The organism is Methyloversatilis sp. NSM2 (assembly GCF_038066675.1).
GTDB classification, from domain to species: domain Bacteria; phylum Pseudomonadota; class Gammaproteobacteria; order Burkholderiales; family Rhodocyclaceae; genus Methyloversatilis; species Methyloversatilis discipulorum_A.
On sequence record NZ_JBBUKV010000001.1, the window covers coordinates 1316073 to 1371573 of the forward strand.

Below are 55501 nucleotides of genomic sequence, written 5' to 3' on the forward strand. Positions count from 1 at the left end.
CGGCGGCGCCGGAACTGGTGACCTTCCCCTTCCATTCCTGGCATCACGCGGCCATCGTGCCGGCCGGGCACCCGCTGGAAGCGGTGAAACCGCTGACGCTCGAAGCGCTGGCCGAACACCCGGTGGTGACCTATCACGAAGGCTTCACCGGCCGCGCGCGCATCGACGCCACCTTCGCCCGCGCCGGTCTGCTGCCGGACATCGTCATGTCCGCACTCGATGCCGACGTGATCAAGACCTATGTCGAACTGGGCCTGGGCGCCGGCATCATCGCCTCGGTCGCCTTCGACCCGGTCCGCGACAGCGGCCTGCGCCTGCTCGACAGCGAACACCTGTTCGAGGCAAACACCACGCTGATCGCGCTGCGCCGCAAGCACTACCTGCGCAGCTACGCCTACCGCTTCATCGAACTGTGCGAACCGTCGCTGAACGAGGTGACGGTGAAGGCCGCGCTGAAACCGAGCGCCGAAGACTGAGGTCGGCACTGCGGTCCGCGGGCTTCGATGCAGCGCGCCGTTGGGGTCAAGACCCCTCCCACAGAACCCCGCCCGGGCTTCGGTCGCGGGTCTCGCACATGCCCCCGTGGGAGCGGCCTTGGCCGCGACGCGGCCGTTGCAGACCGCCGGCTTCGATTCAGGCTGCAATCGCGAGCAAGCTCGCTCCCACCAAACCAGGCTCCGACGGCGCACGGAGCGCGATCCATGTGGGAGCGCCCTCCGGTCGCGATGCGGCGGCTGCGGTCCGCCGGGCTGGAACGGGCGCTTTCTGAGTCAGAAGCCCGCGCCTGCGTGCGCGCCACCTCGCCAGCCGAAGGAAGGCTTCACACAGTCGCCGCAACCAGCGCCAGCATCAGCGGCGTGGTCAGCGCGGCGAGCGCGGTGGACATCAGCAGGCTGCTGGCCACCGGCCCCTGCATGACGTGGAACTGGCGCGACATCAGATAGACGTTGGCGCCGACCGACAGCGAGGCGAGCAGTACCACCGCCTGCGTCTCCACCGGCGGCAGACCGAGCAGCACCGCCAGCCCCCACACCACCAGCGGGTGGGCGAGCAGCTTCAGCACGCTGATGCTGACGCTCTGCTGCCAGCCTTCGCGTACGCCGAACTCCGCCAGCCCCATGCCGAGCGCGATCAGCGACATCGGCAGCGCGGCGTCGCCCAGTAGCTTCAGCGGCTGGTCGATCAGCGACGGCAGCTGGAAACCGGTCAGACTGAACACGGTGCCTGCCAGGATCGACGCGACCAGCGGATTGGTCAGCACGCCGCGTGCGGTCTTGCCGAAACCCGCCAGCGTCAGTGCACCGGTCTTCGCCCACTCGACCGACACAGTGACCAGCGTCCATAGCGTCAGCGCGTTGAACACCACCACCAGCGCGGCCGCCGGCATGGCCTCTTCACCGAGCAGGATGCGGGTGAGCGGCAGGCCGAGCAGCACGTTGTTCGAGAACACGCCGCCCAGCGCGAACACCGACTGCGACACGCCGTCGAGCCGGAACAGTTTCGCCGACACCAGGCGGCCGAGCAGGAACACGACGAGGCAGCCGCCGAAGAAGGCGGCCAGCAGCCGAACGTCCACCGGCGGCAGGCTGGCGAAGCCGCTCATCAACCGGAACAGCATGGCGGGCAGCGCGATGGTGAACACGAACTTCGCCAGCGCGTCGGCCGCCGCTTTCGGCCAGCCGCCCCAATGAACGATGCCGTAGCCGACGAACACCAGAACGAACAGCGGCGCGGCGAGCAGGATCTGCTGGAGAGCCGCGTCCATCAGTCCGCCTCCGGCGCGTCGAGCGTTTTCAGTGCGTCGGCCTCGGCGCGCTCGATGCGTACGAACTGGCCGCTGATCTTGCGGCTGGAAATGGCGACTTCCTGCACGTCGTCGTGGGCCTGGCGGATGTGGGTGGCGAGCTTTTCCATGCGTTTGTCGAACAGCGTGAAGTCCTTGGCCAGCCGACCCAGCGCGTCGCGGATCAGGTGGATCTGCTTGCGCGTCTCGACGTCCTTGAGCACGGCGCGCGCGGTGTTCAGCACCGCCATCAGCGTGGTCGGCGACACGATCCACACCCGCTTGGCCTGCGCGTAGGCGATCACCTCGGCGTGGTGGGCGTGCAGTTCGGCAAACACCGCCTCGGCCGGCAGGAACATGACCGCGCCGTCCGAGGTCTCGTCGGCGATGATGTACTTGGCCGCGATGTCGTCGACGTGCTTGCGCACGTCGGCACGGAAGGCCGCCTGCGCCTGCCTGCGGTCGGCTTCGGCCGCGTCGGCGGCGAACATGCGGTGATAGTTTTCCAGCGGGAACTTGGAATCGACCGCCACCCGGCCGGTCGGCTCCGGCAGCCGCAGCAGGCAGTCGACCCGGGCGCCATTCGACAGCGTGGCCTGGAATTCGAAAGCGTCTGGCGGCAGCGCGTTGCGCACCAGCGCCTCCAGCTGCACCTCACCGAAGGCGCCGCGCGCCTTCTTGTCGCCCAGCAGTTCCTTCAGGCTCACCACGCTGGTCGACAGCCCCTCGATCTTCTTCTGCGCCTCGTCGATGGTGGCCAGCCGCGCCATCACGCTGGCGAAGGTTTCGTTGGTCTTGCGGAAGCCCTCTTCCAGTCGTTCATGCACGCGGCCGCTGAGCAGTTCGAGCCGTTCGTTCACGGTGCGGGTCAGCGATTCGATCGACGCCGTGAGCTGCACCGAGGCGTTCTGCAGGCCGTTCTGCAGCGCCTCCTGCTGCACCCGCGTCTGTTCGGCCAGCGTGGCTGCGGTCTGCGCCACCAGTTCGGTGCGCAGGGTTTCCTGGCGGCTGTTCAGCGCCGCCGACAGTTCGGCCAGCCCGACCTGCTGGGCGCGCTGCAGCGCACCGACCGCGTCGCGCGCCGCACCCAGTTCGAGCGAAATGGCGCGGCGCAGCCGCTCGTCGGCGTCGGCCTGCATGCCCACGGTGCGCTCGGTCTGCCGCTGCAGGCCCTCGTGCAGCGCGGCCAGCGTCTGCCGCTGGCCCTCCTGCGTCGCGGCGTCCAGCCCGCCGCCCAGCACGCGCACGCGTAGTACGAGCCAGACGACTGCGCCGAGCAGCAGCATCTGGAGCAGACCGATCAGGACGAGCAGCGGGGAAAATTCAGACACGCGAGGTGGGTTGGCCGAAGGTTGAGGGACGCCCCGCACCGGGAAGGCCGGGCGGCTGCGAAGTATAGCCGGCGGGCCACAGCGGGCTGTCACAAGGGAAGAAATCCCGCGCGTGCATCTTGGGTTCAAGAGTCGATGGTGCACTGCCGATAAAGAGCTCAATCATCCATTTCCGAGCGCCCTCATGGCCCACGCATCGTTATCCGTCGTCGCGGAAGCCGAGCAAGCACCCGGCGCCGACATCGTCCACAGCGCAAATGGCGTGCTGGCCCGCTACAAGGGCCTGACGCTGACCAGCCACTTCCAGCCCATCTTCAGCGTTTCGCACTGTCGCGCCATCGGTCACGAAGGTCTGCTGCGCGCCGCCGACGCGGAAGCGAACCCGGTCGCGCCGGCCCGCGTCATCGCCGGCGCCACGCGTTACGACGACCTGCGCTACCTCGACCAGCTGTGCCGCTACCTGCACGTGAACAACCACGCCGCGCAGGACACGCATGACGGCTGGCTCTTCCTGAACATCCACCCGGAAGTGTTCCGCAGCGGTCCGGACAGCGACCTCAGCGACTTCCTGCCCGAACTGTCGGAACACCCGGACATCGATCCTCGCCGCATCGTCATCGAAGTGATGGAACAGGCGGTGTCCGAACACGCCGGTTTCGCCCGCACGGTCGAGTACCTGCGCGGCCTCGGCTGCATGATCGCACTCGACGACTTCGGCGCCGGCCATTCGAACTTCGACCGCATCTGGACCATGCAGCCGGAAATCGTCAAGCTCGACCGCTCCTTCGCCGTCAAGTCGGTCGAGGATCCGTCGGCGCGCCGCCTGCTGCCGCAGATCGTCAGTCTGATCCACGAAGCCGGCTCGCTGGTGCTGCTCGAAGGCGTCGAAACCGAGGCGCAGGCGCTGGCCGCGCTCGACGCCGACATCGACTTCGTCCAGGGCTTCTACTTCGCGATGCCGGCGGCGCGCCCGGTCGACACGCGCGAAGTGAGCCCGGTGCTGAACGACCTGTGGGAACGCTTCAACACGACACGCGGCAGCGGTGCCGCGCGCTACCGTGAACTGATCGCGCCTTACATCCACGCCATGGGCGGCTGCGCCGTGCTGCTGGAAGAAGGCATCCCGATCGAGGAGGCCTGCCGTGGCTTCCTGCAGCTGGAGCGCGCCGACTGCTGCTTCCTGCTCGACGCGGACGGCCGTCAGGTCGGCCGCAATGTGCGCACCTCACAGCCTTTCGGCGCCGCCGACAGCCAGTACCGCTCGCTGTCGATCAACCGCCACGCGCGCTGGTCGCGCCGCCCCTACTTCCGTCGCGCCATCGAGCACGTCGGCAAGGTGCAGGTGACGCGCCCCTATCTGTCCATCTCGTCCGGCCTGCTGTGCGTGACGGTGTCCATCGCCTACCGCGGCTGGGACGACCAGTTGCGCGTGCTGTGCGGTGACCTGCACTGGCCGCAGGTGGTCTGAACTCGACGGTGGCGTCCTTGTCTGCGTGACGGATCACTGTCACGATTGCATGATGCACGTCGCCCGTCACCTCCCGTTGCGCCGCCTGATCGCACTGCTGATGCTGTGCGCGCTGCCGCTGCACGCCTACGCGCTTCATTGCAGCACGCACTGCGCGCTGGCCGGAGCGATGATGGAGATCGACATGCCCGGCCACGACTGCGGCAGCTGCGAGGACCAGGGCGCACAAGCGGCACTGTGCGCAGCCGCACAGGCGATCGCCATCACGCAGTCCCCGCCGTCAGCCGCACCCGCCGGCTCGGCGGTCCTGGCGCTGCAGCACGACGCCGTCGAGCGTTCGCACATCCCCGCGCCGCTGGAGAAACCACCCAGACCGTCCTGAACGTCGCACTGTTCCGCCCCCGAATCGTTCAGGAGTCCGTCATGTTCCGTTTCAAGCTGCCGCCCGCGCGCGGCAGGCGCTGTGCCGCGCCACGCGGCTGGCTCGCGGCGCTGCCGCTGGCCGCGCTGTCGACCCAGGCCGTCGCCGGCTTCTTCATTCCGCGCGACATCACCATGTTCATGTTCACCGCCTCGCCCGACAGCCAGATGGCCGAAGTGGCGCACGGCCTGCGCGCAAACCTGTCGGTCGCCGCCGGGCAGTCGCGCTACGTGTCGGACGACGGACTGACCGAACGCCGCTACACCACCCTGCAGGCGAACTGGCTGGTGCATCGCGCCTACGGCAGCGACGGCATCACCAACGCATATATATATGGTGGACCGCTGGCCGCCCGCGGCAGCGAATTCGCCGGCACCCACAGCGGCGTGCACGGCGGCTTCTGGGCCGACCACGAAACGCGGCGCATCTACGCCCGGCTGTCCACCCACGCCTATCACGCGGCCGGACACACTCAGGTGGTCACGACGGCGCAGGGGCTGTGGGCGCCGTACGCCGCCGACTACGAGGACATCGCCACCTGGATCGGCCTGCAGGCAGAGCGCCGCAGCGGCCTGACCGACGCCACCCAGATCACGCCGCTGCTGCGCCTGTTCCAGCGCCGCTGGTGGGTCGATGTCGGCGTCAGCGTCAATCGCGAGCACCGTGGCGACGCTTTCGTGAACCTCATGTTTCTGTTTTGAATTGAAAGGTAATGCAATGAATAAAATGAAGTTTTACATCATGACCATCGCTCTTTCGCTGACCGCGATGCCGGTGCTGGCCGCCAGTACGATCAAGATGCAGGTCGAGGGTCTGGTATGCGCCTTCTGCGGCTCGGCGATCGAGAAAAAGCTGCGCAGCAACGCGGCCACCGCCGACGTGCTGGTCAGCCTCGAACACAAGATCGTCGCGCTGAGCCTGAAGGACGGTCAGGACATCGCCGACGACACGCTGCGCACGCAGATCACCGACGCCGGTTACCAGGTGAAGAAGATCGAACGCGTGCCCGACACGCTGGACAGCCTGCGTGCCGCGCTCAAGGGACGCTGACATGGACGCACCCGAACGCGGCCTGCGCGCGTCGCTCGGCGCCAGCGGCCTGTCGCTGCTGGCGAGCGGTTCGACGCTGGTGTGCTGTGCGCTGCCCGCGCTGCTGGTCGCACTCGGCGCCGGCGCCACGCTGGTCACGCTGACCAGCCGGCTGCCGCAGCTTATCTGGCTGTCCGAGCACAAGGGTGCGGTGTTCGGCGCCGCCGCCGCCCTGCTGGCACTGGCGGGTGCTGCGCAGTGGCGCGCCCGCTCGCTGCCCTGCCCGGCCGACCCGGCCGCAGCGCGCGCCTGCGCCCGTGCCCGGCGGACATCGGTGGCGGTGTATGCCGTGTCGGTCCTGCTTTTCCTGATCGGCGGCTTCTTCGCCTTCGTCGCGCCGCTGCTGCTCTGACCTGGCAGCGGATGCAGCTCAGTGCGGCCTGGGCGAAGAGGCGTCGGCGTCCGTCGAAGGCGCCACGCAGGCGCTGAGTGGCGGCGGCATGTCGGGGTCGCCGCTGTTGCGCCGGCGGAACAGCTCCGTGCGCGACAGCAGGATGGTGGTCACCGGCACCGTCAGCGACAGGAAGATGATGATGAGCCAGGCGTGCAGCGACAGCCCGCCATCCTGCACCGAGAAGTACAGGATGCTGGCCAGCGTCACGCACCAGGCGGAAAAGCTGAAGGCCAGCGCCGGCGGATGCATGCGCTGGAAGAAGCTGCGGAAGCGCACCACGCCGATCGCCGCCACCAGCGTGAACACGCCGCTCAGCGCCAGCAGCAGCGCCACCGGAATTTCGACCCACAGGGGCAGCGGTGGAATCATCGCAGCGCCCCCGACATGACACGCGCGCTCATTCGATCACCTCGCCGCGCAGCAGGAATTTCGCCATGGCGGCCGAACTGACGAAGCCGAAGATGGAGATGAGCAGCGCCGCCTCGAAGTACATCGCGCTGCGATAGCGTATTGCCAGCACCATCAGAATCAGCATCGCAATGGTGCAGATCAGGTCCATCGCCAGCACGCGGTCCTGTGCGGAGGGGCCGCGGACCAGGCGCAGCAGCGCCAGCGCCATCGCCGTGATGTAGCAGCCCATCGCGAACACGATGGCGGAAAACAGCAGCGGACTCATTCGAATATCTCCATCAGCGGGCGTTCGTAACGGCGCTTGATCAGTGCGATCTCGGCCTCGACGTCGTCCATGTCGAACATGTGGACGAGCAGCGCGCTGCGGTCCAGCGCCAGCTCCGACCAGATGGTGCCGGGGATCACGCACATGATGGCCGCCAGCACCGCCAGCCCGTTCGGATCGCGCATGTCCAGTGGCACCACGACGAAACCGCCGCGCGGCATGCGCTTGCCCGCAGCCAGCGTGCCGCGCAGCACGCGCCAGTTCCAGACGATCACGTCGTAACCGACCTGCATGAACAGCCACAGCGCCACCAACGGCCGGCGGAAGCGTACCGGCGTCGGCCGCAGCGACTGCGTCAGCAGCGGCACCAGCACACCGAGGAAGGCACCGAGCAGCCACTGACCGAGGCCCTGCGACGCGTTGTTCAGCAGCAGCCACAGCGCGAGCAGCGCCAGCGACAGCAGCGGAGCGGGAAACAGGCGGCGCATCATGGCGCGGACTCCTGCCCTTGCAGGCGGAGGCGTTCGGCATTGGTCGGTGTCGGTCGCGGCCGCGCCGACAGCACCGCGTCGATATAGCCGGCCGGGCTGTACAGCGCCTCGGCGGTCGCCGCCGCGTAGCGCATGACCGGCTCGGCACGCACTGAAATGAACACGCACACACCGACCAGTACCGCGATCGGCACGAATTCGACCACCCGCAGCAGCGGTGCCTCGCGATCGACCGGCGTCCAGAAGAAGCGGATGCCGACACGCGACAGCGCGACCAGCGCACACAGACCGGACAGCACGATCAGCACCGGCAGCGCCCAGCCCAGCAGCGCATCGATATCGGCGGTGTCGGCACTCAGACCCGGCACCAGGGCCGACAGCAGCACGAACTTGCCGATGAAGCCGGACAACGGCGGCAGCCCGGCGACCAGCAGCGTGCAGCAGATGAAGGCCAGGCCGAGCAGCGCGGTGGCGGCCGGAATGGCGTGACCGATCAGCATTTCCTCGTCCTCGTCCAGATTGACGTCCTTGTCCAGTTCCAGTTCGGCCAGCGGGAACGGCAGGTGATCCTCCTCGTCCTCCGGCGCGCGCGCGCCGGCGACGTCGGCACTGCGCGAGCGCTCCATCAGCTCGGCCAGCAGGAAGAAGGCGGCCACGCCCAGCGTCGAACTGGGCAGGTAGTACAGCGCGCCGGCGGTCAGTTCCGGGCGGGCCAGACCGAGCACCGCCAGCAGCGTGCCCGAGGACACGATGACGGCGAAGCCGGCCAGCCGGCCCGGCCGCTGCGTCGAGAACATGCCGAAGGCTCCGGCGGCCAGCGTCGCCGTGCCGCCCCACAGCAGCCAGTCGCTGCCGAAGCCGGCGGAAGCGCCCGCCTGGTCCGAGAACATCAGCGTGCTGAAGCGCAGCAGCACATAGACACCGACCTTGGTCAGCAGCGCGAACACCGCCGCCGCCGGTGCGCTGGCGGCGGCGTAGGCCGGCACCAGCCAGAAGTTCAGCGGCCACATCGCGGCCTTGGCCAGGAAGGCGACGCCGAGCACGGCGAAGGCGGCATGCAGCAGCGCGCGGTCGCCGGCCGCCACCTGCGGGATGCGGGCCGCGATGTCGGCCATGTTCAGCGTGCCGGTAACGCCGTAGATCAGCGCGGCGCCGATCAGGAAGAGCGAGGACGCCAGCAGGTTGATCGCCACGTAGTGCAGGCCGGTGCGCACGCGCGACGGGCCGGAGCCGTGCAGCAGCAGACCGTAGGACGCCGCCAGCATCACCTCGAAGAACACGAACAGATTGAACAGGTCGCCGGTCAGGAAGGCGCCGTTCAGACCCATGATCTGGATCTGGAACAGCGGATGGAAATGCGCCCCCGCCTTGTGCCAGCGTGCGACCGCGAACAGTAGCGCCATCAGCGCGACGACGGCGGCGGTGACCAGCAGCAGCACCGACAGTCGGTCGGCGACCAGCACGATGCCGAAGGGCACATCCCAGTTCGACGGCAGGTAGACGCCATAGGCGGCGGACTCGCCGCTGCCGACCCAGAACAGCAGCAGCACCGCCACCGCCAGATTGGCCAGCGCGGCCGCCAGACCGATCATGCCGCGGATGCGGTGGCGCCGGCCGTCCAGCAACAGCAGCAGGCAGGCGGTCAGCAGCGGCAGCAGGATGGGCACTATGGTGAGGTGCGGCATCAGTGCCTGCGCAAATGCCCTCATTCGGCGTCCTCCCGGCCATCGACATGGTCATTGCCGAAGAAGCCCCGCTGCGCCAGCAGCACGACCAGGAAGAGCGCGGTCATCGCGAAGCCGATCACGATGGCGGTCAGCACCAGCGCCTGCGGCATCGGGTCCGTGTAGTGCGCAAGGTCGGTCGGCACGCCGGCTGCCAGCACCGGCTCGCTGTCCAGCGCCAGCCGGCCCATGCTGAAGATGAACAGGTTCACGCCGTAGCCGAGCAGCGACAGCCCCATGATGACCTGATAGGTACGCGGTCGCAGCAGCAGCCACACGCCGCAGGCGGTCAGTACGCCGATCGCGCAGGCGAGGACGATTTCCATCAGTGCGCTCCTTCTCTTTGTTGGTCGCCGCCGCGATCGCCGTCACCGTCGTCATCGCTGTCCCGGACACGGCGTCCACGCACCGACTGGTGGCCCAGCGCGGTCAGTATCAGCAGCGTCGCCCCGACCACCAGCAGGAACACGCCGATGTCGTAGAACAGCGCGCTGGCGACGTGGATGTCGCCGATCAGCGGCAGGCTGAGGTGGGCGGTGTGGGTGGTCAGGAAGGGATAGCCCAGCGCGAAGGAACCGAGGCCGGTGGCCGTCGCCGTCAGCAGGCCGAAGGCGATCCAGCGCTGCGGCCGCAGGTCCATGTGCGCTTCGACCCACTGCGTACCGGACACGATGTACTGCACGATGAAGGCGGTCGACAGCACCAGCCCGGCGACGAAACCGCCGCCCGGTTCGTTGTGGCCGCGCATGAACAGGTAGACCGCGATCACCGCCGCCAGCGGCAGCACCAGCCGCACCAGCACCGCCGGCACCATCAGGTAGCCGCGGGCGGTGTCCTCGGCCGTCTGGGCGTCCACCAGATCGGTCGCCAGGTCGGCCGGCAGCGCCCGCTGCTGCGCCGGCAGTTCCGCACTTTCAGGCGCCGGACGGAAGCGGCGCAGCAGCGCATACACGGTCAGCGCCACCACGCCGAGCACGGTGATTTCGCCCAGCGTGTCGAAACCGCGGAAATCGACCAGCATCACGTTCACCACATTGCTGCCGCCGCCTTCGGGCAGCGCCCGTTCGAGAAAGAAGGGCGAAATGCTCTGCGGAAAGCTGCGCGTCATCATGGCCCACGAAAGCAGCGCCAGTCCGGCGCCCGCAGCGAGCGCGATCGCAAGATCGCGCGCACGCCGTACGCGTGCCCGCGCGCGGACGAGCAGCGACTGATTGCGCCCGACGTCTTCCAGCCGCTTCGGCAGCCAGCGCAGCCCGAGCATGATGAGCACGGTGGTGACCGCCTCGACCGACAGCTGGGTCAGCGCGAGATCGGGCGCCGAGAACCAGGCGAAGGTGATGACGGTGACGAGCCCGGACACGCTCATCAGCGCCAGCGCGGTCAGCCGGTGGTACTTCGCCTGCCACACGGCGCCGATCGCCGCGCCCGCGCCAACCAGCCACATCAGCGCGAACATCGGCGAGAACTCCAGCATGGCGCGGTCACCACCGGCCAGCAGCGCCTCGCTGCCGAGCTTGCGCAGCGGCACGGCGGCAGCCACCAGCGTCACCAGCACCAGCAGCATCAGCTGCATCTGCAGGCGGCGCGTACCGAACAGCCGCCGGGTGTGGCGGCCGGCCAGCGTGAGCCGGGCCAGCAGAGAGCGGAACACGCGCTTGCCGTTGATCCGGCCGATCAGCGGCGCCTTCGCGATATGGCCGCGGCGCATCGGGCTGCGCAGCGCGAAGAACAGCGCGATGCCACCGACCAGCGACAGCAGGCTCATCCACAGCGGCAGGTTGAAGCCGTGCCACACCGCCAGGTCGAAAGCCGGCAGCGTGCCGACTACCGGCTGCGCCGCAGTTTCGAGGATGCGCTGGATGGACCACTGCGGCAGCGTGCCGACCACCAGACAGGCAAGCACCAGCACCGAGATCGGCGCCCGCATCCAGCGCGGCGGCTCGTGCGGCTGGCGCGGCAGCGCGCCGCACTTGTCACGGCCCAGGAACACCTCGACCGTGAAGCGCAGCGAATAGGCGACGCTGAACATGCCGGCAACCACGGCCACCACCGGCAGTGCGCGGTCGATGCCGGGCGAGGCGGCCAGGAACACCGCTTCGCTGAAGAACATTTCCTTCGAAATGAAGCCATTGAGCAGCGGCACGCCAGCCATCGCCGCCGCCGCCACCGTCGCCAGCGTCGCGGTGATCGGCATGTAGCGCGCCAGACCGCTCAGGCGGCGGATGTCGCGCGTGCCGGTTTCATGGTCGATCACGCCCACCGCCATGAACAGCGAAGCCTTGAAGGTGGCGTGGTTAATGATGTGGAACACCGCCGCCACCGCGGCCAGCGGACTGTTCAGCCCGAGCAGCGTGGTGATCAGGCCGAGGTGCGAAATGGTCGAATAGGCCAGCAGGCCCTTCAGATCGTTCTGGAAGATGGCGGCGAAACCGCCGACCAGCAGCGTCGCCAGACCGGCGCCGGTGACCAGCCAGAACCATTCGTCGGTGCCGGCCAGCACCGGCCACAGCCGCGCCAGCAGGAACACGCCGGCCTTCACCATGGTGGCCGAATGTAGGTAGGCCGACACCGGTGTCGGTGCGGCCATCGCATTCGGCAGCCAGAACTGGAACGGGAACTGCGCGCTCTTGGTGAAGGCGCCGAGCAGCACCAGCACCAGCATCGGCCGGTACAGCGGATGCGCGCGCACCGTGTCGCCGGCCGCCAGCACCACGTCGAGGTCGTAGCTGCCGGCGATGTGACCGAGCAGTACCACACCGGCCAGCAGGCAGAGGCCGCCCGCGCCGGTCACGGTCAGCGCCATGCGCGCGCCGCGCCGCGCGTCCTTGCGGTGGTGCCAGTAACCGATCAGCAGGAAGGAGAACAGGCTGGTCAGTTCCCAGAACAGCACCATCTGGAACAGGTTGCCGGACAGCACGACGCCGCTCATCGCACCCATGAAGGCGAGCAGGAAGGCGAAGAAGCGCGGCACCGGGTCGGCCGGCGACATGTAGTAGCGCGCGTACAGCACGACCAGTGCACCGATGCCCAGCACCAGCATCGAGAACATCCAGGCGAAGCCGTCCATGCGCAGCACGAAGTTCAGGCCGAGCGACGGCAGCCAGGAAATTTCCTGACGGATCACCTGCCCGGCCGCGATCTCCGGAAACAGCAGCGCCGCCTGCACCGTGCAGAGCAGCGCGATCAGGCCGGCCAGCGTCGATTCGGCGTTACGCGCATTGGTCGGCAGCAGTGCTGCAATCAGGCTGCCGGCGAAAGGCAGTGCGACGAGGGTGATCAGCGGCAGTTGCATCGGATGACCATCTTCTTGTTCTCGTTTGGAACGGACAGACGAACAGGACGAGTGCGCGGCGGCAGCGCCGCGTCACATCGGCCGTGCGGAAAAATCAGAGCGCGCGCAGGCTGGTCAGCGCGGGTGCCTTCAGCGCTCCGCGCAGACCCAGCATGCCGGCGGCAAGCACGGCCAGCACGCTGAATGCGACGCCGGCCAGCGGCAGCCCGGCGGAGGGCAGATACGGGAGCTGAAAGGCCTGGCGGGCCAGCAGCATGGTCAGCACGAGAGCGCCGAATGCGGCGAGCACGCCAGCGAGCGCCCCGAGTATCGCAAATTCCGCGGCCAACGAGGCACGCAATTGCCGGTCGCGTGCGCCGAGGGTGCGCAGCACCGCCAGCTCGAAACGCCGCTCGTCGTGCGTGGACTCGATGGCTGCCAGCAGCACGACCACGCCAGCCAGCAGCGCGAAACCGAACACCACGCTGACTGCCGCCGACAGCTGGTCCATCAGCGCGCGGAACTGGCGCACCACGGCATCGACATCGACCGCGGTCAGATTGGGAAAGCGCGCCACCAGTTCGTTGGTGAAGCCGGCTGCCGTTGCCGGCAGATGGAAGGAGGTGATGTAGCTGGCCGGGAAGTCCTCCAGCACGCCGGGGGTCGCGACGACGAAGAAATTGACGTTCATCGAATCCCACTCCAGCTCGCGCAGGCTGCCGACCACCGCCTCGACCTGGCGGCCGGCGATATCGAAGCGCAAACGGTCACCAGGCGCGATGCCCAATGTGCGCGCCAGTCCGGCCTCGACCGAGAAGGCGGGCTTCGCGGCGTCCCAGTTGCCGGCAACGATGCGGTTGCCAACCTGCACGTGGTCGTCCCAGGACAGGTTGAATTCGCGCTCGACCAGCCGCTTGGCGCGTGCGTCGTCATAGTCGTCCGGCGACACCGCACGGCCGTTCAGCGCCACCAGGCGGGCGCGCGACATCGGCAGCAGCTGCGGCGGCGCGAGTTTGGCATCGGCGAACTGAGCGCGCACCGCGTCGAGCTGGTCGGGCTGGATGTTCAGCACGAAGCGGTTCGGTGCGTCGACCGGCAGCCGGTTGCGCCAGGCATCTAGCAGATCGCCGCGCACGATGACCAGCAGCAGCACCGCGGTGAGGCCGAGACCGAGCGCGGCGATCTGCACCGTCGAGGCGACGCGCCGGCGGGTCAGGCTGGCCAGACCGTAGCGCCAGCCGCCGGCAGTGCCGCCGCGCAGCCGCGCCACCAGCGCCAGCGCGCCCCAGGCGACCGCGGCGTAAATGCCGCAGGCGGCCGCGAAGCCACCGACCACGACGGCGCCCAGCGTGAGGTCGCCGGCCATCAGCACGATCAGCGCCGACAGGCAGGCCAGGCCGAAACCGTAGGCGCCCCAGGACACGACGTCGGCATCGTCCCATTCGCGCCGCAACACGCGCAGCGTCGACACCCTGCGCAGGCGCAGCAGCTGCGGCCACACGAAACCCAGCATCAAGGTCATGCCGACGGCAAAGCCGTACAGCACCGGCGTCGGTCCCGGCTGCGGCAGCGTGGTCGCGAACAGACCGGCCAGCAGCGCCTCGACGCCGAACTGCGTGGCATAGCCGACCACGCAGCCGAGCGCGCAGGCGAGCAGGCCGACCAGCACGAATTCGATCAGGAACAGCCGCGTCAGCCGCGCCTGCGTGGCGCCAAGGCAGCGCATCACGGCGCAGCCGTCGAGATGGCGCTGCATGTAGCGGCGCGCCGCAAGGCCGACCGCCACTGCGGCGAACACGACGGCCAGCATGGCCGCCAGGCGCAGGAATTTCTGCGCCCGGTCGAGCGCGCCGCGCACCTCGGGCTGCGCCTCCTCGACATTCTCGACGCGCTGGCCGCGCGCCAGCTGCGGCTTCAGCCAGGCGGCGTAGGCGCGCACCGCGGCATCCTCGCCGGCCACGTGCAACCGGTAGCTGATGCGGCTGCCTTCCTGTATCAGCCCGCTGGCCGGCAGGTCGGCCGCGTTCAGCATCAACCGCGGCACGATGGCGAAGAAGCTCGCACCGCGATCCGATTCGAAGGTGAGCACTGCAGCCACGCGCAGCTTGAGCTGGCCAACGCTGAGGGTGTCGCCGCTGCGCACGCGCAGCGCGCTGGTTGCGCGCTCGTCCAGCCACACCGTGCCGGGCTCGGGTATCGCCCGCGTGTCGGCGTCCGGCGCATTCAGTTCTGGCGCGATGCGCAGCTTGCCGCGCAGCGGGTAACCGTCGGACACCGCCTTGACGCCGACCAGCTGCGCGCCGTCCGCGGCCGACGCCATGCTGGTGAAGCTCCAGCTACGGATCGCACGCAGACCGCGCGACTGCGCTTCATCGATGTAGGCATCGGGCAGCGGGTTGTCGCCGGCCACGCGCAGGTCGCCACCGAGCAGCTGGTTTGCCTCGCTGACCACCGAGCGCGACACCCGGTCGGTGAAAAAGGACACCGAAGTCAGTGCCGCCACGGCCAGCAGCAGCGCCAGGCCAAGCACGCGCAGTTCGCCGGCGCGGAAGTCGCGCAGCGCCATGCGCGCGGCCAGAATCAGATCGGAGGTCATCGCTTCATTCTCTTTCTTGTCTTGTCCGGCGTCTGTCGACCGCTCCCGGTACGACAGCCAGGTCGGGCACAATGCGCGCCTTGCGTTTCAGCCCGTATGGACACCCGATGTCGAAAAACGATCTCGACAGTTTTGTTTCCGCCGTCGCGGCCGGTGCATTGATTCCCGAGCCCGCCACGATGTTCAACCCCTGGGGCGATCACGACCCGCTGCACGACACCGGTCCGGACGCACCGCGCATCCGCGCCGACCACCTGCAGCGCTATCTGGCCGCCCGGCTCGGGCGCGCCCGCGTGCTGCTGATCGCCGAAGCGCCGAGCTACAGCGGCGCCAAGTTCTCCGGCATGGCGATGACCAGCGAGCGCGACGTGCTGGCCGCCCATGCCGCCGGCCGCGGCAGCGACTATTTCGACGGCGGCTTCCAGCGCACCAGCCGCGTGCTGCCGCAGCTGAAGAACACCGACGGCATGCTGGAGCGGACTGCCAGCATCGTCTGGGCCGCGATGGCCGGCAATGGCTGGGCACCGACCGATTTCGTGCTGTGGAACGCGGTCGCCTACCACCCGCACGACGCCGGCCGGCCGCTGACCAACCGTGCGCCGAGCGTGAGCGAACGGCGCGCGCTGCGCCCGCTGCTGGAACAGTTCCTCGCCCTCTTCCCCGGCGTGCCGCGGCTGGCCATCGGCCGCATCTGCCAGCACAGCCTGGCCGACATGGGCATCGACGCGCTGCCGGCGCGGCATCCGAGCTACGGCGGCGCGCCGGAGTTCCGCGCCGCGGTAGCCGACCTGCGCGCCCGGCTTACTGCCTGATCAGCTTGACGAAACTGTCGGGCGGCGACTCGAAATTGCTGCGCCAGGGGTTGATGTCGAGCCCGCCGCGACGCGTGTAGCAGGCGCACACGGTCAGCAGTTCGGGCTGGCAGCGCGCCATCACGTCCATGTAGATGCGTTCGACGCAGTGCTCGTGGAAATCGGCGTGATTGCGGAAGGACACGATGTAGCGCAACAGCCCGGCGCGGTCGATCTTCGGTCCGCGGTAGCGCAGTTGCAGCGACGCCCAGTCCGGCTGCAGCGTGACCGGGCAGTTGGACTTCAGCAGATCGGAGCGCAGCGTTTCCTCGACCGTGTCGCCGCTGGCGGACAGCAGCGCGGCGTCCGGCTGGTAGCGGTCGCAGACGATGTCCAGGCCGTCGATCGACTCGCCCACCATCTGCGTCTGCACCGGCGGCACGCCGTCCGGCGCATACATCTGCACCGTCACGCCGGACTGGCAGGCAGCCGACAGATCGGTCTCGATCAGCGCGCGCACCGCTTCCAGCGAACTCATGCGTTCGTTGTTGTAGCCGTTCAGGTAGAGCTTGAGCGACTTCGACTCGACGATGTGGCTGCTGTCGGCCGGAATGTCGAAGCGGCCGATCGCGACTTCAGGCTTGCCCTGCGGGTTGAGCCAGGAAATCTCCCAGGCGTGCCAGCGATCGACGCCGCCGAAGGGCAGCGTCTGCGCAGCGATGCCCAGCGCCGCGCGCGACGCCTCGCGCGGCATCGGGAACAGCAGGCCGGCGTCGTAACTGTCCGGATAGTCCGTCGCGTGGCCGAGGCCGGATCCGCTCGCCGGGTGCGTCATCACTGCCCCATCGCCGCGCGTATCAGCGCGGCCGCGTCGGTGTTACCGGCCTTCATCGCCCAGTCGAGTGCGGTCTCGCCGTCGCGGCCGCGGATGCGCGCGTCGGCGCGTGCGGCCAGCAGCACCTTCACCGATTCGATATTGGCCTTGGCCGCCAGCATCAGCGCGGTGGCGCCGTTGGGCGCCGGCGCGTCGACCGGCGCACCGTGCGCGATCAGCGCCTTCAGCACCGCCGTGTGCCCCTGCATCGCCGCGTAGTGCAGCGCCGACCAGCCCTGGGTATTGACCGGATTGGCGCCAGCCGCGAGCAGCTGGTCGACCACGGCAACGTGGCCGTTGAAAGCGGCCACCGCCAGCGCGGTTTCGCCGACCGCGTTGACCGCCTCGACCTTGGCGCGGCGTGCCAGCAGCGCCTTGACGAGGTCGGTGTAGCCGTTGCGCGCAGCGATGATGAGCAGCGTCTCGCCACGCGGATCGACCGAATTCACGTCCAGGCCACGGTCGATGAAACTGGCCACCTTGCCGGTGTCGCCAAGGTTGGCGGCATTGATCAGGTCGTCGTACGCGGCGGCCGACACGCCGCTGGCGCCGGCCAGACCGAGAACGAAACCGAGCAGTGCGATGCGCAGCGCCTTCATGCGGCCACCTCCTCGCGGCCGGCCAGACGCGCGGCGTCGTGGAACAGGCGGAAGAAGTTGTCGGTGGTGACGCGACCGACCTCCTCCACCGTCATGCCACGCACCTTCGCCAGTTCGGCGGCGACGTGCGGCACATAGGCGGGCTCATTCATCTTGCCGCGGTAGGGCACCGGCGCCAGATAGGGCGAATCGGTCTCGATCAGCATCGACGCCAGCGGGATGGCCTTGGCTACGTCGCGCAACTGCTGTGCGTTCTTGAAGGTGACGATGCCAGAGAAGGAAATGCAGAAGCCCATGTCGATCGCCGCTTCGGCCACTTCGAGCGTTTCGGTGAAGCAGTGCATGACGCCGCCCACCTCGTGCGCGCGTTCCTCGCGCATGATGGCCAGCGTGTCCTCGGCCGACGAACGGGTGTGGATGATGAGCGGCTTGCCGCACTCGCGCGCGGCGCGGATGTGCGTGCGAAAGCGCTTGCGCTGCCATTCGAGGTCGCCGGTCAGGCGGAAGTAGTCGAGCCCGGTTTCACCGATGGCGACCACGCGCGGATGGGCGGACATGTCGACCAGCTGCGCCACGTCCGGCTCGGTCACGTCCTCGTAATCGGGGTGCACGCCGAGCGAGGCGAACACGTTGGCGTGTCGCTCGGCCATGCCGGTGACGCGCGGCCACTGTTCGATATTGACCGACACGCACAGTGCGTGGCTGACCTGCTGCCCCTGCATATTGGCAAGCACTTCGGCCTCGCGCGCGGCGAGGTCGGGGAAATCGATGTGGCAGTGTGAGTCGATGAACATGAAAAACCGTTGTGGATCAATACTGAATCAGAGCGTATGGGTCTGTCGCGACGAACCGAGGTAGCCGCCGACCACCTGTTCGATCTTGGCCCGCGCCGACTTGCTGCTTTCGTCCTCGCCGAAGCGCAGGCCTATGCCCTGCTGCTTGCCGCCCTGCGCGTCGGCCGGCGTCACCCAGGCCACCGTGCCCTGGATGGGCAGCTTTGCCGGATCTTCCATCAGCTGCAGCAGCAGGAACACTTCGTCGCCCAGACGGTAGGCGCGGTTGGTCGGCAGGAAGATGCCGCCGCCCTTCAGGAAAGGCATGTAGGCCGCATAGAGCACCGATTTCGACGTCACCGCCAGCGACAGCACGCTGCGCCGGTTACCCGACTGGATATGCGGATCGCTCATGACAGCCTCCCTTTTCGTGCGCTCAGCGTTGCGACCGGAACAGACGGGCGTAACGGATGAGCATGTCTTCGAGGAACAGGCGCGCATTCAGCGGGTGATGCGCCAGCGCCCGCACCTTCAGCAATTCATTGTACCCACGCAGGACAGTGCCCACGTCGCTGCGTTCCGCCAGCTGCCCGAGCTGGGCGCGTCGGCCGACGAATACCCGCGGCTCGCCGGCCTGCGCCAGCAGCACGAGGTCGGCCAGCCAGCGCTGCAGCCAGGTGACCAGCGTCGGCAGATCGGTCAGGCCCGGTTCGCCCTTCTTGCGCCCCTTGAGCCAGCCGTCCCAGCGCGCGGCGACTTCCAGCGGCGCGCTCAGCGCGTGCTTCGATACATCATCGACAAACTGGGCCTGGATTTGAGCATCCTTCGAACTGGCGAGGTCGCGCGCATGCAGTGGCGAGCCTGCGCACAGCGCCAGGGCATCCCCGGCATCGCGCACGCCCTGGGCTGCGAGCCAGGCCAGCGACTGTTCGATGGGCGGCTGCTGGAAGGACAGCACGCGGGTGCGGCTGCGTATCGTCGGCAGCAGCTTTCGAGGATGGTCTGTTATAAGTAAAAACAATGTCTTGGGTGGCGGCTCTTCAAGTGATTTGAGAAGAGCGTTCGCGGCGTCGACGTTCATCGCTTCGGCCGGATACAGCAGCACCACGCGATAGCCGCCCTGGTGCGAGCCAACGCCCAGACGATCGGTCACCGCCCGCACCTGGGCAATGCGGATCAGTTTCGATTTCGCCTTGCCGTCACCGTCGTCGGACGCCGCCTCGTCACCCTCGTCGGCCTCGTCGTCGAGCGCCTCCGGCCGCACGACCAGCCAGTCCGGGTGGTTGTCGGTGGCGATCAGCCGGCAGGACGCGCATTCGCCGCAGGCTGCCTGTTCGCCGCGCGCCCGCTCGCACAGCATGCGCGCCGCCAGCGCTTCGGCGAATTCGCGCTTGCCCAGGCCGGCCGGCCCGGCCAGCAGCAGCGCGTGCGGCATCCGTTCGGCCAGCGCCATCAACTGCGACCACTGCGGTTTGCACCAGTCGTAAATCATTCAGGAACAGTACCTTGAAAGAATTTCTTCAAGTTGAATGGAAACTTCTTCCGGGGTCCGCGCAGCGTCGAGCACCTGCATGCGTCGCGGGTCGGCCTTGGCGCGCGCGAGGTAGGCGGCACGCACCCGGTTGAAGAAATCCGACTGTTCGCGCTCGAAGCGGTCCGGGTCGCCACCGCTGGCCGCCAGTCTTTGCGCCGCCACCTCGCAGGGCAGATCGAAAAGCAGCGTGAGTCCGGGCTGCAGACCGCGCTGTACCCAGGTTTCGAGCGCTTCGAGCCGCGCCGTGTCCAGTCCGCGACCGCCGCCCTGGTAGGCGAAGCTGGCGTCGGTGAAGCGGTCGCACAGCACCCACTCCCCGCGCGCCAGCGCGGGTTCGATCACCTGCGCAAGGTGTTCGCGGCGGGCGGCAAACATCAGCAGGGCTTCGGTATCCGGGTGCATGGCCTGGTGCAGCAGCAGCGCGCGCAGCGACTCGCCCAAAGGGGTACCGCCCGGTTCGCGGGTAAGCAGCACCGCATGACCGCGTGCGCGCAGCCAGTCGGCGGTGCGGGCGATCTGCGTGCTCTTGCCTGCACCGTCCATGCCTTCGAAGGTGATGAAGCGGGTGTTGTGCATCGGGTTCGGATGAATGGGAATGATGGGTGACAGCCGGCTTCAGTTGCGTGCAGCGCGCGCCGGCCGCCGCTGGTAGCGATCGACCGCGCTGTTGTGCTCGGCCAGCGTCTTCGAGAACACGCTGCTGCCGTCGCCGCGCGCGACGAAGTAATAGTAACGGGTGGGCGCCGGATTCAACGCCGCTTCGATCGATGCGCGCCCGGGCGCGGCAATCGGCGTCGGCGGCAGGCCACGCCGCAGATAGGTGTTGTAGGGGCCGTCGGTCTGCAGGTGCGCGCGCGTCAGATTGCCGTCGAAGCGCTCGCCCAGCCCGTAGATCACGGTGGGGTCGGTCTGCAGCGGCATGCCGGCACGCAGCCGGTTCACGAATACCGACGCCACCTTGTCGCGATCGGCCGCGGCGCCGGTTTCCTTCTCGACGATGGACGCCATGATCAGCGCGTCCTGCAGCGAGGCGTAGGGCAGATCGGGCGCGCGCGCCGCCCAGGCCTGTTCCAGTTGCGCGCGCATCGCATGATGGGCGCGCTTCAGTATCGACAGGTCACTGTCGCCGGCGGCAAACAGATAGGTGTCCGGAAAGAACCAGCCCTCGACGAAAGTGGCGTCGCTGCCGAGCTGGGCCAACAGTTCGGCGTCGGACAGCGCGGCGGCGTCCTGCTTCAGGTCGGGACTGGCGGCCAGCGCAGTGCGGATCTGCTTCAGGGTCCAGCCCTCGATGAAGCGTACCTCGCGCATGCTCACATCGCCGCGCGTCATCATGCCCAGCAGTTCGAGCGGCGTGACGCCGCTGTTGAAGGCGTAGCTGCCGGCCTGCAGCCGGGTGCCATCGACCGCGACGCGGCCGATCAGGCCGAGCAGGCGGCCATCGACCGGAACACCCGCCGCCTCGATCTGGCGCGCCGCCTGGCGCAGCGCGGTACCCGGGCGCAGCGTGTATTCGACGGCATCGCCGCTCCACTGCAGCGGGCGCTGCGCGTACCAGACCAGTGCGGCACCGATCAGCGCGGCGACTACAGCCAGAAGAAGGAACAGACGGACAAGCAGACGGGTCATGCGAAAGAGGCGGGAACGCGCAGGCAGCACGCGCGGCCCCGTATGTTAACCTTTTCGGCAATCTCTCCTGCCTACGGATTTCGCAACATCATGATGCTTGACGACCTCATCCCCTCCGGCACTGCAGCCGACGACGGCCAGTTCCCCGCCATGCAGGACGCCGCCGCCGAAATGCGCGCCGCGCAGCAGGGCACGGTGCTGGTGCCGCTGACCCATCTCGCCCGGCTGCGCGCCGACGGCGAGGACGCCGCCACCTTCCTGCACAACCTGATGACCAACGACGTCAAGGGCCTGCCGGCCGACGGCGTGCGCAGCGCCGGTTTCTGCACCGCCAAGGGGCGTCTGCTCGCCACCTTCACGATGTGGCGCGACGGCGACGCGACGGTGCTGCAGCTGCCGCGCGCGCTGGCCGAACCGATGCGCAAGAAGCTGTCGATGTACATCCTGCGCTCCAAGGCCACGCTGACCGACGCGACCGGCGCGATGCCCGCGCTCGGACTGGCCGGCCGCGACGCCGAAGCCGCACTGCAGGCGGCCGATCTGCCGGTTCCGGCGGCACCGATGACACAGGCGGCGGCCGATGGCGTGCGGGTGCTGCGCCTGGCAAACGACCGCTTCGAGATCGTGCTGCCGGCCGACCGCCTCGACGCGGTCTGGAGTGTGCTGTCCAGCCGCGCCACACCTGCCGGCACACCGACCTGGCGCTGGTTCGACATCCGCGACGGTCTGGTCAGCGTATGGCCGGGTACGCAGGAAGAATTCGTGCCGCAGATGGTCAATTTCGAACTGACCGGCGGCGTCAGTTTCAAGAAGGGCTGCTACCCCGGGCAGGAGATCGTCGCCCGCACGCAATACCTCGGCAAGCTGAAGCGCCGCATGTACCGCGCGAGCGCGGACTGTCCGCCACCGGCAGCCGGCACGCCGGTACACGGCGTGGACACGAACGGACAGGCTTGCGGCGTGGTGGTCGATGCGGTCGCGCTGCCGGACGGCGGCTGCGATCTGCTCGCCGTGGTCCAGATGTCGAGCACCGAAGCGGGCGAGGTGCGCATTGGCGGTCTGGACGGGCCGGTGCTGCGCTTCACCGCCCTGCCCTACGCGCTCGGCGAATGACGGTGCGCATCGACTACTACATCTACTACCGCATCGACACCACCCGGGAGGCGGCCCTGCTGGCCGCATTGAGCGCCATGCAGACCTCGCTGCAGGCGGCCACCGGCATCGCCGGCCGCGTGCGCCGCCGGCTGGACGATCCGCAGACCTGGATGGAAGTGTATGAAGGCGTGAACAATCAAAGGCTGTTCGAGCTCGAACTGGGCTGCCACGTGCAGAGCCACGGCCTGCACGACTTCCTGGCGCCGGACAGCGTGCGTCACCTCGAACGCTTCCGCGCCGCCTGACGGACGCCGCCGCAGCCCATGTGTCTCATCGTGCTCGGCTGGAAGCAGCAGCCGGACTGCCCTCTGATCGTGGCCGCCAATCGCGACGAGTTCCACCGTCGTCCGACGGCCGCGCTCGACTTCTGGCCGGATGCGCCACAGGTGCTGGCCGGGCGCGACCTGCAGTCGGGCGGCAGCTGGATGGGCGTGAGCCGCTCTGGCCGCTTCGCTGCCCTGACCAACTACCGCGATCCGTCGACGCAGCGCGCAGATACCCGCTCGCGCGGCGAACTGGTTGCCAGGTTCCTGACCGGCCGGCAGACCGCCAACGAGTACGCCCGCCAGACCTGCAGCGAAGCAGGCGCCTACAACGGCTTCAATCTGCTGCTGTGCGACGGCGACACGCTGGTGTGGGTCGGCCACCGCCACGGTGACGAAGCGCAGTGGCGCGTGCTCGACGACGGCATCCATGCGCTGTCCAACCACCTTCCGGGCACGCCCTGGCCCAAGCTGCTGCGCGCCCGCGACGGCTTTGCGCGGGCACTTGCGCAGGAGGACGCCGAAGCGCGTCAGGAAGCACTTTTCGACACGCTGCGTGACGACACGCCGGCCCCTGACGCCGACCTGCCGGACACCGGTGTCGGTCTTGAATGGGAGCGCCGCCTGTCACCGGTCTTCATTGCCGGCGAGGAGTACGGCACCCGGTCGAGCACCGTGCTGACAATGTGCCGCAGCCGTATCGACGTCGAGGAGCGCTGCTACGGCCCGGGCGGACGCGCGGACGGCAGACGCCGCATCGCGATCGATCGCTGAACGCTCGCGGACACCGGCGGTCAGTCAAGTTTGAAGGCAGAATGCCGACAACAGGCCGACACTGCCCGCCGTCGCCTCCACCCCCTCCAACCCTGCAGCAGCGGCGGGTGAAATGATGATTGGCAGCACTCCGCTACGGACACGTGCAGCATGACTTCCACGATCGCAGCCCCACTGCCGCCCGACGAACACGAACGCCTGCAGGCGCTGCAGGCCTGCCGGCTGCTCGACACGCCGCCCGAACCGGCGTTCGACGATCTGGCGCGCATCGCCTCGCAGCTCTGCGGCACCCCGATCGCGCTGGTCAGCCTGGTCGACCAGGACCGCCAATGGTTCAAGTCGCGCATCGGCCTCGACGCCACCGAAACACCGCGCGAACAGGCCTTCTGCGCACACGCCATCCTGAAGCGCGAGGTGCTGGTGGTGCCCGATGCGACGATGGACGCGCGCTTCCGCGACAATCCGCTGGTCACCGGCGGGCCGGGCATCCGCTTCTACGCCGGCGCGCCGCTCGAAGTTGCCGATGGCCGGCGCATCGGCACGCTGTGCGTCATCGACACCGTGGCACACGAGCTCGGCGCCGCGCAGCGCGAAGCGCTGGCCGCGCTGGCACGGCAGGTGGTCGCGCAGATCGAACTGCGCCTGCACGTGAGCGAACTGCAGGCTGCACACGAGCGGCAGAACCTGTTCGAACGGCAGTTGCAGCGTTTCAACGCTGAAATGAAGGCGCTGGTCGCCCATCGCACCATCGAACTGAAGGCGGAGCGAGACCGCGCCGAGCTGTACTTCGACATCGCCGGCAACATGATGGTGGTTGCGGACAACGACGGCCGTATCGTGCGCGCCAACCGGATGGCGGCCGAGGTGCTTGGCCGCCCCGGCAGCAGCCTGCCTGGACGCGACTGGTTCGAACTGTGCTTCCCGGAAAACGAGCGTGCCGATGCGCGCGCCTTCTTCGCTCAGCTGGTCAGTGGCGAACGCGACGCGGCACGCCGCTTCCGCGGCCACGTGCTGACGGCCGACGGTCAGTTGCGCGTCGTGTCCTGGCACACCACGCGGCTGCACGACGAACAGGGCGTGACCACCGGCCTGCTCGGCGTTGGTGAGGACATCACGGCGCGGCTGCAGGCGGAGGAACATCTGCAGCGCACGCTCGCCGAACTCGAACGCAGCAATATCGCGCTGCAGCAGTTCGTGCATGTCGCTTCGCACGATCTGCGCGAACCGATCAACTCCATCCTGAACTTCGCCAAGCTGCTCCGGCGTGACGCCAACGAGGCGGATGCCACGCGACGCGAGCGCTACGTGGACTTCATCGTGCGCGGCGGCGAACGGCTGCGGGCGCTGGTGGACGACCTGCTCGCCTTCGTCCGGCTCGATGCGACCGAGGCGCGGATGGACGCGGTCAATCTGGCCGAACTGGTCGAGGACACGCGCCAGTCGCTGGCCGCCGCGATCGCTCGCAGCGGCGCGACGATACGCGTCACACCGCTGCCGGTCATTCGCGGCGACCGCAGCCTGCTGGGCCTGCTGCTGCAGAACGTGATCGACAACGCACTGAAGTTTCACGCGCCCGGTGAGCCGCCGGAAGTCGATATCGCTTACGCCGTGGTCGACGACGAACTGCATGTATCGGTGCGCGACAAGGGCATAGGCATCGCGCCGGAGTTCCAGGAACGCATCTTCGAGGCCTTCCAGCGGCTGCACGCGCAGGCGGAGTACGAGGGCACCGGCCTCGGACTTGCGCTGAGCCGACGCATCGCCGACATGCACCACGGCCGCATCTTCGTCGAGTCGCAGCCCGGCGCTGGCAGCCGCTTCGTGCTGGCATTGCCCGCGAGCTGCCGCATCGGTATCACCTCGCACGCGATGCAGCGGACGGAGATAGCGTGATGCACATATGCCTGATCGGACGCTCGCCATGCCGATGACAGCCCCTTCCATCGAAACTGACGCCACCCCGCGGCCCGTCGCCGCATCTGCGCGCGCGCCTCGACACTGTATGCGCGGCGCCGATCAACCGGGGTTTGCACGATGACGACTGCAGCGCTGCGCACCGTGATGCTGATCGACGACAACGACGCCGACAATTTCTTTCACGGCATGATGATCGAGCGCTCCGGTCTGGCGACTGAGCTGCTGGTGTTCGAGTGGGCGGAAAAGGCATTGGAGTGGTTTCAGGCGCACCCGGGACACGCGGTCGACCTCATCCTGCTCGACATCAACATGCCGCGCATGAATGGCTTCGAGTTTCTCGAACAGTTCCACCGGCTGCCCGCGGCGCAACAGGCGGATGCCCGCGTCTGCATGCTCAGTTCGTCACCGCTGGAAGCCGACCGCGACCGCGCCTTCACCTTCCCGCGCGTGACCGACTTCATCGTCAAGCCGCTGGGGGACGACTTCCTGTCTCAGCTGACCAAGGCCCTCGACATCCGGCGGTGAGCGATGCCGGCCTCGTCGAATACCGGCCCATCGGCAACGAAACCCTGCCGCTCGTAGAAGCGCAGCGCGTGCGTCTGCGCGTGCAGCACCACCTCACGCACGCCGCGCCGCTGCGCCTCGACGAGCAAAGCCTGCAGCAGTGCCCGACCGATGCCTCTTGAGCGGTGCGGCGCGCGCACGGCCATGCGGCCGATGTGGCCGTCCGGCAACAGGCGCCCGCAGCCGACCGGGTGACCGTCGAGCAGCGCCAGCGCATGCACGCTGGTGGCGTCGTCGGCGTCCCACTCCATCTCTTCCGGAACCTGCTGTTCGACGATGAACACTTCGCGCCGTATCGCCTCGAGTGCCGGCGCCATCGACGCCCAGTCACCCAGTTCGACGCTCGGCACGCTCAATCCGTGATGTGGACCGGGGTGCCCGCCGGCACCAGGTCGAACAGTTCGATGATGTCGCGATTGCGCATGCGCACGCAGCCGATCGAACCGGGTACGCCCATCTCCGCCGTATCCGGGCTGCCATGCAGATAGATGTAGCGACGCATCGTATCGACCTCACCCAGCCGGTTCAGGCCCCGCTCGCAGCCAGACAGCCACAGGATGCGCGTCAGTATCCAGTCGCGGCCGGGATGTGCGGCCGCCAGTTCCGGCGACCAAAGTTCGCCGGTCGGACGCCGGCGCACGAACACCGTGTTCGCTGGCGCGCCGGCGCCGATGCGGGCGCGGATGACGTGCCGCCCGCGCGGCGTGCGGAAGCTGCCGCGCTGCTCGCCGGCTCCGTTCTTGGCCGTCGACACCCGATAGCGACGGATCAGCACGCCGCCATCGTCGTACAGGCGCAGCCACTGCGAGCGGATGTCGATGTCGATATGCATCAGGCGGTTTCGATGCGCCGGCGGCGGGCGGCGAAGAAGTCGCTGAGCAGGCGACCGCATTCCTCCGCCAGCACGCCGGACTCGACTTCGGCATGGTGATTGAGCCTGGGCTCGGCGAACAGGTCGGTCACGCTGCCGCAGCATCCGGTCTTCGGGTCGCGCGCGCCGAACACGACGCGCGCGATGCGCGCATGCTGGATCGCACCGCTGCACATCGCGCACGGTTCCAGCGTCACGTACAGGGTGCAGCCGGGCATGCGGTAGTTGGCCAGTGCCTGGCCCGCCGCGCGCAAGGCCATCACTTCGGCATGGGCGGTCGGGTCGTTGGCCATGATGGGGCGATTGAAGCCGCGGCCGACGATCTCGCCGTTGCTGACGACGACGGCGCCCACCGGTACCTCGCCGAGCGATCCCGCCTCACGCGCGAGCGCCAGCGCCTCGTTCATGAAGAGCAGATCGGCGTCGCTGCTCATGATCGGCCCTCAGGCCGCATCGGCCTTGCGCACGCCGAAGCGCAGCATCGAATCGACACCGATGATGAGGATGAGCGCACTGATGAACAGCACCATGCCGGCGAAGCCATGCAGGAAGCCCTGCCCCGCCTCGTCACCGAAATGGTAGGTAATCAGCGTCAGTACGATGACGCGAATCACGTTGGCGCAGAAGGAAATCGGCACGATCAGGATGGCGAGCGTCACATTGCGTGCAAACGAGTCGTGACGGACCAGATTCAGGTAGAGCAGGCCCAGCGCCTCAAGCGTGAACAGCGAGTGCAGGCCGGCGCAGGCATCTGCCACCAGCAACTGGTACTGGCCGATAACCAGGATGACGCCAGTGCGTGCGATCGGATAGCCCAGCGCGTACAGCAGATGCTCGGCTGCCCACGACACCCCCATCTTCATCGGCTGCGTCACCGCGTCGACCAGGATGCCGGGCAGCGGAATCATGAACAGCATGAAGAACAGCGGGAACCACAGACGCAGCAGGGTCGCCCGCCCGAAGAACACCAGTATCAGACCGGCGATCATCGGGATCAGGGAACCGATCTCGAAGATCAGGATGTCTTGCGAGCGGCCAAGGATATAGAACAGCAGCGATGCAACCACCAGCGGCCAGCCCAGCACAGGCGCAGGCGCAGGTTGGATTTCGTCGGCTATGCCGTTCCACTTCGTGTAGAGCAGCCACAACGCAACGGCGAGCACGATGGGGCCGTGCGCGTTCTCGTCGGTGCTCCAGATGCCGTTGAACAGATCATGAAAGCTGGGGCCGTACATCGCGGCCATACCGGCCAGCACAATCCAGAACGGCGCCCAGCCGAATGACAGCGCGTGGGCGCCGAGACGCATGGAGTGCGGAGAAGACATGCTGGAGGCGCTCACCGAATGATCGTTTCCGTTCTGACCGGCCCGATCAGGGCTCGTTCATCACCGAGCCGACGACGGTCGCGCTGGCGGTGATCAGTTCGTCGGCCAGGCGACGCAGGCGCGAGGCGCGGCTCACGTTCTTGCGCGCCACCATCAGCGCACCGCTCGCACGTACGGCGATGGTCTGCGCGTCGGCGTACTCGGCTCCGGCGGGCGTGTCGATCAGGATGACGTCGAAGTCCTTCGACAGCTGCCCCAGCAACTGGCTGAACACGGGCCGCGACAGCAGTTCCTGCGGGTTCGGCGGCACTGCACCGGCCGGCATCACGCACAGGTCGAGCAGCGCCGGCACGCGCTGCACCGCGTCAGGACCACCGCGCCCGGCCAGCGTCTCCGACAGACCGACCCGGTTGCTGACCGAGAACAGCGTGTGCTGCCGCGGATTGCGCATGTCGGCGTCGATCAGCAGCGTACGCTCGCCCAACTGCGAAAACACGACGGCCAGATTGGCGGCGATGAAGCTGCGGCCCTCGCCACGCTCCGGACTGACGATGGCCAGCGTCTTGCGCTCGGCTTCGGCATCGAACCAGCGCAGCATGAGCTGACTGCGCAGTGCGCGCAGTTCTTCCACCTGGTGGGTGAAGGGGCGATAGGCCGCGATCACCTCGTCGCTGACCGCGCTTTCGCCGGCCTGCAGGAAGGGGTAGTCAAACTGGCGCGACAGCGCGAACTGGATGTCGGATTCCTTCAGCAGGCCGAGCGAGATCGCCGCGTCGCCGAAGCGCAGGCCGCGCTCGCGCTGCGCACGCAGGATGCGTTCGGCGCCGTCCGGGCTCAAGCGGCCAGCGTCGATCAGGATGGCGCCGATGGCCCGCCCGGACCCTGTATCAATGGAAGTGGGTGCGTTCATGGTGATGTCCTTCAGGCGGTGGCCGCACGGGCGCGTTTGGCGCCCTTGTTGAACTTGACGGTCGAGATCAGGCCGAGCACCGGCACACCGAGCAGTTGCTGCAGATCGTCGTCACCGCGCACGCGCTGATCCAGCAGTTCGAGCAGCAATACGGTACCGACCGCCAGCAGCACGCCGAGGAAGATGGCGACCAGCGTGTTCAGCAGCAGGTTGGGGCTGGAGTGCTCGACCGGTGCGATCGCCGGCGTCAGCACGACGATATTGGTCTGCGTGGTCTGGCTTTCGAGGCTGGTCTGGGTGAAACGCTGGGCCACGGCGTCGTAGGCACGCTGTGCGCTCTCGACCTCGCGCTGCAGGACGGCCAGGTCGTCGCGCTGCTTCTTCAATTCGAGCACGCGGTTCTTCTGCGCCGCCAGTGCTGCCCGCACTTCGGCCTCGCGCTGCACGTTCACGCGGTTGCTGGTGCTGAGCGTGCTGGCCACCTTCTTCATTTCGGCATCGAGCTTGCTGCGCAGGGTATCGACTTCGCCCTGGGCGCGCTGGTACTCCGGGTGGTTGCGACCGAAGCGCTGGCTCATTTCATTCAGCCTCGACTCGCCGCGCGCCAGTTCCGACTTCAGACCGATGATGAGCGAGTTCTGCTGCACTTCAGGCAGCGTTTCGATCTGCGACTGGCTGACCTGCGCCTGGCGCGACGAGCTGTCGCTGCGCTGCGCCTGGATCGCGGTGTACTGGCTGGAGAGCTCGGCCAGGCGCGCGCTCTCGATGTCGAGACGCTCGTCGGTGTTGACGATGCCGGTTTCCTGCTGGAAGGCCGACAGCTTGCTCTGTGCCTGTTCGAGGTTTTCGCGCAGCGCCTTGGACTGACCGGCGAACCAGTTCGCGTACTGCTTGGCCGGTTCGATCTTCAGTTCGAGGTTGGTGTCGATGTATGCCTGTGCGAAGGCGTTCGCGACAGCCGCGGAAAACGCCGGATCCTGGCCACTGAATGCGATCGACAGCACGTTAGAGTCGCGCGACGGCTTGACGTCGAGCTTCTTCTTCAACAGATCGGCGAAGTAGGCGTCCATCGAGCCCTGTCCGTCGGTCGCTTCGCGCCACTGTTCGACCGCCTGCGCACTCTTCTCGAAACCCAGCATGCGCACTACGCGCTGGGCGACGCGGTCCGAGGTGACGATATCCACCTGGGTCGCCATGTAGCCTGGCGTCACCAGCGCCGGCAGCGTGACGCCAAGGATGGGATCGGGCGACTTCACGTCGATCAGCACCGAGGTGGCTGAAGTGTATTGCTTGGGCAGCACCAGACTGACCACCACCGTGGTGGCGACGACGACCAGAAGCACGGCCAGGCCGACCAGCCAGCGCGCACGCAGAATGAGCAGGAATTGCTGAAACGTCATGGAATCATCCGATCAGAAAAGGCTTTCGCGCACGTAGACGACATCGTCGCTCTGCAGCGTCATCGACATGTCGGGCTCGATCGCCTCCACCACACCGGCCGCATTGCGGCGATGCAGCTTGAGGCGCTTGTCGGTGCCGCGCAGCGTGATGCCACCACCCTGGGCCAGTGCCTGCATCACGGTCATGCCGCGCTCGAGGCGGTAGGAGCCCGGACGATTCACTTCACCGTAGATGTAGAACACCGGCGCGCGGTGGATGTAGAGGATGTCGCCCCCCATGACAGGGATGTCCGCATTGATGCCTTCCGGCTGGAACAGGGCCGGAATGTCAATCTCCGCGCGGAAGGGCTTGTCGTTGCGCGTGCCGACCAGCGTCACGATGTCGGCGCCGCTGACCGACGCACCACCGGCAGTGGCCAGCATGTCGGTGACACGGGTGTTGGCGATCTCGATCGGATAACGGCCCGGGCGATTCACCATGCCCAGCACCGAAACCTGATTGCCGCGGATCTGCAGCAACAGCACGTTCACCTGCGGCTTCAGCACGAAACCGCCGTCGCGCAGCTTGTCGGCGATCAGTTTCTCGGTCGCCGGCAGCGTCAGGCCGCCGACCGTCACGCCGCCGATCAGCGGATAGGTGATGCTGCCGTTCTCGGTCACCCGCGTCTCGACAGTCAGGTCCGGGTTCTGGAACACGGTGACGCGGATGATGTCGCCCGAACCGAGCACATACTCACGTGCATCGGCGGCACTGGCGGCCGGCAGCAGCAGCATCCCGAAACAAAGGCCTAGCAGCAGACGTACGAACTTCGTCATATCGAGGGGTTTCCAGTTGATCAGTCCGAAAGGACGGTGCCGTGCGTCGGCGCGGCGCCGTCCCGAGAGAGGCTTACTTGAGCCCCGAAAGTCCCTTGTCCACCGCCGATTCGGTAGCGGCGGCAGGCGCAGCAGCCGGTGCGGCGGATGCAGCGGCCGGTGCTGCCGCAGCCGGCGCAGGCGCGGTGAATTCGCCCATGTACTCGATCTTGCCGCTCTCACGCAGCTTTTTCACTTCCGACTGTGCCAGCTCACCCTTGCGCTGGTTCAGCAGGAACTGCTCGATCACCGGGCGTGCGGCGTTCTCGTCGACCGGCACGCTGCGCGAAGCAGCCACCTCGATCACCAGAATGCCGTTCGGGGTGCCAAGCACGCCGATCTGGCCGTCCTTGATCTGGTGCACCCGCTTCACCATCTCGAGCGGCAGCTGCTCCGCCGGCTTGGTCACTGCGTTGGCGGTGAAGCGCACGTTCTCGCTGCGCAGCCACTCGGCAATCTGCTGCAGATTGCGCGGCTGCGACATGAACTGTTCGAGCTTGGGCGTGAAGTCGGGGCCGGCGGCGATGGCCAGTTCGCGCAGATTGAAGATGCGGCGCTCGGAGAACAGCTCCGGGTGCTGGCTGTAGTAATCCTTGATTTCGCTGTCGGTCGGCTTGACCGCAGCGCTGGACACCTGCTCGAGGTAGGCACGGGCAAGCACTTCGCGACGCGCAGCCTCGATCGCCTGCAGGGTCTTCGGATCGCGGTCCAGCTTCTTGTCGACCGCCTGCTGCACCAGCAGCTCCTGGTCGATCAGGCGCTCGAGAACCTGGCGGCTGGCCGCCTTGGCCTGCTCTGGATTCGCCACATTGGTACGCTGCATGACCTGATTGATCTGATGCACCGAAACTTCACCGCCGTTAACCTTTGCGGCAACCTGGGTCGCCGTCTTCTTTTCGCCGCCCTCGCCGCCGCAGGCAGTCAGGATGGCTGCAGCGATGACGGTCAAGGCGATGGAACGGCGTGCGTGATGTGGCATGTTTTCCCCGAATGATTATTGCTGATTTGTGACATGTGGCCGTCGGCCAAGATAGCCCAACTGACCAAGGCTGAACAGTATCGGGCGCGTGTTACAGCGCCGTTGCGTGAAATGTTTCCGTAATGCAGCATGCCTGCCACGCGGCGATGGCAGCTTGCCACGTCTTGCTCCGCGGCCAGCGGCCGACAAAGCAGGCCGCGCCGACCTACCCCCGATCAACCCTCTTGCACACGATAGAATCGGGCACGCTTCCCGGTTCATATCGTCTTACATATGTCTTTCTCTCCCGACGCCTTTGTCCAGGCCTTGTCCGTTTTCGCTACCCACGAGCGGATGGATCCGCTGATGCTGCTGTGCAAGCTGACCGAAGAATCCGGCGAACTGGCCGAGGCGGTGCTGGTCCAGCGCGGCTACAAACCGCACAAGACGCTGCCCGCCGACGCGTCGATCGACGAAGCCGCCGACGTGTTGCTCTGTCTGCTGCTGGTGCTGTCCCGCCTGTATCCCGAGCGCAGCCCGGCGGAGCTGGCGACCCAGCTGGCCGAGCGCATCGACGGCAAGCTGGCGCGTTACGTCGCACGCCAGCCGATGGCGCAACCGGAGCACTGACATGCCGACCTTCGAACTCGTGTCGCTGCTGCTGATCGGCGCCCTGATCTGGTTCTGGCTCGACAGCCTGAATGCGCGCGAAGCGGGCATGGAAGCCAGCCGTGCCGCCTGCAATGCGGAAGGCACCCAGCTGCTCGATGATACCGTAGCCATCCGCTCGACCTCGCTCGCCCGCGACGAGGAGGGACAGATGCGCATCAAGCGGACCTACGCCTTCGAATACAGCGACACCGGGAACAACCGCCGCCACGGCTCTGTCACGCTGCTCGGCCGACGCGTGATCGCGCTCTACATCGCGCCGCACGTCGTCTGAACACTGCTCAAGCCTGCACCGGCCCGCGGCCGGTAAAACCATGAAATTCATACTCGACTTCTCGACCCCGGACAGACTGCCACGCCGCCTCGTGTTCGGAGAACCGCTGGAAGTGGTTCGCGCCGACAGCGTGGACGCCGTCCGCCCTGCCCTGCGTCGCGTGGCCGAAGCCACGCAGGGCGGGCTGCATGCGGTCGGCTACGTTGCCTATGAGGCGGCGCCCGCCTTCGATCGTGCGGCGCGCGTGCGCAGCGGATGCAGCGTGCCGCTGGTGTGGTTCGGCCTGCACCACGCGCCGGTCGATTGCGGCCCCGACGCACCGGCCCCGTTCGAAGTGCCGGCGTGGGAGCTGGACACCGGGCGCGACGAATATGGGCATGCGATCGACGCGATCCATGCCGCCATCCGCCGCGGCGACGCCTACCAGATAAACTACACGGTGCGCGCCCACGCGCGCTTTTCCGGCGACGCGCAGTCCTACTACGAGCAATTGCGGCAGGCGCAGCAGGCCGAGTTCTGCGCCTATGCGGACATCGACACCCACCGCATCCTGTCGGCCTCGCCGGAACTGTTCTTCTCGTGGCAGGACGGCGTGCTGACGACACGGCCAATGAAGGGCACGGCACGGCGCGGTCAGCTGCCGGAAGAGGACGCCGAACTGGCGCGCTGGCTGCGCGATTCGGAAAAGAACCGCGCCGAGAACCTGATGATTGTCGATCTGCTGCGCAACGACCTGTCGCGGCTTTCGATGCCTGGCGGCGTGCAGGTGCCGCACCTGTTCTCGATCGAGAACTACCCGACCGTGCTGCAGATGACCTCGACCATCACCGCACGGACGCGCCCCGAGGTGACGCTCGACGACGTGTTCGCGGCGCTCTTCCCCTGCGGCTCGATCACCGGGGCACCCAAGCTGAAGTCGATGGACATCATCGCCGAGCTCGAGAAATCGCCGCGCGCGGTCTACTGTGGCGCGATCGGCCATGTGGCGCCGGGCGGCGCTGCGCGCTTCAACGTCGCCATCCGCACGGTCACGCTAGACGTGGCGAACGAGCGAATGGAATGCGGTCTGGGTGGCGGCATCACCTGGGATTCGGTCGCCGCCGACGAGTACGCCGAAGTGCAGACCAAGAGCCGCTTCCTGACACGCGCCAGCAATGGCTTCGAACTGTTCGAGACGCTGTTGCTGGTCGATGGCCGCTACGAACTGCTCGACCGCCACCTCGCACGGCTCGCCGCGTCGGCACGCCATTTCCGCTTTGCCTCCCCGCAGGATCCGGCGTCGGTACTTGCCGCGCATGCGGCAGCACACCCGCAGGGCCGACTGCGCGTGCGCCTGCTGTGCGCCGCGGACGGTGGCTTGCGCATCGAGAGCGCCGCTGCCGGCGAGCCCGACAACAGCCCGCGCAAGGTCAGGCTGGCGTCGGCACCGGTGTCCCGCGCCGAGCCGCTGCTCTACCACAAGACCACACGCCGGGGCATTTACGACGCCCACCTGTCGCAGGTCGCCGGTAGCGCCTTCGACGTGCTGCTGTGGAACGACGCCGGCGAACTGACCGAATTCACGCGCGGCAATCTGGTGCTGGACATCGATGGCAGCCGTTACACGCCGCCGGTATCCAGCGGCCTGCTAGATGGCACGCTCAGGCGCGAACTGGTGGAGCGCGGCGAACTGATGGAACGCGTGCTCACCTGTGAGGACCTCGGCCGCGCCCAAGCCGTCTGGTTCATCAACAGCGTACGCGGCTGGATACCGGTCACCATCGACAACGCGCCGCTGGACACGGCCCCCGCCGTCGTTCCCGCCTACGCCGACCCCTATGCCGGACACCGCGACGCGGGCTGAGCGGCTCCGGCACCGTTGCCTCGTCGTCGGTCTGGCGCTGCTGCTCGGCGGCTGCAACGGCAGCTTCTCGCCACGCTACTACTTGCAGGCGGCACACGGCCAGTTCGAGCTATGGCGGCTGGCGCGGCCACTGGCCGAGGTGGATGCCGACGGGGCAAGCACACAGGCGCTGCGCGACAAGCTCGCATTGGCAGCAGAGATTCGCGACTGGGCCAGCCGCGAGATGGCCCTGCCCAACAACGGCAGCTACCGTCGTTACGCCGACCTCGGGCGCCCTTTCGTCGTCTGGAACGTGTTCGCCACCGAGCCCCTGTCGGTCAAGCCACGCCAGTCCTGCTTCCCCATCGCCGGCTGCGTCAGCTATCGCGGCTTCTTCGCCGAAGCCGATGCGCGCCGTCACGCCGACGCACTGGCGCGCGAGGGGCTGGATGTGCATGTGAGCGGTGTGCCGGCCTACTCGACGCTGGGCTGGTTCGACGATCCGCTGCTGAACACCTTCATCCACTACCCGGAGACCGAGCTGGTGCGTCTCATCGTGCATGAACTGGCGCACCAGATCGTCTACGTACGCGACGACACCGAGTTCAACGAATCCTTCGCCAGCGCGGTGGAAGAGGAAGGCGTGCGCCGCTGGCTGGCGCGTTCCGGCAAGGAAGGGCTGCGCGAAGGGTTCGAACGGGCGCAGCTGCTGCGCAGCGATTTCGCCGCGCTGGTGATCCGCTATCGCGACGCACTGGATGCGCTCTACCGCAGCGATCTGGCGGATTCCGAAAAACACGCCGGCAAGGCGCGCCTGCTCGAAGAGCTGGGCGCGGATTATCGTGCTCTGCGCGACACGCGCTGGGCCGGCTTCCGCGGCTACGATCGCTGGTTCGCACAGGACATCAACAACGCGACGCTGGCGTCGATCGGCCTCTACACTGCAGCCAGACCGGCCTTCACGCGACTGATTGCCGCCTCACCCGACATGCCCGCCGTATGGGCAACCATGCGCGAGCTGGCCGCACTGCCGCGCAACGAACGACGCGCCCGGCTCGGCCTGCCCGCCTTCCAGGAAACGCCATGACACATCCGTCCGACCTCGCTCCGCTGCGCTCGCTGATTCGCACCATCCCCGATTTTCCCGAGCCGGGCATAAAGTTCCGCGACATCACGCCGCTGCTGGCCGACGCGCGCGGCCTGACGCAGGCACTGGACGCACTCGAACGCAGCATCGAGCCTGCCAGCGTCGACATTGTTGCCGCCATCGAGGCACGCGGCTTCCTGCTCGCGGGCGCGCTGGCGCAGCGACTGGGCGCCGGCGTGGTTCCGGTACGCAAGCCCGGCAAGCTGCCGGGCCCGACACTGGGCGTCGACTACGCGCTCGAATACGGCAGCGACCGGCTGGAAATGCACGTCGGCGCTTTCGCCAGCGGCTCACGGGTGCTGGTGCTGGACGACCTGATCGCCACTGGCGGCACCGCCGTGGCCTGCGGCGAACTGGTCGAACGCGCCGGTGGGCAGCTCATCGGCTTCCGCTTCCTGATCGACCTGCCGGCACTCGGCGGCTCGGCCTTGCTCGCCGCGCGCGGCTGGGGCAGCCACGCGCTGTTGCGGTACTGACTCAGAAAAGGTATTGCAGCGACATCGACAGGCTGCGCACGCGGTACTGGTAGAACTGAACGTTCGAATCGCGCGAATCGTGGCGCAGCTCTGCGTTCGCCGTCAGATTGCGCTGGATGGCCCAGGTGGCGCCAAGACTGTAGGTCGTGATGTCTTCCTGACGCGCCGTGCCATCAATTCCAAAGAACACCCGATAGAACGCCTGCTCCGCTGGAGAGAGCGTCGAGAAGAAGCTGTCGCCAGAAGCATCTCGGGAAACCCACTGGACACGCCCGTCGAACCGCAACTTGCCCGTTGCCTGCCACATGGGCGCGATCGAGTAAGTCGTCGTGCGAAAGTAACTCGACACGATGTCGTCAAGCGCACTGATCTGGCGTTCGGCGAGGAAGCTGACGCCGAATTTGCCGGTTGGTGTCCACTCCCACCCCACTCTGCCGTACACATCTTCATAGTCGCGCTCTGGCAGATTGTCGTGCTTGCGATTAGCCTGCCCGATTGACGCCGAGAGGCGCGAATGCCCTACCGGTTGCCAACGTATCCTCGCTTCTAGATTCTTCTGCGAGTAGGAGTTGGTGACGTTTGAGGTCGGCAAGCGGTTCGGATAGTCGCCCTGCGTGTCGATACCCACCAGCTCGAAAGACGTGCCGCCGCGCGTTGTGTAGCGCGCCCCGAGTTCGTAGCGATCGATGTCGTAATCACTGCCCAGTCTCGACGGCACACCATTACGCAAGCTGTCCCTTGAAACTCCGCCGATCAAGGCCCAGAACGCATCCAGCTTATATGTTGCGTCGAAGCGCCAGTTCTCCAGATCGACCAGATTCTTGACGGGTGTCAGGGACCGAAAATCGTTGAAGCCCTGCATGTAACGCCGGTTCGAGTACCGCAACTGTCCGGACAGATCGTTGCCTAGTTCCCACTTCCAGGAGGCAAGGAGGTTGTGGCCGTCGTTGTCCAACGTTTTGAGATCGTTGTACCGCGTCATGATCTGCGATGCACTCGCAGAAAGTTGCTGCCGACCAATACGCTTGTTGAAGTTCAGCCCGACCGAGGCGACGTAGCTCTGATCGCCCCGCGGCGCATTCAACCCGAAGACGGCGGGAGGACGCTGGCCGTCCGGCAGATAGAGCACGTTGTCCTGATACTGCCACGAAGCCGAGGTCACGAGAGAAAAGGCGTCGTCCTCGTCGGCCCAGGCGCTGTCTGCGGGCGGCAGTGTCAGTAACAACAGCACAACGGGCCAACATTTTGAAATGTTATTGTTCATCGAAGAGAGTATGAATGCAGGCCGTGACGCTTTTCTTTCCGGCGCGCAAATCGTGAAAATGCGCAAAATCGCTTCCGGTATTCTAGCCGGCACGTCGTCTGCAGATCTCCAAGTCCATTGAATTCACCGGTTTCATTCCCGATGCTCGCCAAGTTTGAGCGTAACACTTCCGTATTGCGGGCACCGTTGAGCCTTTCCGGCATGGTCGAAATGTTCCTCGACCCGCTGTCGCTCATCCTGTCCCTGATCGCCTGCGCGCTCTATTTCGGCGATACCGTCGACGCGCGCTACGTCGTGCTGTCGCTCGTCGTCTTTTCCCTGTCCTTCCCCGGCTCGTCGCTGCTCAGCATGCGGCCGCGTCGGGTGATCCGGCAGACCGTGATCAGCTGGCTGCTGATCGCCTTCATCCTGCTGTTCTTCGGCTACGCGAGCCAGTACATCGAGAACTTCCCCTACGAGGTCGTGGTGTCCTGGCTGGTCGCCGCACCGCTGACCCAGCTGGTCGCCCACTTCGTTGCCCGCGGCTATCTGCAGCGGGCGGCCGCGCAGGAAGCGAACCAGACCCGAGTCATCATCGTCGGCTGCAACGACATCGGTGTGTCGCTGGCCGAACAGTTCGAAACCAATCCTTACCTTGGCGTGCGCTGCGTCGGCTACTTCGACGACCGCGCCCCCGAGCGCATCACCCAGCTCAACGGCCTGCCGCTGCTCGGTCGTCTGCGCGACCTCGCCGCCTACGTGAAGGCGAACCGCATCGACCAGATCTACCTCGCGCTGCCGATGGCCAGCCAGCCGCGCATCCTGTCACTGCTGGACGACCTCAAAGATACGACGGTGAGCATCTTCTTCGCACCGGACATTTTCCTGACCGACCTGATCCAGGGGCGCATGGACTATGTGGCGGGCGTACCGGTGGTGGCCGTCTGCGACACGCCATTCACCGGCATCAACGGTCTGGTCAAGCGCACCAGCGACATCGTGCTGTCCATCATCATCCTGCTGCTGATATCGCCGCTGCTGCTGGCGATCGCGATAGGCGTGAAGATGAGTTCGCCCGGCCCGGCACTGTTCCGCCAGCGCCGCTACGGCCTCGATGGCAAGGAAATCGTCGTCTACAAGTTCCGCTCGATGACCGTGCAGGAGGATGGCGGCGTCGTGAAGCAGGCCACCCGAAACGACCAGCGCATCACCCGCTTCGGCGGCTTCCTGCGCCGCACCTCGCTCGACGAACTGCCGCAGTTCATCAACGTGCTGCAGGGGCGCATGAGCATCGTCGGCCCGCGGCCGCACGCGGTGTCGCACAACGAAACCTACCGCAAGCTGATCAAGGGTTACATGGTGCGTCACAAGGTCAAGCCGGGTATCACTGGCTGGGCGCAGGTGAATGGCTATCGCGGCGAAACCGAAACCGTGGACAAGATGCAGAAGCGCATCGAGTACGACCTCGAATACCTGCGCACCTGGTCGCTCGGGCTGGACCTCTGGATCATCGTCAAGACGGTTGCCGTCGTGTTCAGCGACCGCAATGCGTACTGAGGCAGTGCGGCTGCAGCCCTGTCTGCAGTGGGCGGCCGGCCTGTTCGCGCTGACGATGATCGCCAGCCTGATCCGCCTCGGCGAAACCTCGCTGGCGGTCGGTCTGATTCCGTCGCCCTGGGACAAGCTCGCGCACGCCGGCACCTTCGGTGCGATCGCGCTGTCACTGTGGCTGGCCACCGGCCGGCGCTGGCTGTATGCGTGCGCCGGACTGGCGCTGGCGCTGGCTTGTTACGATGAGTGGCGGCAACTCATGTTGCCGGGGCGTGAAGCCGATCTTTACGATCTGCTCGCCAACACCGTCGGCATCGTGCTGGCGGTCTGGTTCGCCACCCGACTGACTGCAAAGGAAGGCTGATGCGCACGCCCGTCATGCTGCTCGCGACACTGCTGATGCCCATTGCCCACGCCGGCGATTCCGCGGACTATCAATTGCGGCTGCCGGGCGGCGCCGACTACCGCCTCCATCAACCCGAATCGCCGCGCATTTCCGAGGCCGAACGCAAGCAGGCACGCCGCGAAGCGCTGGGAAAGCTGCCTTTCTCGGCACAGATCGAGGCGGCGGCCGAGGCTGGCGGCATCGACCCCGAACTGCTGCACGCCGTCGTCCACGCCGAATCGGCCTACAACCCGCACGCCGTGTCACCCAAGGGTGCGCTCGGTCTGGCCCAGCTGATGCCCTCCACCGCCCGCATGTACGGCGTGTCCGATGCGTTGAAGCCCGCCGACAATCTGCGCGCCAGCGCACGCCACCTGCGCGACCTGCTGGACGATTTCGGCGACATCGAACTGGTACTGTCCGCCTACAACGCCGGCGCCGGCGCGGTCAGAAAGTACGGAGGCGTGCCGCCGTACGCGGAAACCCGCGCCTACGTGCCCAAGGTCGCCGGCCGCTACGAGGCGCTGAAGAAGCGCGCCGAAGTACCCGAGCCGCCGCTTCCACCGAGCCCCTACCGCCTGCGCAGTGACGACAGCGCGCTGCGGCTGGTGCAGACACCGGACTGATGCCCCTGCCTCACAGCGCCGTTCAGGTCGCCATCGTCGGCGGCGGACCGGCCGGGCTGATGGCGGCCGAAGTGCTGTCGGCGCGCGGCATCGCGGTCGATCTGTACGACGCCAAGGCCTCGGTCGGCCGCAAATTCCTGCTCGCCGGCAAGGGCGGCCTCAATCTGACACACGGCGAAGCCGCCGATCTGTTCGTCACCCGCTACCGCGAACGCAGCGCCGAAGTCAGCAACTGGCTGGCCGAATTCGATGCGGCCGCGCTGCGTGACTGGTGCGCTGGCCTCGGCATCGCCACCTTCGTCGGCAGTTCCGGGCGGGTATTTCCGACCGACATGAAGGCGGCGCCACTGCTGCGCGCATGGCTGGCGCGCCTGCGCGCGGCGGGCGTGCACTTTCACATGCGCCACCGCTGGACCGGATGGAACGTCGCCGGCGCGCTCACCTTCGACACGCCGGACGGCGAGCGGCAGGTCGGCGCGCGCGCAACGCTGCTCGCACTGGGCGGCGCCAGCTGGCCGCAGCTCGGCTCCGACGGGGCCTGGATGCCGCTGCTCGACGCGCGCGGCGTCGCCCTCTCGCCATTGCGTTCCGCCAACTGCGGCTTCGTCATCGACTGGAGCACGCACTTTGCCGAGCGCCACGCCGGCGCACCGCTGAAGAACGTCGCCATCCGCTTCGACGGAATGGACGGGACGTCAATCGAACGACGCGGCGAGTGCCTGGTCAGCGCACACGGCCTCGAAGGCAGCCTGATCTATGCGCTGTCCGCCGCCCTGCGCGAACGGATCGAGCGCGACGGCCACTGCGACATCGCGCTCGACCTGCTGCCGGCGCACGGCGCGGCACGCGTGCTCGACGAAATCCGCCGCCCGCGCGGCTCGCGCTCGCTCAGTTCGCACCTCGCCAGCCGGCTCGGTCTGGCCGGCGTCAAGCTGGGGCTGGTGCACGAAGTGCTGGACAAGGCGGCGATGGCCGACCCGGCGCGCCTTGCGGCGACGCTGAAGGGGCTGCCGCTGCGCCTGCTGCGCACCCGGCCGGTGGCCGAGGCCATCAGCACGGCCGGTGGCGTGCGTCTGGAGGCGCTGGACGACGGACTGATGCTGAAGGCGCTGCCTGGCGTGTTCTGCGCCGGCGAAATGCTGGACTGGGAAGCGCCGACCGGCGGCTACCTGCTCACCGCCAGCATGGCCAGCGGCCGCGTCGCCGCCGCCGGCATCGCGCGCCTGCTTCAGACGGCGTGATAGCCGGTCACGCGCTCCACTTCGTTCTTCGACCCCAGAATGACCGGCACACGCTGGTGCAGCTTTTCCGGCTGCACGTCGAGGATGCGCTGGTAACCGGTGGTGGCCGCGCCGCCCGCCTGCTCGATCAGCATCGCCATCGGATTGGCCTCGTACATCAGCCGCAGCTTGCCGGGCTTGGTCGGATCCTTGGTGTCCTTCGGATACATGAAGATGCCGCCGCGGGTCAGGATGCGGTGCACATCGGCCACCATCGAACCGACCCAGCGCATGTTGAAATCCTTGCCGCGCGGCCCGCTTTTGCCCGCCAGCAGCTCGTCGATGTAGCGCTTGACCGGCGCTTCCCACCAGCGCGCGTTCGAGGCGTTGATCGCGTACTCCTTGGTGTCTTCCGGCACACGCATGTTTTCGGTGGTCATGACGAAACTGCCGGTCTCGCGGTCCAGCGTGAACGCATGGACGCCGTTGCCCACGGTCAGCACCAGCTGGGTGGCCGCACCGTACACCGCGTAGCCGGCCACCAGCTGCTGGGTGCCGGGTTGCAGGAAGGCCTTCTCATCGACCGGCTCGACGCTGCCATTCAGTTCAGGGCAGCGCAGCACCGAAAAGATGGTGCCGACCGATATGTTCACGTCGATGTTCGACGAGCCATCCAGCGGATCGAACAGCAGCAGGAATTCGCCCTTCGGGTAACGGTTCGGGATCTGGTGCGGCAGATCCATCTCCTCTGACGCCATCGCTGCCAGATGACCGCCCCACTCGTTTGCTTCGAGCAGGATTTCGTTGGCGATCACGTCCAGCTTCTTCTGCACCTCGCCCTGTACGTTCTCGCCGCCGGCCTCGCCGAGCGAATTGGTCAGACCGCCCTTGCCGACTGCGTTGCCGATCGCCTTGACCGCGCGGGCGACGACTTCGACCAGGAAGCGCAGCTCGGCGCAGATGCGCTCGCCGTCGCGCTGTTGCTGGATCAGGAACTGGCTCAGGGTGATGCGGGACATGTGTCGCGACTCCGGAATGGCAGGAAATGCATTATCGTGCACAGCACCATGATCCGGGTCGCACGATTTCACGTCCGACCGATTTGAAAGCCGGCAGCGCGCCCTGCGCACGGAACCGGCAGCGGTCGCCCCCGGTCATCCACAGCGTCGTCCATAACTAGAACCGCATGCACATCCTCGTTCTGGGTGCCGGCGTCGTCGGCATCACCACCGCCTGGTATCTGCGCCAGGCCGGTCACACCGTGTCGGTCATCGACCGGCAGGCTGATCCCGCAATGGAAACCAGTTTCGCCAACGGCGGGCAGATTTCGGTCAGTCACGCCGCGCCCTGGGCCTCACCGCAGGCGCCGATGATAGGGCTGCGCGGACTGCTCGATTCGAATGCCCCGGTGCGTTTTTCGCCGACCGCCAACCACCGGCAGTGGCGATGGATGGGCGCCTTCCTGTACGAATGCCTGCCGGGCCGCATGCGTCGCAACACCGATGCGCTGGCGCGACTGGCCGTCAGCAGCCAGGCCGAACTGCAGGCACTGCGCCATTCACTGAAGCTGGAGTACGACCAGTCCGCCTGCGGCATCCTGCACGTGTTTTCCGAACGCCGTGAATTCGAGCGTGCCCGCGCGCGGGCCGAGTGGCTGGCGCCGCACGGCATCCGCGTCGACAGCTGCGACGCCGCGCGCTGCATCGCCATCGAACCGGCGCTGGCAAACAGCCAGCGCACGCTGGTGGGTGGCCTGCACGCACCGAACGACGAAACCGGTGACGCGCACCGCTTCACGCGGGCGCTCGCCACCGCCTGCGCCGACGCCGGTGTCACCTTCCACTACGAAATCACGGTCGAGGCGCTGGACATCCACGAAAACACGGTACGCGGTGTTGCCGTGCGCGACGCACGCGGCGTGCGCGGTCTGCTGCGTGGCGAGCAGGTGGTGTGCGCGCTCGGCACGCACACGCGCCAGCTGGTCGAGCAGCACGGCCCGCGGCCTGCTCTGTATCCGATCAAGGGTTATTCGATCACCTTCCCGGCCGGACCGGATGCGCCACGCACCAGCCTGACCGACGAGGAACACCGCATCGTGCTGTCGCGCCTCGGCGACCGCGTGCGCGTGGCCGGCATGGCCGAACTGGGCGGACTGACGGTGACGATAGAACCGGAGCGCGTGCAGTTGCTGACCCGGCTGGCGCGCGAACTGTGCCCGGACGCCGGCGATTTCGACGCGGTCGAGGCCTGGGCCGGCCTGCGTCCGTGTACGCCGGGCAATGTGCCGCTGATCGGCCGCAGCCGGATCAACGGCCTCTGGTACAACACCGGCCACGGCTCACTCGGCTGGACCCTGGCCTGCGGTTCGGCCAGGCTGCTTTCCAGACTGATGGACGGTCAGGATCCGGCCTTCGACTTCCCCTGCCTGACCGGCAGGCGGCACTGATCAGGCGGCGCCGGACCCTTCGAGCACGGTGAGCAGGGCCGAGGTGTCCAGCGTACCGCCGCCCTGCGCCATCAGCGCGTTCAGCTGCTGCCAGACCGCGGCTGACAGCGGCATCGCCAGCCCCAGTTCGACCGCCTCGCCGAGCACGATGCCCATGTCCTTGTGATGCAGGCGCGACTGCACGCCGGCCGAAAAATCGCGCGTCGCCATCTTGCCGCCGAACAGCTCGAGTGCACGCGACGAAGCCGAGCCGTGCAGCATGGCCTCACGCACCTTGCCGAAATCGACGCCGCTGGCAGCAGCCAGCCGCGCCGCCTCCGCTGCCGCCTCGATGAAGGCGCACAGGATGAGCTGGTTGCAGGCCTTGGTCACCTGCCCCGCCCCGTTCGGGCCGACATGCACCTGGGTGCGACCGACGGCCGCGAACAGCGGTTTCATGCGCTCGAACACCGCCGCCTCGCCGCCAACCATGATGGCCAGCGTCGCGTCTATGGCGCCGCGCTCGCCGCCGGACACCGGCGCGTCCAGCATGTCGATGCCGCGCGCCTTCAGTGCGGCGGCGATGTCGCGCGCCACCGACGGCGGAATCGTGCTGTGATCGATGAACACGCAGCCGGGTGCAGCGCCTTCGATGACGCCCCGCGGCCCCAGCGCCACTTCGCGCACGTCGGCACCGGTCGTGACGATGCAGCAGACCGCGTCCATGCCGCGCGCGCAGTCCGCCGGCGACGCCGACGGCCGTGCCCCCTGGTCGAGCAAGGGCTGCATCGACTCGGCGCGACGCGCCCACACGGTCACCTCGTGCCCGGCGCGCAGCAGATTGGCTGCCATCGCGCGGCCCATCGCGCCCAGACCGATGAAGCCGATCTTCATCGCGAGCCCCTCAGCGCTCGACGCCGCCGAGACCTTCGAGCACCTTCAGCACGGCGATCGAATCCTCCTCGCCCAGCCCCTGGCCGACCATCGCGTTCAGCATCTGCGCCGCCGCCGCGGCCGATGGCAGCGCCAGGCCCATGCGGTGCGCCTCGTTCATGACGATGCGCAGATCTTTCTGGTGCATCCACGACTTGAAGCCCGGCTTGAAATTGCGGTCCAGCATGCGCTGACCGTGGTTTTCCAGGATGCGGCTGTAGGCGAAGCCGCCGAGCAGCGCCTCGCGCACGCGGGCCGAATCGACGCCGCTCTTCTCGGCGAAGGCGAACGCTTCGGCCAGCGCCAGCACGCCGACGCCGGTCAGTATCTGGTTGCAGGCCTTGGCCACCTGGCCGGCGCCGCTGTCGCCGACGCGGGTGACGTTCTTGCCCATCAGCTGGAACAGCGGCAGCACGCGGTCGAACGCCTCCTGCGTGCCACCGGCCATGATGGTGAGTGCTGCGTTGATGGCGCCAACCTCACCGCCGGATACCGGCGCATCGATCATCGACACACCCTTGGCAGCCAGCTGGGCGGCGATGGTGCGTGCCGAATCCGGCGCGATGGTGCTCATGTCGACGAAGATCAGGTCGGTGCGACCGGCCGCGCCTTCGGCGATACCCTGCGGGCCGAGTGCCACCTGCTCGACGTCCGGCGCGTCGGCCACCATCGAGAACACGACATCGGCTTCGCGCGCGACGTCGGCAATGGTCGAGTGAAAGGTCGCACCGCTGTCGCGGAAGGGTTCGAGCGATTCTGGGCGACGCGCCCACAGGTGAAGGCTGTGACCGCCCTTGGCCAGATGACCCGCCATCGGGCGGCCCATCAATCCGAGTCCGATGAAACCTACTTTCATGTCCGTCTCCTTATATGTATGCGTCGCTGTGCGCGGAGCGGCTCTGACCCCGCGGCAGGCGCCGGTGTTCCGGCGCGACGAATCCGAATATAACGCAGGCCGGCACAGGGTTCCGGCGCGGGCATAATCCTGTACCCATGAACTACACGAAACAGATCAAGGAAATCGGCCGCGGCGCCAAGGGCTCACGCTCGCTGTCGCGCGAGGACGCGCAGGCACTGTTTGCCGACATGCTGGACGGGCGCGTGCCGCCGCTGCAGCTGGGCGCCATCGTGCTGGCGATGCGGATCAAGAGCGAGTCGCTGGAGGAGCTGCTGGGCTTCAAAGCAGCGATCGATACGCGCATCGCCCATGTCGCTGCACCTGCCGGCGCCCGCACCGTGGTACTGCCGACCTACAACGGCGCCCGCCGCCGCCCCAACCTGATGCCGCTGCTGGCGATGCTGCTGGTACGTGAGGGCATTCCGGTGCTGATCCACGGCCGCTTCGATTTCGACACCCGCGCCGACCCGTTCGCGCTGCTGCGTGCGCTCGACCTGCCGATGGCGGACAGCCCGGCGCACGCCGGCGAACTGCTGGCGGCGCAGCGCATCGCCTGCATCGGCGTCGACAAGCTGCTGCCTGGCCTGGATGCCCTGCTGTCGCTGCGCCCGCAACTGGGCGTTCGCAACTCGGGTCACTCGATGACCAAGATGATCGATCCGATGCCCGGACGCAGCGTACGCGTGGTACCGGTGACCCATCCGGAGTACCTGGAGAAGATGACGCAGTTCCTGCGCCTCGATGGTGGTCGCTCGATGCTGATGCGCGGCACCGAGGGCGAGGCCTACGCCAATCCGGCGCGGCGACCGCAGATCATCGGCTTCGTCGATGGCGTCGAGTCGGTGCTGTGCGAAGCGGAGGAAGGCAGCGCGCTGACGCAGCCCGAGCCTGGCATCGAGGCGGAGGCAAACGCCCGCCTGATACGCGACATGCTGGAAGGACGCAGCGCGGTGCCCGCCCCGCTGCTCGCCCACCTCGACGCCTGCCGGCAGCTCGCCTGCAACTGAGCGCGGTGCGGCAGCACGTCGACCGCTTCAGCTCACCCTGAACTGGCTGCCTGCGTCGACCAGCGACTGCGCCATCGCATTCAGCTGCGCCGCAGTCGCGCGGTCCTCGGCCGCCATCGCGGCCGTGCTGTCGGCCAGCGCGGCGACCTGCTCGACCCCGGTTGCGATCTCGGTCGCCGCCTGCGACTGTTCCTTCATCGACGCCGATATGCCGACGATGATGGCCATCATCGCTTCGATGTCCGCCGACACCGCGGCGATGGACTGACTGACTTCGCCGACGCGATCGACGCCGCGCTGCGCGGTGGCGACCGTGCTGGCGACGCTGTGCAGCGCCTCGTCCTTGCTCGCCTGCATGGCCTCGACGGTGCGGGCGATGTCCTCGGTCGCGTTGCGGGTGCGTTCGGCAAGCTTGCGCACCTCGTCCGCCACGACCGCAAAGCCGCGCCCCTGCTCGCCCGCACGAGCGGCTTCGATGGCCGCGTTCAGGGCCAGCAGATTGGTCTGGTCGGCGATCTCCTTGATCAGCGCGACGATGGATTTCACGCTTTCAAACTGCGCGCCGATCCGCTGCATGCCGTTCTCGACCTCGTGGATGGACGCGCCGGTATGGCGGATCTCGTCGGCCAGCGTGTGCATCACCGCCACCCCCTCGTCCGCCGACGCGCCGCCGCGGCGCACGCGCTGGCTGGCCTCCTCGGCGTTCTGCGCAATCTGCTGGATGGACGCCGTCAGCTGCTGCACGGCCGAGGCCATGCGCTGGGTTGCTTCGCTCTGCTGACCGGTCGAGGCGGTCACCTGCTCCGCGTTGGCCACCATCGTATCGGCCACGCGCTGTGCGCTGGCGGACTCGGTCACCAGCAGGCTCACGGTGCGCGACAGCCGCGCCCGCATCTGCTCCATCGCGGCGAGCAGCGGCATGCCGGCCTGCTGTGGAATCGCCGACGCAAGATCGCCGGCGCCGATGCGCTCGGCCGCTTCTCCGACGCGCGCCGCCTGCAGTGCCTCGCGCGACAGGCCCAGCGCCATGTAGCACAGCAGTCCGGCCTCGGCCACGACGAAGGCGGCGTGCACCAGCACCATGTTGAAGTTGGCGCCGCCATTGAAGATGAACACGCCGAGGCCGGCCGCCTGCATGGCATTGAACGCCAGGTGATGCACCGCGATCAGGCCGGCGGCCACCAGCACCGGCCGCCAGTCGCGGTAATAGAGCAGGAAGGCGAGCAGCACGAAGATGCTGAAGTGCGCCTCGATCAGGCCACCGGTGAGCTGGATCAGCAGCGCGGCCAGCACCATGAAGGCACTCGCGAAGCCGATACGCGACACCAGCGAGCCCGGTGCCATCCGGAACAGCGCGTAAGGCACCAGACAGGCCGGCACGCCGACCAGCAGGGCGGTGGTCAGACCGCCTGAAATGGTTGCAAGGACGATGCACACCGCGGACAGAACGGTCGCGGTGCCGAGCATGACCCGGTCTGCGCTGACGTAATAGGCGTGAAGCGCGTGGTCGTTCATCGTGAAGGTCTCCAGAGGATGTTCTTGTCCGGTCAGTCGCGGGTCACGCAGACACCGACCGGATTGTTTTTCATGTGCGCAAGCAGCACGCCACCGCTGGCGACGAGCCAGCTTGCGAGCAGGCACCAGGCGAGCGCGGTGCGGCCTGTTCCGGTGCGGCGCTTGGAGTGGTCAGGGCCTCGATCGTTCATGACGTGTTTAACGGCCCCGCCAGGACTTACTGGAGCGCACCGGTGTGAAGAGCGGCTGCACCACATCCGTGCGAAGACGGCCCGACCGGCGACGGCCAAGCGCTCCGGGAAGACCTCGAAATCCAGGCAACAACTCATATGAATCAGCAGGTTGATCCCTTCTGAGCGATGGCTCCGAACGGGTGAAACGGACCTGGCAAAACTTTTGCTTTGTCGACACCCGTGAGAGGGTTGGCCGCGCGTGCGGGCATCCCTGCACCAGGCTTGGTTCACATCGGCACCATCGAAGTTCGCCTCGCGGCACAGCCGGCACGGCGGACTTGGATAGAAAGGCCCGGGCACACACGACGCAACGATGCGTCGTGCCCCGGCTGGTTGCCCGGTCACTGAAGCAGGTCGACGACACAAAGCGGGCGCAAGCCTGCGACACACCGGCACCGTATCCAGGATGGATCGGCTGTCGTCAACGCTGCGGGACGCATCGACTGCGCCGCGCAGCCCGGTTTTACCGGCTTCGTCTCCCAATGGCGGGACACGACCGACCAAGCGCGTCATTTGCCGACCGGCACGATCCGGTCACGAAAGGTTTTGCCCTACAGGCGCCAGCGATGCTGCAGGCGCAGGTCTGTGCTCGTCCCTGCGAACCGTTACCGGTCCGGGCGACACAGCCGGGTAAGGGTTGTCGGCTGCACCTGGTGCGGTCTGTTATTGCAGCAATCGGTAGAGGGAACGGGTCATGGAAAAGAAGCGTCTGGTCATGGTCGGCAACGGGATGGCGGGCTGTCGCACGCTGGAAGAGCTGCTCAAGATCGCACCGGAGATGTACGACATCACCGTGTTCGGTGCGGAGCCGCATCCGAATTACAACCGCATCCTGCTGTCGCCGGTGCTGGCCGGTGAAATGACGGTGCAGGACATCATCCTGAACGACTGGGACTGGTACCGCGACAACAACATCACGCTGCACACCGGCAAGAAGATCGTCAAGATCGACCGCAAGGCACGCAAGGTGTTCGCCGACGACGGTACCGAGGCGGAGTACGACCGCCTGCTGCTGGCCACCGGTTCCAACCCCTTCATCCTGCCGGTGCCGGGCAAGGACCTGCCGGGCGTGATCGCCTACCGCGACATCGCCGACACCGACGCGATGATCGAAGCCGCCGCCACGCGCAAGCACGCGGTGGTCATCGGCGCCGGTCTGCTCGGACTGGAAGCGGCCAACGGCCTGGCGCTGCGCGGCATGCAGGTGACCGTGGTGCATCTGGCGCCGTGGATCATGGAACGCCAGCTCGACAAGCCCTCGGCCGACATGCTGCAGGCCTCGCTGGAAAAGAAGGGCCTCGCCTTCCTGCTGGAGAAGCAGACCGAATCGCTGATCGCCGGCGCCGATGGCCGGGTGTCCGCAGTGCGTTTCAAGAGCGGCGAAACCATTCCGGCCGACCTCGTCGTGATGGCCGCCGGCATCCGCCCCAACACCACGCTGGCCGAATCGGCGGGCATCCACTGCAACCGCGGCATCGTCGTCAATGACACGCTGCAGACCTACGATCCGAAGATCTACGCGGTCGGCGAATGCGTGAACCACCGCGGCATCGCCTACGGTCTGGTCGCGCCGCTGTTCGAACAGGCCAAGGTGTGCGCCAACCACCTCGCCCAGTACGGCATCGGCACCTACAAGGGCTCCGTCACCTCGACCAAGCTGAAGGTGACCGGCATCGACGTGTTCTCGGCCGGCAACTTCATGGGCGGACCGGGCTGCGACGACATCGTGCTGCACGACCCGGCGGGCGGCGTGTACAAGCGCCTGGTGCTCGAAGGCGAGCGCCTGGTCGGCGCCTGTCTGTACGGCGACACCGCCGACGGCAGCTGGTACTTCCAGCTGATCAAGGACGGTCAGGACATCCACGCCGTGCGCGATCACCTGATGTTCGGTCAGAACCACCTGGGCGACGTCGGCCACAAGGGCCAGACCCAGGCGGCATCGATGCCCGATACCGCCGAAGTCTGCGGCTGCAACGGCGTATGCAAGGGCACCATCGTCAAGGCGATCAAGGAGAAGGGGCTGTTCTCGCTGGACGACGTGCGCAAGCACACCAAGGCCTCCAGCTCCTGCGGCTCCTGCACCGGCCTGGTCGAACAGATTCTCGCCTCCTGCGTCGGCGGCGCCTACACGCCGGCCGATTCGAGCTCGAAGCCGATGTGCGGCTGCACCGACATGAATCACGGCGACGTGCGTGCGGCGATCCGCGACCGCCACCTGATCGACATCCCGACCGTGATGCGCGAGCTGAAGTGGAAAACGCCCAACGGCTGCGCTTCCTGCCGCCCGGCCCTGAACTACTACCTGATCTCGACCTGGCCGCACGAGGCGAAGGACGACGCGCAGAGCCGCTTCATCAACGAGCGCGCGCACGCCAACATCCAGAAGGACGGCACCTATTCGGTGGTGCCGCGCATGTGGGGCGGCCTGACCACGCCGGGCGAACTGCGCGCCATCGCCGACGCGGCCGAGAAGTACAAGGTGCCGACGGTGAAGGTGACCGGCGGCCAGCGCATCGACCTGCTGGGCGTGAAGAAGGACGACCTGCCGGCGATGTGGGCCGACTTCGCCAAGGCCGGCATGGTGTCCGGCCACGCCTACGGCAAGAGCCTGCGCACGGTGAAGACCTGCGTCGGTGCCGAGCACTGCCGCTTCGGCACCCAGCTGTCCATGGGCCTCGGCGTGAAGCTGGAAAAGATGCTGTTCGGCATGTACAGCCCGCACAAGGTGAAGCTCGCCGTGTCCGGCTGCCCGCGCAACTGCGCCGAAGCCGGCATCAAGGACGTGGGCGTGATCGGCGTCGAATCCGGCTACGAAATCTATGTCGCCGGCAACGGCGGCATCAAGACCGAAGTCGCGCAATTCTTCTGCAAGGTGGCCAGCGACGACGAGGTGATGGAGTACTCCGGCGCCTTCCTGCAGCTCTACCGCGAAGAAGGCTGGTACCTCGAACGCACGGTGCACTACATCGAGCGCGTCGGTCTCGACTACGTGAAGGGCAAGGTGGTCGATGACGCCGAGAACCGCAAGGCGCTGTACGAACGCCTGCTGTTCGCGCTGCAGGACTACAAGGACCCGTGGCTGGAGCGCGCCGAAGCCGACGCGAAATCCGAGCTGGGCCGCGAGTTCCGCACCATCGCCATCAAGCAGGCGATGAAGGCCTGATCTTGGGATGAGGGGCTAGGGGTCAGGGGCTAGCGACAAGCCCACCTCGCGCGGCAAAGCCGCGCCTGTTCCCTAGCCCCTAGCTCCTAGCCCCTGGCCCCCAGCCCCTCCAGATACCCATACAGGAACCCACATGAGCACCGAAACCTCCACCTGGGCGCACGTCTGCGCGCTCGAAGACATCCCGCTGCTCGGCTCGCGCGTCGTCGCGGCCGAATCTGGCGACATCGCGATCTTCCGCACCGATGGTGACCGCGTGTTCGCTGTGCATGACAAGTGCCCGCACAAGGGCGGCCCGCTGTCGCAGGGCATCGTGCATGGCGACACGGTCACCTGTCCGCTGCACAGCTGGAAGATCAAGCTGGAGTCGGGCGAGGCGGTCGCACCCGATGTCGGCTGCACGCGCGGCTTCGACGTCAAGGTCGAGAACGGCCAGGTGCTGCTGAAGGCCTGAGGTCCGCAGAGGTCCGCTGAGGCCCGCAATACCTGCGACGGCGAACGCCGTCGCAGCAATCCGAATCACCACTATCCCGAGTACGGCTGCCCGCAAGGATGCGCGCAGACCGGATTGATGACGGGGAGGTCATCCGCCGATGGACAGGAAAGCTTTTCTCAAGGCCGGCCACACGCCCACGCTGTTCGCCGCCTTTCTCTACTTCGATCTCGCCTTCATGGTGTGGGTGCTGCTCGGCCCGCTCGGTGTGCAGATCGCCCAGGACCTGCAGCTCACGCACGCGCAGAAGGGTTTCATGGTCGCCGTTCCGGTGCTGGCCGGCGCGCTGCTGCGCATGCTGATGGGCGTGCTGGTCGATCACCTGCAACCGAAGAAGGCCGGTGCCATCGGTCAGGTCATCGTCATCGCGGCGATGTTCGTCGCCTGGCAGTTCGGCATCCACAGCTATGAACAGGCGCTGCTGCTCGGCTGCTTCCTCGGCTTCGCCGGCGCCGCCTTCGCTGTCGCGCTGCCGCTGGCGTCGCGCTGGTATCCGCCGGAACACCAGGGCACGGCGCTCGGCATCGCTGGCGCCGGCAACTCGGGCACCGCACTGGCCGCGCTGTTCGCGCCGGGGCTGGCCGCGGCCTTCGGCTGGATCAACGTGTTCGGCCTGGCACTGATCCCGCTCGTCGCAGTGTTCATCTTCTACCTGCTGGTCGCGAAGGACGCGCCGGAATGCCCGCCGCCGAAGACGCTGGCCGAGTATCTGAAGGTGCTGAAGGACCGCGACGCTTGGTGGTTCATGTTCTTCTACAGCGTCACCTTCGGCGGCTTCGTCGGTCTCGCATCGTCGCTCACCATCTACTTCAATACCCAGTACGGGCTGGACGCGAAGATGGCCGGTTACTTCACTGCCGCCTGCGTGTTCGCGGGTTCGCTGGTGCGTCCGATCGGCGGCAATCTGGCCGACCGCATCGGCGGCATCCGCACGCTGAGCACGATGTACGTGATCGCCGCCGCTTTCCTGTTCGGCGTGAGCTTCGGCCTGCCGCAGGCCTGGATGGCGGTGGTCGTGTTCGTCGGCGCCATGCTGGCGCTGGGCATGGGCAACGGCGCGGTGTTCCAGCTGGTGCCGCAGCGCTTCCGCCGCGAGATCGGCGTGATGACCGGTCTGGTCGGCATGGCCGGTGGCATCGGCGGCTTCTACCTCGCCTCCTCGCTCGGCTATTCGCGCGAAGTCACCGGCAGCTACCAGACCGGCTTCGTCGTATTCGCGCTGCTGGCGGTCGCCGCGCTGGTCGGTCTGACCCGCGTGAAGACCCGCTGGCGCACCACCTGGGGCGCGGCACACCTGACGTCGGCGCGCATCTGAGCCGGGCGGCATCATGACGCTCGCAGTGTCCATCGGCCAGTGCTCGATCACCGGGCCGCGACCGCGCAACGAGGACTTCGTCGGCGCGGTCACGCCGACCGGCGAAACGCTGGACGCCAAAGGCGTGCTGCTCGCGGTGGCCGACGGTGTCGGCGGCCATGCCAAAGGACGCGAAGCGGCCGAGTTCACGGTGCGCGGCCTGCTCAACGACTACTACGCGACGCCGGACACCTGGCGCATCGCGCAGGCGATCGATCAGGTGCTGGGCGCGCTGAACCGCTGGCTGGTCGCACATGCCGCGCGCACCCGCGAATCCGCCGGCATGGCCACCACGCTGTCGGCGCTGGTGCTGCGCGGCACCCGCTGGCACCTGGCCCACGTCGGTGATTCGCGCATCTACCTCTATCGCGACGGCAGCCTGACCCAGCTCACCGAGGACCACACCTGGGCCCACCCGGAACTGTCCAACGTGCTGCACCGTGCGGTCGGCCTCGATGCGCGCCTCTCGGTCGACCACGCCGACGGCGAACTGGAGATCGGCGACACCTTCGTGCTGATGAGCGACGGTGTCTGGAACACGCTGCGCGACGACGGCATCACCGCCGTGCTGGCGCGTGGCGGCGACGCCGAGTCGCTGGCGTCGACGCTGGTACTGCAGGCCGAAGCGCGCGGCGCCAACGACAACTGCACCGCACTGGTCGCCCGCGTCGACGCGCTGCCGCAGGCCGCGCTGCGCGACCGGCTGGCCGAGGCGGCCGGTCTGTCGCTGCCGCACCGGCTCAGCGTTGGCGAGGAAATGGATGGCCTGCGCGTCGATGCGGTGCTGCACGAGTCGCGCGTTACCCTGCTCTACCGCGTCACCGATCTGGCCAGCGGCGAGGCACGCGTACTGAAAACGCTGCGCGAGGACGCCGACCCGGACGCCATTGCCGCGCTGGTGCACGAAGAGTGGCTGGCGCGTCGCGTCGTGTCGCCGCAGTTCCCGCAGGTGATCGGCCACCCGCGCAGCCGCCTCTATTACCTGATGAGCTGGCACGACGGCGCCAGCCTGCGTGCGCGCCTCGATGCCGGCCATCACTTCGGCTGCGAACAGGTCGTGAAGCTGGGCTGCAGCGTGCTGCGCGCGCTGGGCACGCTGCACCGCCTGGGCATCGTCCATCGCGACATCAAGCCGGACAACCTGCACCTCGACAGCCAGGGCACGCTGCGCGTGCTCGATCTGGGCGTCGCGGCGTCCGACGGCGAGGACTTCAAGGAGATCAACAACCCGGGCACGCCCAGCTACATGGCGCCGGAACTGTTTGCCGGCCAGAGCGCCAGCGAATCGAGCGACCTGTTCGCACTCGGCGTCACGCTCTACCAGCTGCTGACCCGCCACTACCCGTGGGGCGAGATCGAGCCCTTTCAGCGTCCGCGCTTCGGCGAACCGGTACCGCCCACGCGCTATCGCCCGGACGTGCCCGAGTGGCTTGAAGCGGTGCTGCTGAAAGCCATCGCCCGCAGCCCCGATGCGCGCTTCGAAACCGCCGAGGAATTCCTGCTCGCACTCGAACGTGGCGCCCACCGCCCGCTCGCGCTGCCGCGCCGCGCGCCGCTGGTCGAGCGCATGTCGATGCGTCTGCTGCGCGTGCTGCTGGTGGTGTCGCTGCTGATCAACATCCTGCTGCTGG

The 55501-nt window shown here is 67.3% G+C and carries 57 protein-coding genes (2 of these 57 only partly in view); 27 read left to right on the forward strand and 30 right to left on the reverse strand.

What is annotated here, in order from left to right:
• A protein-coding gene (locus WJU27_RS05975; RefSeq protein ID WP_020164502.1) for a CysB family HTH-type transcriptional regulator crosses the window boundary here: on the forward strand, nt 1–476 show its 3' portion. The gene continues 457 nt to the left of window position 1, outside the view; the window shows 476 of its 933 coding nt (coding positions 458–933); its start codon lies off the left edge, out of view; the stop codon is at nt 474–476.
• Between the two features lie 344 nt (nt 477–820).
• On the opposite strand, the gene WJU27_RS05980 is transcribed toward WJU27_RS05975, so the two are convergent.
• Together WJU27_RS05980 and WJU27_RS05985 are read right to left on the reverse strand one after the other, a co-directional pair.
• Nucleotides 821–1765, reverse strand: coding sequence for an AEC family transporter (locus WJU27_RS05980; protein WP_341421432.1), 945 nt, complete (start codon nt 1763–1765; stop codon nt 821–823).
• On the reverse strand, nt 1765–3069 hold the full coding sequence (locus tag WJU27_RS05985) for a DNA recombination protein RmuC (protein ID WP_445928428.1): 1305 nt from the start codon (nt 3067–3069) through the stop codon (nt 1765–1767). The genes WJU27_RS05980 and WJU27_RS05985 overlap by 1 nt, the downstream gene beginning before the upstream one ends.
• A gap of 229 nt (nt 3070–3298) precedes the next feature.
• On the opposite strand from WJU27_RS05985, the gene WJU27_RS05990 reads away from it, so the two are divergent.
• The 5 genes from WJU27_RS05990 to WJU27_RS06010 are packed head-to-tail and all read left to right on the forward strand — an operon-like array spanning nt 3299 to nt 6444.
• On the forward strand, nt 3299–4582 hold the full coding sequence (locus WJU27_RS05990; RefSeq protein WP_296811216.1) for a sensor domain-containing phosphodiesterase: 1284 nt from the start codon (nt 3299–3301) through the stop codon (nt 4580–4582).
• Between the two features lie 49 nt (nt 4583–4631).
• Nucleotides 4632–4964, forward strand: coding sequence for a hypothetical protein (locus tag WJU27_RS05995; RefSeq protein WP_341421434.1), 333 nt, complete (start codon nt 4632–4634; stop codon nt 4962–4964).
• Between the two features lie 41 nt (nt 4965–5005).
• Nucleotides 5006–5704: a hypothetical protein gene (locus WJU27_RS06000; protein ID WP_020164497.1), complete on the forward strand. Its 699-nt coding sequence runs from the start codon at nt 5006–5008 to the stop codon at nt 5702–5704.
• Between the two features lie 40 nt (nt 5705–5744).
• Nucleotides 5745–6053 carry a heavy-metal-associated domain-containing protein gene (locus WJU27_RS06005; protein ID WP_341421435.1) on the forward strand — a complete coding sequence of 103 codons (309 nt, stop codon included), beginning with the start codon at nt 5745–5747 and terminating at the stop codon, nt 6051–6053.
• Between the two features lies 1 nt (nt 6054).
• Complete coding sequence (locus WJU27_RS06010; RefSeq protein WP_341421436.1) at nt 6055–6444, forward strand: hypothetical protein; 390 nt, start codon at nt 6055–6057, stop codon at nt 6442–6444.
• Between the two features lie 18 nt (nt 6445–6462).
• On the opposite strand, the gene WJU27_RS06015 is transcribed toward WJU27_RS06010, so the two are convergent.
• The 7 genes from WJU27_RS06015 to WJU27_RS06045 all read right to left on the reverse strand — a co-directional run bounded on the left by WJU27_RS06015 (nt 6463) and on the right by WJU27_RS06045 (nt 15244).
• Nucleotides 6463–6855 (reverse strand): Na+/H+ antiporter subunit G, encoded by a 393-nt coding sequence (locus tag WJU27_RS06015; protein WP_341421437.1) that lies wholly within the window; start codon nt 6853–6855, stop codon nt 6463–6465.
• A gap of 28 nt (nt 6856–6883) precedes the next feature.
• Nucleotides 6884–7162, reverse strand: coding sequence for a K+/H+ antiporter subunit F (locus WJU27_RS06020; RefSeq protein WP_020164493.1), 279 nt, complete (start codon nt 7160–7162; stop codon nt 6884–6886).
• Nucleotides 7159–7653, reverse strand: coding sequence for a Na+/H+ antiporter subunit E (locus WJU27_RS06025; RefSeq protein ID WP_341421438.1), 495 nt, complete (start codon nt 7651–7653; stop codon nt 7159–7161). Before WJU27_RS06025 ends, WJU27_RS06020 begins: the two co-directional genes overlap by 4 nt.
• Nucleotides 7650–9362: a monovalent cation/H+ antiporter subunit D gene (locus WJU27_RS06030; protein ID WP_341421439.1), complete on the reverse strand. Its 1713-nt coding sequence runs from the start codon at nt 9360–9362 to the stop codon at nt 7650–7652. The genes WJU27_RS06025 and WJU27_RS06030 overlap by 4 nt, the downstream gene beginning before the upstream one ends.
• Nucleotides 9359–9703 carry a Na+/H+ antiporter subunit C gene (locus tag WJU27_RS06035; protein ID WP_020164490.1) on the reverse strand — a complete coding sequence of 115 codons (345 nt, stop codon included), beginning with the start codon at nt 9701–9703 and terminating at the stop codon, nt 9359–9361. The genes WJU27_RS06030 and WJU27_RS06035 overlap by 4 nt, the downstream gene beginning before the upstream one ends.
• Nucleotides 9703–12669 carry a monovalent cation/H+ antiporter subunit A gene (locus WJU27_RS06040; protein ID WP_341421440.1) on the reverse strand — a complete coding sequence of 989 codons (2967 nt, stop codon included), beginning with the start codon at nt 12667–12669 and terminating at the stop codon, nt 9703–9705. Before WJU27_RS06040 ends, WJU27_RS06035 begins: the two co-directional genes overlap by 1 nt.
• Nucleotides 12670–12763: 94 nt before the next feature.
• Nucleotides 12764–15244 carry an ABC transporter permease gene (locus WJU27_RS06045; protein ID WP_341421441.1) on the reverse strand — a complete coding sequence of 827 codons (2481 nt, stop codon included), beginning with the start codon at nt 15242–15244 and terminating at the stop codon, nt 12764–12766.
• Nucleotides 15245–15351: 107 nt separating this feature from the next.
• Between WJU27_RS06045 and WJU27_RS06050 the strand changes: the two genes are divergently transcribed.
• Nucleotides 15352–16056 (forward strand): uracil-DNA glycosylase, encoded by a 705-nt coding sequence (locus tag WJU27_RS06050; protein WP_304001278.1) that lies wholly within the window; start codon nt 15352–15354, stop codon nt 16054–16056.
• Here WJU27_RS06050 and queF read toward each other — a convergent pair.
• From queF to mltG, 7 genes are read right to left on the reverse strand one after another with little or no spacing between them, the layout of a single operon-like run.
• Entirely contained in the window at nt 16046–16870 is an 825-nt protein-coding gene (queF, locus tag WJU27_RS06055) for an NADPH-dependent 7-cyano-7-deazaguanine reductase QueF (protein WP_296811190.1), read from the reverse strand. The genes WJU27_RS06050 and queF overlap by 11 nt on opposite strands.
• Nucleotides 16870–17508: an ankyrin repeat domain-containing protein gene (locus WJU27_RS06060; RefSeq protein WP_341421442.1), complete on the reverse strand. Its 639-nt coding sequence runs from the start codon at nt 17506–17508 to the stop codon at nt 16870–16872. Before WJU27_RS06060 ends, queF begins: the two co-directional genes overlap by 1 nt.
• Entirely contained in the window at nt 17505–18302 is a 798-nt protein-coding gene (locus WJU27_RS06065; RefSeq protein WP_341421443.1) for a TatD family hydrolase, read from the reverse strand. The genes WJU27_RS06060 and WJU27_RS06065 overlap by 4 nt, the downstream gene beginning before the upstream one ends.
• 27 nt (nt 18303–18329) lie before the next feature.
• Entirely contained in the window at nt 18330–18695 is a 366-nt protein-coding gene (locus WJU27_RS06070) for a PilZ domain-containing protein (protein WP_020164483.1), read from the reverse strand.
• A gap of 22 nt (nt 18696–18717) precedes the next feature.
• Nucleotides 18718–19773 (reverse strand): DNA polymerase III subunit delta', encoded by a 1056-nt coding sequence (holB, locus tag WJU27_RS06075; protein WP_304009128.1) that lies wholly within the window; start codon nt 19771–19773, stop codon nt 18718–18720.
• Nucleotides 19774–20391: a dTMP kinase gene (gene tmk, locus WJU27_RS06080; protein ID WP_341421444.1), complete on the reverse strand. Its 618-nt coding sequence runs from the start codon at nt 20389–20391 to the stop codon at nt 19774–19776. It lies immediately after the preceding gene.
• A gap of 39 nt (nt 20392–20430) precedes the next feature.
• A complete protein-coding gene (gene mltG / locus WJU27_RS06085) occupies nt 20431–21444 on the reverse strand; it encodes an endolytic transglycosylase MltG (RefSeq protein ID WP_341421445.1) in 1014 nt (337 codons plus the stop codon).
• 90 nt (nt 21445–21534) lie between these two features.
• Between mltG and ygfZ the strand changes: the two genes are divergently transcribed.
• The 5 genes from ygfZ to WJU27_RS06110 all read left to right on the forward strand — a co-directional run bounded on the left by ygfZ (nt 21535) and on the right by WJU27_RS06110 (nt 26078).
• Nucleotides 21535–22557 (forward strand): CAF17-like 4Fe-4S cluster assembly/insertion protein YgfZ, encoded by a 1023-nt coding sequence (gene ygfZ, locus WJU27_RS06090; protein WP_341421446.1) that lies wholly within the window; start codon nt 21535–21537, stop codon nt 22555–22557.
• Nucleotides 22554–22844 carry a DUF4936 family protein gene (locus WJU27_RS06095; RefSeq protein WP_296811170.1) on the forward strand — a complete coding sequence of 97 codons (291 nt, stop codon included), beginning with the start codon at nt 22554–22556 and terminating at the stop codon, nt 22842–22844. The genes ygfZ and WJU27_RS06095 overlap by 4 nt, the downstream gene beginning before the upstream one ends.
• Before the next feature lie 18 nt (nt 22845–22862).
• Nucleotides 22863–23636: an NRDE family protein gene (locus WJU27_RS06100; RefSeq protein WP_341421447.1), complete on the forward strand. Its 774-nt coding sequence runs from the start codon at nt 22863–22865 to the stop codon at nt 23634–23636.
• Between the two features lie 150 nt (nt 23637–23786).
• The gene (locus WJU27_RS06105; protein WP_341421448.1) at nt 23787–25529 is read left to right on the forward strand and encodes a sensor histidine kinase; all 1743 of its coding nucleotides are present in this window, start codon (nt 23787–23789) and stop codon (nt 25527–25529) included.
• A gap of 141 nt (nt 25530–25670) precedes the next feature.
• A complete protein-coding gene (locus tag WJU27_RS06110; RefSeq protein ID WP_341421449.1) occupies nt 25671–26078 on the forward strand; it encodes a response regulator in 408 nt (135 codons plus the stop codon).
• On the opposite strand, the gene WJU27_RS06115 is transcribed toward WJU27_RS06110, so the two are convergent.
• The 8 genes from WJU27_RS06115 to WJU27_RS06150 form a co-directional block, all read right to left on the reverse strand.
• Nucleotides 26045–26467 (reverse strand): GNAT family N-acetyltransferase, encoded by a 423-nt coding sequence (locus tag WJU27_RS06115; RefSeq protein ID WP_341421450.1) that lies wholly within the window; start codon nt 26465–26467, stop codon nt 26045–26047. The genes WJU27_RS06110 and WJU27_RS06115 overlap by 34 nt on opposite strands.
• Before the next feature lie 2 nt (nt 26468–26469).
• Nucleotides 26470–26949, reverse strand: coding sequence for a L,D-transpeptidase (locus WJU27_RS06120; RefSeq protein ID WP_341421451.1), 480 nt, complete (start codon nt 26947–26949; stop codon nt 26470–26472).
• Entirely contained in the window at nt 26949–27422 is a 474-nt protein-coding gene (tadA, locus tag WJU27_RS06125) for a tRNA adenosine(34) deaminase TadA (RefSeq protein WP_020164472.1), read from the reverse strand. Before tadA ends, WJU27_RS06120 begins: the two co-directional genes overlap by 1 nt.
• A gap of 9 nt (nt 27423–27431) precedes the next feature.
• Nucleotides 27432–28295: an exosortase B gene (xrtB, locus tag WJU27_RS06130; protein WP_020164471.1), complete on the reverse strand. Its 864-nt coding sequence runs from the start codon at nt 28293–28295 to the stop codon at nt 27432–27434.
• Nucleotides 28296–28359: 64 nt separating this feature from the next.
• On the reverse strand, nt 28360–29223 hold the full coding sequence (gene epsG, locus WJU27_RS06135; protein ID WP_019918454.1) for a chain length determinant protein tyrosine kinase EpsG: 864 nt from the start codon (nt 29221–29223) through the stop codon (nt 28360–28362).
• An 11-nt stretch (nt 29224–29234) separates the two neighbouring features.
• Nucleotides 29235–30623, reverse strand: coding sequence for a chain length determinant protein EpsF (gene epsF / locus WJU27_RS06140; RefSeq protein WP_020164470.1), 1389 nt, complete (start codon nt 30621–30623; stop codon nt 29235–29237).
• A 12-nt stretch (nt 30624–30635) separates the two neighbouring features.
• Complete coding sequence (gene epsE / locus WJU27_RS06145; RefSeq protein WP_020164469.1) at nt 30636–31439, reverse strand: polysaccharide export protein EpsE; 804 nt, start codon at nt 31437–31439, stop codon at nt 30636–30638.
• 73 nt (nt 31440–31512) lie between these two features.
• The gene (locus WJU27_RS06150) at nt 31513–32457 is read right to left on the reverse strand and encodes an EpsD family peptidyl-prolyl cis-trans isomerase (protein ID WP_341421452.1); all 945 of its coding nucleotides are present in this window, start codon (nt 32455–32457) and stop codon (nt 31513–31515) included.
• A gap of 333 nt (nt 32458–32790) precedes the next feature.
• Here WJU27_RS06150 and WJU27_RS06155 point away from each other — a divergent pair, with 333 nt between their 5' ends.
• From WJU27_RS06155 to WJU27_RS06175, 5 genes are read left to right on the forward strand one after another with little or no spacing between them, the layout of a single operon-like run.
• Nucleotides 32791–33066, forward strand: a complete 276-nt coding sequence (locus WJU27_RS06155) for a hypothetical protein (RefSeq protein ID WP_341421453.1) — start codon at nt 32791–32793, stop codon at nt 33064–33066.
• A 1-nt stretch (nt 33067) separates the two neighbouring features.
• On the forward strand, nt 33068–33379 hold the full coding sequence (locus WJU27_RS06160) for a DUF3301 domain-containing protein (protein WP_341421454.1): 312 nt from the start codon (nt 33068–33070) through the stop codon (nt 33377–33379).
• A gap of 40 nt (nt 33380–33419) precedes the next feature.
• Nucleotides 33420–35222 (forward strand): aminodeoxychorismate synthase component I, encoded by a 1803-nt coding sequence (pabB, locus tag WJU27_RS06165; protein ID WP_341421455.1) that lies wholly within the window; start codon nt 33420–33422, stop codon nt 35220–35222.
• Entirely contained in the window at nt 35197–36288 is a 1092-nt protein-coding gene (locus WJU27_RS06170) for an aminopeptidase (RefSeq protein ID WP_341421456.1), read from the forward strand. Before pabB ends, WJU27_RS06170 begins: the two co-directional genes overlap by 26 nt.
• Nucleotides 36285–36824 carry an adenine phosphoribosyltransferase gene (locus WJU27_RS06175; protein ID WP_341421457.1) on the forward strand — a complete coding sequence of 180 codons (540 nt, stop codon included), beginning with the start codon at nt 36285–36287 and terminating at the stop codon, nt 36822–36824. Before WJU27_RS06170 ends, WJU27_RS06175 begins: the two co-directional genes overlap by 4 nt.
• A 1-nt stretch (nt 36825) precedes the next feature.
• Here WJU27_RS06175 and epsL read toward each other — a convergent pair whose 3' ends face one another.
• A complete protein-coding gene (gene epsL, locus WJU27_RS06180) occupies nt 36826–38088 on the reverse strand; it encodes an XrtB/PEP-CTERM-associated polysaccharide biosynthesis outer membrane protein EpsL (protein ID WP_341421458.1) in 1263 nt (420 codons plus the stop codon).
• Nucleotides 38089–38289: 201 nt separating this feature from the next.
• Here epsL and WJU27_RS06185 point away from each other — a divergent pair, with 201 nt between their 5' ends.
• Genes WJU27_RS06185 through WJU27_RS06200 form a run of 4 tightly spaced genes read left to right on the forward strand, consistent with a single transcriptional unit; the run spans nt 38290 to nt 41870 of the window.
• Nucleotides 38290–39624, forward strand: coding sequence for an undecaprenyl-phosphate glucose phosphotransferase (locus WJU27_RS06185; RefSeq protein WP_296811143.1), 1335 nt, complete (start codon nt 38290–38292; stop codon nt 39622–39624).
• Nucleotides 39614–39982, forward strand: coding sequence for a VanZ family protein (locus tag WJU27_RS06190; RefSeq protein WP_341421459.1), 369 nt, complete (start codon nt 39614–39616; stop codon nt 39980–39982). Before WJU27_RS06185 ends, WJU27_RS06190 begins: the two co-directional genes overlap by 11 nt.
• A complete protein-coding gene (locus WJU27_RS06195; RefSeq protein ID WP_341421460.1) occupies nt 39982–40629 on the forward strand; it encodes a lytic transglycosylase domain-containing protein in 648 nt (215 codons plus the stop codon). The genes WJU27_RS06190 and WJU27_RS06195 overlap by 1 nt, the downstream gene beginning before the upstream one ends.
• Complete coding sequence (locus tag WJU27_RS06200; RefSeq protein WP_341421461.1) at nt 40629–41870, forward strand: TIGR03862 family flavoprotein; 1242 nt, start codon at nt 40629–40631, stop codon at nt 41868–41870. Before WJU27_RS06195 ends, WJU27_RS06200 begins: the two co-directional genes overlap by 1 nt.
• On the opposite strand, the gene WJU27_RS06205 is transcribed toward WJU27_RS06200, so the two are convergent.
• On the reverse strand, nt 41858–42868 hold the full coding sequence (locus tag WJU27_RS06205) for a class 1 fructose-bisphosphatase (protein ID WP_304001235.1): 1011 nt from the start codon (nt 42866–42868) through the stop codon (nt 41858–41860). The genes WJU27_RS06200 and WJU27_RS06205 overlap by 13 nt on opposite strands.
• A gap of 167 nt (nt 42869–43035) precedes the next feature.
• Between WJU27_RS06205 and WJU27_RS06210 the strand changes: the two genes are divergently transcribed.
• Nucleotides 43036–44295: a D-amino acid dehydrogenase gene (locus WJU27_RS06210; RefSeq protein WP_341421462.1), complete on the forward strand. Its 1260-nt coding sequence runs from the start codon at nt 43036–43038 to the stop codon at nt 44293–44295.
• Here WJU27_RS06210 and WJU27_RS06215 read toward each other — a convergent pair whose 3' ends face one another.
• Both WJU27_RS06215 and WJU27_RS06220 read right to left on the reverse strand, forming a co-directional pair.
• Nucleotides 44296–45168 (reverse strand): NAD(P)-dependent oxidoreductase, encoded by an 873-nt coding sequence (locus WJU27_RS06215; protein WP_341421463.1) that lies wholly within the window; start codon nt 45166–45168, stop codon nt 44296–44298.
• A 10-nt stretch (nt 45169–45178) separates the two neighbouring features.
• Nucleotides 45179–46063 carry an NAD(P)-dependent oxidoreductase gene (locus tag WJU27_RS06220; RefSeq protein WP_296811133.1) on the reverse strand — a complete coding sequence of 295 codons (885 nt, stop codon included), beginning with the start codon at nt 46061–46063 and terminating at the stop codon, nt 45179–45181.
• Nucleotides 46064–46200: 137 nt separating this feature from the next.
• On the opposite strand from WJU27_RS06220, the gene ybiB reads away from it, so the two are divergent.
• Entirely contained in the window at nt 46201–47112 is a 912-nt protein-coding gene (gene ybiB / locus WJU27_RS06225) for a DNA-binding protein YbiB (RefSeq protein WP_341421464.1), read from the forward strand.
• A 27-nt stretch (nt 47113–47139) separates the two neighbouring features.
• Here ybiB and WJU27_RS06230 read toward each other — a convergent pair whose 3' ends face one another.
• On the reverse strand, nt 47140–48627 hold the full coding sequence (locus tag WJU27_RS06230) for a methyl-accepting chemotaxis protein (RefSeq protein WP_341421465.1): 1488 nt from the start codon (nt 48625–48627) through the stop codon (nt 47140–47142).
• Nucleotides 48628–48659: 32 nt separating this feature from the next.
• Entirely contained in the window at nt 48660–48818 is a 159-nt protein-coding gene (locus WJU27_RS06235) for a hypothetical protein (RefSeq protein WP_304001229.1), read from the reverse strand.
• Nucleotides 48819–49554: 736 nt separating this feature from the next.
• Between WJU27_RS06235 and nirB the strand changes: the two genes are divergently transcribed.
• From nirB to WJU27_RS06255, 4 genes are all read left to right on the forward strand, one after another.
• The gene (gene nirB / locus WJU27_RS06240) at nt 49555–52023 is read left to right on the forward strand and encodes a nitrite reductase large subunit NirB (RefSeq protein ID WP_341421466.1); all 2469 of its coding nucleotides are present in this window, start codon (nt 49555–49557) and stop codon (nt 52021–52023) included.
• Between the two features lie 133 nt (nt 52024–52156).
• Nucleotides 52157–52477: a nitrite reductase small subunit NirD gene (nirD, locus tag WJU27_RS06245; RefSeq protein WP_020164450.1), complete on the forward strand. Its 321-nt coding sequence runs from the start codon at nt 52157–52159 to the stop codon at nt 52475–52477.
• Nucleotides 52478–52616: 139 nt separating this feature from the next.
• Nucleotides 52617–53831, forward strand: a complete 1215-nt coding sequence (locus WJU27_RS06250; protein ID WP_020164449.1) for a nitrate/nitrite transporter — start codon at nt 52617–52619, stop codon at nt 53829–53831.
• A gap of 13 nt (nt 53832–53844) precedes the next feature.
• Nucleotides 53845–55501: the 5' portion of a protein kinase domain-containing protein gene (locus WJU27_RS06255; protein ID WP_341421467.1), read on the forward strand. The gene runs 17 nt beyond the window's last position; 1657 of the gene's 1674 nt are visible here — the first part of the coding sequence; its start codon is at nt 53845–53847; its stop codon lies off the right edge, out of view.

Coding starts and splice junctions, on each gene's coding strand:
- WJU27_RS06250 (WP_020164449.1), top strand. CDS start 52,617: ATGGACAGGAAAGCTTTTCTCAAGGCCGGCCACACGCCCACGCTGTTC.
- WJU27_RS06105 (WP_341421448.1), top strand. CDS start 23,787: ATGACTTCCACGATCGCAGCCCCACTGCCGCCCGACGAACACGAACGC.
- tadA (WP_020164472.1), bottom strand. CDS start 27,422: ATGAGCAGCGACGCCGATCTGCTCTTCATGAACGAGGCGCTGGCGCTC.
- ygfZ (WP_341421446.1), top strand. CDS start 21,535: ATGATGCTTGACGACCTCATCCCCTCCGGCACTGCAGCCGACGACGGC.
- epsL (WP_341421458.1), bottom strand. CDS start 38,088: ATGAACAATAACATTTCAAAATGTTGGCCCGTTGTGCTGTTGTTACTG.
- WJU27_RS06120 (WP_341421451.1), bottom strand. CDS start 26,949: ATGCATATCGACATCGACATCCGCTCGCAGTGGCTGCGCCTGTACGAC.
- WJU27_RS06050 (WP_304001278.1), top strand. CDS start 15,352: ATGTCGAAAAACGATCTCGACAGTTTTGTTTCCGCCGTCGCGGCCGGT.
- WJU27_RS05990 (WP_296811216.1), top strand. CDS start 3,299: ATGGCCCACGCATCGTTATCCGTCGTCGCGGAAGCCGAGCAAGCACCC.
- WJU27_RS06230 (WP_341421465.1), bottom strand. CDS start 48,627: ATGAACGACCACGCGCTTCACGCCTATTACGTCAGCGCAGACCGGGTC.
- WJU27_RS05995 (WP_341421434.1), top strand. CDS start 4,632: ATGATGCACGTCGCCCGTCACCTCCCGTTGCGCCGCCTGATCGCACTG.
- epsF (WP_020164470.1), bottom strand. CDS start 30,623: ATGACGTTTCAGCAATTCCTGCTCATTCTGCGTGCGCGCTGGCTGGTC.
- WJU27_RS06220 (WP_296811133.1), bottom strand. CDS start 46,063: ATGAAAGTAGGTTTCATCGGACTCGGATTGATGGGCCGCCCGATGGCG.
- tmk (WP_341421444.1), bottom strand. CDS start 20,391: ATGCACAACACCCGCTTCATCACCTTCGAAGGCATGGACGGTGCAGGC.
- epsG (WP_019918454.1), bottom strand. CDS start 29,223: ATGAACGCACCCACTTCCATTGATACAGGGTCCGGGCGGGCCATCGGC.
- pabB (WP_341421455.1), top strand. CDS start 33,420: ATGAAATTCATACTCGACTTCTCGACCCCGGACAGACTGCCACGCCGC.
- WJU27_RS06000 (WP_020164497.1), top strand. CDS start 5,006: ATGTTCCGTTTCAAGCTGCCGCCCGCGCGCGGCAGGCGCTGTGCCGCG.
- WJU27_RS06215 (WP_341421463.1), bottom strand. CDS start 45,168: ATGAAGATCGGCTTCATCGGTCTGGGCGCGATGGGCCGCGCGATGGCA.
- epsE (WP_020164469.1), bottom strand. CDS start 31,439: ATGACGAAGTTCGTACGTCTGCTGCTAGGCCTTTGTTTCGGGATGCTG.
- WJU27_RS06110 (WP_341421449.1), top strand. CDS start 25,671: ATGACGACTGCAGCGCTGCGCACCGTGATGCTGATCGACGACAACGAC.
- mltG (WP_341421445.1), bottom strand. CDS start 21,444: ATGACCCGTCTGCTTGTCCGTCTGTTCCTTCTTCTGGCTGTAGTCGCC.
- WJU27_RS06025 (WP_341421438.1), bottom strand. CDS start 7,653: ATGATGCGCCGCCTGTTTCCCGCTCCGCTGCTGTCGCTGGCGCTGCTC.
- WJU27_RS06155 (WP_341421453.1), top strand. CDS start 32,791: ATGGATCCGCTGATGCTGCTGTGCAAGCTGACCGAAGAATCCGGCGAA.
- WJU27_RS06035 (WP_020164490.1), bottom strand. CDS start 9,703: ATGGAAATCGTCCTCGCCTGCGCGATCGGCGTACTGACCGCCTGCGGC.
- WJU27_RS06070 (WP_020164483.1), bottom strand. CDS start 18,695: ATGAGCGATCCGCATATCCAGTCGGGTAACCGGCGCAGCGTGCTGTCG.
- WJU27_RS06065 (WP_341421443.1), bottom strand. CDS start 18,302: ATGTTCATCGACTCACACTGCCACATCGATTTCCCCGACCTCGCCGCG.
- nirB (WP_341421466.1), top strand. CDS start 49,555: ATGGAAAAGAAGCGTCTGGTCATGGTCGGCAACGGGATGGCGGGCTGT.
- WJU27_RS06150 (WP_341421452.1), bottom strand. CDS start 32,457: ATGCCACATCACGCACGCCGTTCCATCGCCTTGACCGTCATCGCTGCA.
- WJU27_RS06185 (WP_296811143.1), top strand. CDS start 38,290: ATGGTCGAAATGTTCCTCGACCCGCTGTCGCTCATCCTGTCCCTGATC.
- queF (WP_296811190.1), bottom strand. CDS start 16,870: ATGACGCACCCGGCGAGCGGATCCGGCCTCGGCCACGCGACGGACTAT.
- WJU27_RS05980 (WP_341421432.1), bottom strand. CDS start 1,765: ATGGACGCGGCTCTCCAGCAGATCCTGCTCGCCGCGCCGCTGTTCGTT.
- WJU27_RS06190 (WP_341421459.1), top strand. CDS start 39,614: ATGCGTACTGAGGCAGTGCGGCTGCAGCCCTGTCTGCAGTGGGCGGCC.
- WJU27_RS06020 (WP_020164493.1), bottom strand. CDS start 7,162: ATGAGTCCGCTGCTGTTTTCCGCCATCGTGTTCGCGATGGGCTGCTAC.
- WJU27_RS06045 (WP_341421441.1), bottom strand. CDS start 15,244: ATGACCTCCGATCTGATTCTGGCCGCGCGCATGGCGCTGCGCGACTTC.
- ybiB (WP_341421464.1), top strand. CDS start 46,201: ATGAACTACACGAAACAGATCAAGGAAATCGGCCGCGGCGCCAAGGGC.
- WJU27_RS06005 (WP_341421435.1), top strand. CDS start 5,745: ATGACCATCGCTCTTTCGCTGACCGCGATGCCGGTGCTGGCCGCCAGT.
- WJU27_RS06010 (WP_341421436.1), top strand. CDS start 6,055: ATGGACGCACCCGAACGCGGCCTGCGCGCGTCGCTCGGCGCCAGCGGC.
- WJU27_RS06195 (WP_341421460.1), top strand. CDS start 39,982: ATGCGCACGCCCGTCATGCTGCTCGCGACACTGCTGATGCCCATTGCC.
- WJU27_RS06030 (WP_341421439.1), bottom strand. CDS start 9,362: ATGAGGGCATTTGCGCAGGCACTGATGCCGCACCTCACCATAGTGCCC.
- WJU27_RS06160 (WP_341421454.1), top strand. CDS start 33,068: ATGCCGACCTTCGAACTCGTGTCGCTGCTGCTGATCGGCGCCCTGATC.
- WJU27_RS06040 (WP_341421440.1), bottom strand. CDS start 12,669: ATGCAACTGCCGCTGATCACCCTCGTCGCACTGCCTTTCGCCGGCAGC.
- WJU27_RS06015 (WP_341421437.1), bottom strand. CDS start 6,855: ATGATTCCACCGCTGCCCCTGTGGGTCGAAATTCCGGTGGCGCTGCTG.
- WJU27_RS05985 (WP_445928428.1), bottom strand. CDS start 3,069: ATGCTGCTGCTCGGCGCAGTCGTCTGGCTCGTACTACGCGTGCGCGTG.
- holB (WP_304009128.1), bottom strand. CDS start 19,773: ATGATTTACGACTGGTGCAAACCGCAGTGGTCGCAGTTGATGGCGCTG.
- WJU27_RS06210 (WP_341421462.1), top strand. CDS start 43,036: ATGCACATCCTCGTTCTGGGTGCCGGCGTCGTCGGCATCACCACCGCC.
- WJU27_RS06200 (WP_341421461.1), top strand. CDS start 40,629: ATGCCCCTGCCTCACAGCGCCGTTCAGGTCGCCATCGTCGGCGGCGGA.
- WJU27_RS06205 (WP_304001235.1), bottom strand. CDS start 42,868: ATGTCCCGCATCACCCTGAGCCAGTTCCTGATCCAGCAACAGCGCGAC.
- WJU27_RS06175 (WP_341421457.1), top strand. CDS start 36,285: ATGACACATCCGTCCGACCTCGCTCCGCTGCGCTCGCTGATTCGCACC.
- WJU27_RS06170 (WP_341421456.1), top strand. CDS start 35,197: ATGCCGGACACCGCGACGCGGGCTGAGCGGCTCCGGCACCGTTGCCTC.
- nirD (WP_020164450.1), top strand. CDS start 52,157: ATGAGCACCGAAACCTCCACCTGGGCGCACGTCTGCGCGCTCGAAGAC.
- WJU27_RS06235 (WP_304001229.1), bottom strand. CDS start 48,818: ATGAACGATCGAGGCCCTGACCACTCCAAGCGCCGCACCGGAACAGGC.
- WJU27_RS06095 (WP_296811170.1), top strand. CDS start 22,554: ATGACGGTGCGCATCGACTACTACATCTACTACCGCATCGACACCACC.
- xrtB (WP_020164471.1), bottom strand. CDS start 28,295: ATGCGTCTCGGCGCCCACGCGCTGTCATTCGGCTGGGCGCCGTTCTGG.
- WJU27_RS06060 (WP_341421442.1), bottom strand. CDS start 17,508: ATGAAGGCGCTGCGCATCGCACTGCTCGGTTTCGTTCTCGGTCTGGCC.
- WJU27_RS06100 (WP_341421447.1), top strand. CDS start 22,863: ATGTGTCTCATCGTGCTCGGCTGGAAGCAGCAGCCGGACTGCCCTCTG.